The following is a 57,671-nucleotide window of genomic DNA, read 5'->3' on the forward strand; positions in this document are numbered from 1 at the left end:
TTCGCGGCCGGGAGCACGGCGTTGTCCGCGATCTGCGGTCCGCCGTCGTAGGCGGGGGCGAGCTGGATGTAGCGGTCGGCGACGAGGCTGGGGGCGACGACCACGGCGTGCGCCCCCTTGGGGACCTTGACGCCCTTGTCGACCCGCAGGGTGACCTCGACCTCCTTGCCCCGGGGTGTGACCGATTCGACCCGGCCGACCCTGACGCCGAGGATCCGCAGGTCCGATCCGGCGTAGACACCGGTCGCCTGGTCGAAGTAGGCGGTGATGGTCGTCGTTCCCTCGTCGTCCATGGCCAGCACCCCGGTGGTGGCCGCGACGGCCACCACGGCGAGTCCGGCGCCGATGCCGACGATGCGCTTCATTCTCATGTCAGCGGCCGCCTTGCTGCTTGGGGGGCTTGCACTCGGGCCCGGCGGGTGTACCCGCGGGCACGTACTCCTTGGGGACGACTCCGCAGACGTAGTTGTCGAACCAGCGGCCGCTGCCGAGGGTGTTGCCGACGAGCCGGCTGTACGAGCCGGCGAGCGAGAGCACCTTGTCGAGGCTCTTGCGGTTCTTCACCAGTACGGCGGTGACCCGGCCGAGCGAGTCCAGGGTGGGCTTGAGCTGCTTGTTGTTGTCCTGTACGAGGCCGGTGAGCTGGGTGCCCAGGTTCTTGGTGCCGGTGAGCAGCAGGTGGATGGAGTCGCGGCGCGCCTGGATCTCGCCCAGGAGCAGATTGCCGTCCTCCAGCAGGGTTTCGAAGCTGCTCTTCTTGTCGGCGAGGGTCTTGGTGAGCTGCTTGCTGCCCTTGAGGAGGGTGGCGAGCTGGGCGTCCCGTTCGGAGACGGTCCTCGAAAGGGCGGAGAGCCCGTCGGCCGCGCTCTTCACGTCCGGCGGGGAGTCCTTGAAGGTGGCGGAGATCGTCTCGAAGCTCTTGGCGAGCTGTGCGGTGTCGATCTCGCCGATGGTCTCGCCGAGTCCGTTGAACGCCTGGGTGACGTCGTACGGGGATGTGGTGCGGTTCGCCCTGATGCGTTCGTGCGGGTCCTGCGGGGCGTTGCCCAGCGGGTCGACGGCGAGGTACTTCTCGCCGAGCAGGGTCTTGATGGCGATGCCGACGGTGGAGGAGTTGCCGATCCAGACGTCCTTGACCTTGAAGCCGACCTTCACCTTGGGGCCGTCGAGCGAGACGCCGGTGACCTCGCCGACCTTCACTCCGGCGACCCGCACCTCGTCGCCCTCGCTCAGTCCGGCGGACTCCGTGAAGTCGGCGCTGTAGGTGGTGCCGCCGCCGATGAAGGGCAGCGAGTCGGCGCGGTAGGCGCCCAGGCCGATGAGGGCGAGGGCGAGCAGGCCCACGACGGCCACGGCGACGGGGTTGCGTTCCCGTACGGGTTTGATCCTCATGACTGGCACCTCGGCTTCCTGACCACGATGCCGGTGGGCGGGGCGCTGCCGTCCTCGGTCGTCACTCCGCTGACCTTGGCCTCGCAGAGATAGAGGTTGAGCCATGAGCCGTACGAGGTGAGACGGCTGATCGCCGCCATCTTGGCCGGGGTCTTCTGCAGGAAGTTCTCGATCTGCGGGGTGCCCTTGCCCAACTGGTCCGAGAGCCTGCCGAGTTGCTTGATATCGCTCTTCAGGGGTGCCCGGCCGTCGTCGAGGAGGTCCGCGGTGACGGTGGTGAGCGCGCCCATGGCGGTGACCGCCTGGCCGAGCGGTTTGCGGTCGCCGGCGAATCCGGTGACGAGTTTCTGCAGGGTGTCGACGAGGTCGTCGAAGCCGGCTTCGCGGTCGTTGACGGTCTTCAGGACCGTGTTGAGGTTCTTGATCACCTCGCCGATCACCTTGTCCTTGGCGGCGACCGTGCCGGTCAGCGAGCCGACGTGCGAAAGGATGCTGTCAACGGTGCCGCCCTCGCCCTGGAGCACCTGGACGATGGAGCCGGCCAGCTGGTTGACGTCGGGCGGGGAAAGCCCTTCGAAGAGCGGCTGGAAGCCGTTGAAGAGCTGGGTGAGGTCGAGCGCCGGGGTGGTGCGGGAGAGCGGGATGGTGGCTCCGGCGGCGAAGCTCCTGCCGACCGGACCGGCCCCCTGGTCGAGGTCGATGTACCGCTGGCCGACCATGTTGAGGTACTTGATCGAGGCGGTCACCGAGGCGGGAAGCCTTCGTCCCTTGCGGACGGCGAAGCCGACCTCGGCGAGCCTCTTGTCGGCGACCTCGATGGACTCGACCTGTCCGACCTTGACCCCGGCGATCCGGACGCTGTCACCGACGACCAGTCCGGTGGCGTCGGTGAACCTGGCCTTGTACGTGGTGGTGTCGCCGACGCCCGTGTTGGCGATGGACAGCGCCAGCACCGTGGTGGCCAGGACGGTCACCAGGATGAAGACGATCGATTTCGTGAGCGGAGCGGCGAGAGAGCGGCGCTTCACTTGAGCTTCACCTCCGCACCGCGGAAGGCCGGACCGATGAGCACGCTGCTCCAGTCGGGCAGGGTCTGCGGCTGGACTTTCAGTGAGGGAGCGACCAGTTCGTTGACGAGCCGGCTCTCCTGCGGGGAGTTGGGCATGCCGAGGGCGAAGTCCTTGGCCGTGGACGCGGTGCCGTCGGGGCCGTCGGGGCCGTCGGCGTGTGCGGTGCCGGGCGCGGTGACCGCCGTCGCCGTGCGTGCGTCGGCGGTCGGGACTGTCCTGCCCACGTACGGCACGGAGTAGCAGTGCGGTCCACCGGTCGAGTTGTAGACGGGGGTGTCCTTGCCGGGCACGTACTTGCCCTTCGACTTCACGGGCTTGACGGTGACGTGGAGTCCGGGCCGGTCGGTGCCCTTGCCGAGCGCCTTGTCCATGGCCGGGACGAAACCGGCCATGGTCCGCAGGGTGCAGGGGAATTCGTCCGAGTACGTCGCGAGCAGCTCCAGCGTCGGCCTGCTCGTGGCAGAGAGCCGGATCAGGTTGTCCTTGTTCTCCCGGAGGAACGAGGTGAGGTCGCGCGCGGAGGCGGTCGTGGACCCGTAGAGCCCGGCGAGCTGCGCCTGCTGCTCGGCGATGGTGCCGCTGGTGGTGGTGAAGTCGGTGAGTGCGTCCAGCACATCGGGAGCGGCGTCCCCGTACACCCTGCTCACTTTGACGAGTTCCTTGATATCAGCGTTGAGCGTGGGGAGTTGGGGGTTGAACTTCGCCAGGTGGGCGTCGAGCGTGACGAGGGTGTCGCCGAGTTTCTCGCCGCGCCCCTGGAGGGCCTGGGAGACCGCGCCCAGGGTGGCGGCGAGCTTCTCCGGTTTGACTGCGGTCAGCAGCGGCAGAACATTGTCGAGGACCTCCTCCAGCTCGATGGCGTTGCTGGAGCGGTCCTGCGGAATGACGGAACCGGCCCGCAGCGGCTGTGTGGACGGCATCTCGGGCGGTACGAGTGCGACGAACCGTTCCCCGAAGAGCGTGGTGGGCAGCATCTGGGCGGTCACGTCAGCCGGGATCCGGTCGAGCTCGTCGGGCTTGATGGCGAGGGTGAGCCGGGCCCCGTTCCCGTCGGCCGCGATGTCGCGGACCTGCCCGACGACGACGCCGCGCAGCTTCACGTCGGCGTTGTCGTGCATCTCGTTGCCGACGCTGGAGGCGCGTACGGTCACGGTCGCGTCGTCGGTGAAGTCCTTCCGGTACACCGAGACCGAGACCCATACGAGCACGGCGGGCACGAGGAGGAAGGCGACTCCGGCGAGTCTGCGGCGGACGGTCTGCTGCCAGTGGGAATTCATCAGCCGGCCACCTTCACCGTCGTGGTAGCGCCCCAGATGGCGAGCGAGAGGAAGAAGTCGGTGACGCTGATGAGCACGATGGCATTGCGCACCGACCGCCCGACCGCGACTCCCACACCGGCGGGCCCGCCGGTGGCGTGGAAGCCGTAGTAGCAGTGGGCGAGGATCACCATCACGCTGAAGATCAGCACCTTGAGCACCGACAGCAGCACGTCGTCCGGGGAGAGGAAGAGATTGAAGTAGTGGTCGTAGGTGCCCGCCGACTGCCCGTTGAACAGGACCGTGATGTAGCGGGACGCGAGGTACGAGGAGAGCAGCCCGATCGCGTACAGCGGGATGATCGCGACGATCCCGGCGATGATCCGTGTGGAGACGAGGTACGGCATGGACCGCACCCCCATCGCCTCCAGTGCGTCGACCTCCTCGTTGATCCGCATCGCGCCGAGCTGGGCGGTGAAGCCGGCACCGACGGTCGCGGAGAGCGCGAGTCCGGCGACGAGCGGGGCGATCTCGCGGGTGTTGAAGTAGGCGGAGATGAAGCCGGTGAAGGCGGAGGTGCCGATCTGGTTGAGGGCCGCGTACCCCTGGAGACCGACGACGGTGCCGGTGAACAGGGTCATCGCGACCATCACGCCGATGGTGCCACCGATGACACCGAGTCCACCGCTGCCGAAGGCCACTTCGGCCAGCAGCCGCTGGACCTCGCGCAGATAGCGGCGCAGAGTCCGGGGAACCCAGATCAACGCGCGTACGTAGAAGGTTAGTTGTTCACCCGACCGGTCGAGCCAGCTGAGCATCGACATCGGTCAGCTCCCCTTCGCGGGGACGATCTGGAGGTAGATCGCCGTGAGGACCGCGTTCACGAGGAACAGCAGCATGAAGGTGATGACGACGGACTGGTTCACCGCGTCGCCGACACCCTTGGGGCCGCCGCGCGGGTTGAGTCCCCGGTAGGCGGCGACGATGCCCGCGATGAAGCCGAAGATCAGCGCCTTGACCTCACTGATGTAGAGGTCGGGGAGCTGGGCGAGGGCGGAGAAGCTGGCCAGGTAGGCACCGGGGGTGCCGTGCTGGAGGATCACGTTGAAGAAGTAGCCGCCGAGCGTACCGACGACGGAGACCAGGCCGTTCAGCAGTACGGCGACCAGCATGGTGGCCAGGACTCGGGGAACGACGAGGCGCTGGATGGGCGAGACGCCCATGACCTCCATCGCGTCGAGCTCCTCACGGATCTTCCGCGAGCCGAGGTCGGCGCAGATGGCCGAGCCCGCGGCGCCGGAGATCAGCAGGGCCACGATGATCGGGCTGGCCTGCTGGATGACGGCGAGGACGCTGGCTCCGCCGGTGAAGGACTGGGCGCCGAGCTGCTGGGTCAGCGATCCGACCTGGAGGGCGATGACGGCGCCGAACGGGATCGAGACGAGTGCGGCGGGCAGGATGGTGACGCTGGCGACGAACCAGAACTGCTCGATGAACTCCCTTACCTGGAAGGGACGTCGGAAGACCTCCCGGCTCACGGTCGCGGCGAGGGAGAACAGCTTTCCGGTCTCGCGCAGCGGGGCGAGCAGCCGGTTCGGCGGCTTGCGCTCCGGTGTCTTCGGCGGCGCCGCGCCGGCCGGGGGCGGCTCGGGGGGCAGCACCGGCATGGGGGCCGTCACAGGCGTTCACCGCCCGCGGCCGGGGTGTAGCTCTTCATGATGGCCGTGCGGGCGGCCTCGGGCAGCTGCCCCATCATCGACAGGACCCGTTCCCGGCGGCGCAGCGCAGCCTGCCGTACGGGCATGCCGGGCGAGGGCTCCAGCTGCGGTACGACGGTGCGCGGTGCGTTGGCGGAGCTGATGCCGACTCCGTAGCCGTTCATCTCCTCGGCGGCGAGGGTGGCGGCGTCCTTCTCCTCGGCCATCCCGATGGGCCCTTCGCGGCGCCCCGCGAGGAACTGGGCGACGACCGGCATGTCGCTGGTGAGCAGCACCTCGCGCGGTCCGAAGGTGACGAGGTTGCGGCAGAAGAGCATGCCCATGTTGTCCGGGACGGTGGCCGCGATGTCGAGGTTGTGAGTGACGATCAGCATCGTCGCGTCGATCTGCGCGTTGAGATCGATGAGCAGCTGGGAGATGTAGGCGGTGCGGACCGGGTCGAGTCCGGAGTCCGGTTCGTCGCAGAGGATGATCTGCGGGTCCAGGACGAGGGCGCGGGCCAGCCCGGCCCGTTTGCGCATCCCACCGGAGATCTCGCCCGGCAGCTTGTCCTCGGCGCCGAGGAGACCGACGATATCGATCCGTTCCATGACGATGCGGCGGATTTCCGATTCCTTCTTGCGGGTGTGTTCACGCAAGGGGAAGGCGATGTTGTCGAAGAGCGACATCGACCCGAAGAGGGCGCCGTCCTGGAACATGAGCCCGAAGAGCTTGCGGGTCTCCATGATCTCGCGTTCCGGACTGTTCACCATGTCGACGCCGTTGATGAGGACGCGTCCGTGCTCGGGCTTCTGCAGACCGATGATGGATTTCAGGAAGACGGTCTTTCCGGTGCCGGACGGCCCGAGCATGACGCTCACTTCACCGGCGGGCAGTGTGAGTGTGACGTCCTGCCAGATGTTCTGCTTGCCGAAGGACTTCGTGAGGCCCTCGACGACTACTTCGATTCCCATCGGCCCTCCTTCGAAGTTGTGGTGAACGAAGTCATCTGTCAGCGCTCCGGCTCTGAGAAATCCAATGGCGGCTCGTCACACATGCACCAGGAGGCGCACGCTATGTCCGTCGAAACCGCCAGGACAAGCTGTTGAACAGCGGAAATCGACGAAACTGATGCTCGGCGCGGGTCACTTGTCACCGAGTGACAAAGCCCTGTGGCGGCTTTGTCGGAATCTGCGCAAGGTCTCCGGCGCGTGGACCGGGGCCCCGCAGTCGGCAAGAGCCGGATCCGTCGAGGCTCCAGAGGTACCGAACGAGCAGCCACGGATACGTTTCCCCGCTGCCCAACCGGGACGCTACTGCCCGGTAACCTGGATTCGCAATACTGGTTCGTCAACTTTTTGCACGGCACTCGGCGGCTCATTTTCTTTTTGTGAGCGAGTGAGCACTGCGTACTGCGCACTTGTCGATAAGTGAGCTGTCCGGTACACCGGTGCGAAAGCGCCCGCCCCGCCCGGAGGAATGCGCCGGGCGGGGCGGGCGGCATCACTGATTTCCGTACTCCGCGGATGGAACTACGGAAGGAACTACGGAAGGCACGCCTACCGCGCCACTCCCGCGTGCCAGCTCTCCGACAGCAGCCGGCCGGCGTTGGGCGCCGCCGCGCTGGGGGACGCCAGGCCTCCCGTGTACGTGGCGGCGTTGTTGAGCACCAGGTTGTTCTTTCCGGCCGCTGACGGGAGCGCCGTCTTCAGGTTGACCGCCCAGTTCAGCTCGCCGAGGGTCAGGGGCCCGCAGCCGCTCACCCCGGGGACGGCGAAACCCGCGTCGCCCTGAGCGTTCCCGGTCAGCTCGATGCGGTTGAGCAGTCCCCCTGTGTTCGCGGTGCCGTTGGCGTCGAAGCGCCTGCTGGCCACGGCCGGCTGGGTGAGGTTCTGCGGGCGCAGCACGATCGGTTCGGAGGCGGTCCCGATGTAGCACTTCGACCCCAGGAAGGGGTTCTCCAGATGGATGCGGACCGGAATGTCGACGATCGTCTTCCCGCTCTGCATCCCGGCGGCCACGTCGAAATTCCTGGGCGTGCCGGCCGACTGCACGGTGGCGACGACCCGGTTGAGGCTGTTGTCCGTCAACTGCTCGCAGATGCCCGTGACCACCGGGATCCCGCTCGGGCACATGAGGCCGAGCAGACCGCCGGGAATCTCTGTCGGGGCACCGACGATCGCCCCGCCCGCGGGCGGCACGATCCTGGACTCGCCCGTCGCCGTGTTCCGCACGACGCCGAACTGGAGGTCGTTGGCACCGGTCGTCGCCAAGGTGTTGCCGAGCTTGATGGAGCCGCTCTCGGAGTGCGAGGCCACGCAGATGGCAATGTCCGTCTGGCCGTCGGCGGCCAGCATGGCCGGGTCGTCGACCGGGCACCGGCTGAAGGGCGCCCAGTTGCCGTTCATCTCCTGGGCGGAGGCGGCGCTCGCCGGCGAGGTGCTCAGCGGAATGCCGACGGCCACTGCCATCAGCGCGCCGAGAAGAGCGGGTCTGACACTTTTCGGGGCAGCTCGCATGATTCGATCAGCCTTTCTGGGGATCCGGGAGTCAGCGCTTGCGGAACAGCTCTCAGCGTTCGGGGTCGGGCTTCGGCGGCTCGGGGCAGTTCGCCGGAACACCTTCGACGCACAGCGGGGACTGCATCATTTTCGTGTAGTTGCGTTTTCCGGAGACCGAGGCGGTGAAGAGGTTGTCGAGGTCCTCCGTGACGCCGCATCCGGTGAACGGCGGAACATCCGCGTAGCCGGTCAGGGGCCCCCCGGTCTTCACCGTGTAGCCCTCGGGGCCGCCCACGCCGGACGCCCCCTTGCCGACAAGTTCCAGGGTCATCGGGCTGGCGCTGCGGCAGTTGGGGCCGACGTCCAGCGGCTCCCCGTTGACCTCCACGTCGTACAGACGCGCACGCACGGGAGCGATGGCGGTCGTCGTCTCCTTGTACTTCTTGGTCTCGGGGTCGGGGGCCGAGTCGCCCAGCGTTCCGATGTCGATCCTGCCTTCGAGGACCAGTTCCACCTTCGCCGTCGTCGGCATGAAGCCGAAGGTGAGGAAGGTGGCCTCGGCCGGCGGCATCTGGGCCCTGCCCCGGTAGTCGAGCGTGCCGTCGGTGGTCAGCCAGCTCTTCACGCCCGTCGGGCATCTGAGGAAGGAGACGGACGTGTTCAGGTTGAGGCGAAGATGTCCGGGGTCGCTGAACTTGATCGCCCCGGCCAGTTTGTTGATGTTGGAGTATCCCGCCATGTAGCCGTGTGCCGGCTTGGGCACCTGCGGGATCGGACCGGCCATGACCGTGCAGTCGGCGGGTGGCTGCACGCTCCCTGCCGGCACGGCCGCCGCCCGTCCCGCCTTCGCACCGCCGGACCGGTCGGGGGTGGTGCCCCCGGACGGCTCCGGGGCGGTCCCGGAGAGCGGCGGGGTTCCGGTCTCCGGGGGAACGGTGACCGCGGCCAGCTCCGCGCTCTGGTCCGGATCGACCTCGCACGAGAAGGCCAGCGGGGGTGGCGCGTCCCCGGCGCCCTCCGCGGCGCGCAGGGCGAGGCCCACGTCCAGTTGCCCCAGGGCGAAGAGCACGTCGCCGCTCGATCTCGGCGTGATCGTCGGAACCTCGCCCGTCGCCCGGAGCGCGAGGCCGCCCGTGGCGGGGAGGGGGGACTCCGGGATCTCAAGCCCTTGCCAGGGCACGTCCGTCGACTCGCCCCGCTGGGAGACCTCGGTCAGCACCCGCGCGGATCCCGAGACGGCCGCCGGTTCGGTCCCCGGCGACGCGGAGAGCGCGGAACGCGGGAGCTCGAAGGATAGGGCCACGTCCCGGAGCCGGATCGCCGTCCCGATGCTCGTGGTCATCGGCAGCTCCGCCGTGATGTGCACCGCGACCGGCTGCGCGCCGGAGGGGAGGTCGCAGGTGTAGGCGACGTCCGCCTCGGCGGTCCGGGTATCGGTCGCGGCTCCCGTTCCCGGCATGAAGCCCGCCACGAGGGCCACCGCACCGACCGCGGCGATGCGTGCGGTGCGCCGCGGGTCCGTGGTCCTTGTTCTCATCTCGACATACCTGCCGTCGTCTCGGTGCTCGGCACTCGTGCATGGGTTGTGAAGGGACCGGCCGACGGCGGGCCGTGGAGAGGAGGGGAACCTCCTCTCCACGGCCCTTCCTTGCCACCGGCGCCGGTCCGCTTCGGTTACGGCGAGGTGATGGTGAGCGGCGCGGCGACCTTGTACGTCGCGTCGAACGTCGCCGAGTCACCCGCGTTGAGCAGTCCCGCGCAGTTGACGGCGCTGTCGACCTTCAGGCCGGCCCCGGTGTTGATGTCGAGTTCGCCCGTGGCGTTGCTGTAGGTCACGTTGCTCACGGACCCGGAGATCACGGCCTTGCAGGTGCCGAGGATGGTGTCACCGGTCAGCTCGACCTTGACCCCGGACAGGCTTCCCGAGGTGATGCCACCGCTGTAGCTGCTGGCGTCGATGTTGATGACAGCACCCGGTGCGAGTGCGGCCGTGAAGTTCGAGCCGAGCGGTCCCGGGCACGGGCTGGCCGTGGATCCCCAGGCGGCGGCGGTGATCTTCGCGATGGCTGCGCCGGAGGGGTACGTGCCGCTCGGAGCGGTGCCACTGGCGGTGCCCACCGAGCAGTCCACCTGCTGGCTGGTGTTGGTGTCGACCAGGGTCGCCACCGTACCGGCCTTGAGCGAGGCCGTGAAGGTGCCGTTCGCGTTGGGGTTGACCACGTGCCACTGCGCGAGGGCGGTGGCCGAGGCCGACGTGGCTGCGAAGCCGAACGCGGCTGCGGCGACGGTCGTGGCGAACAATGCTCGTCTGAGGGTGTTTCTCACAGAACATACCTCCGGGAAGTGGAGTTGGACGTACCCGATTACCTCGCGCCACGCTCTGGGAATGGGCCCGGCACGAGGGCGGCTCACATCGTGGAACGCAGAAGTCGATGGACTCGACTGCGTGATCGAACTCCGTGCGGATCGAACGTTACGAGCCAGTAGCCCAACGCGGCAATACCCGGCGCAGAAAATCCCTGACCCTCCCGGCAAAAGCATTCCGCCTTAGCGACAACTCAGCAGATCGCCGCGATTTTCTATACGAAAGTGAGTAGTTACGGCCGCGCCATGCGCCCCGGACCCGGCAGGACACTCATCCCGGGCGCAGTCTCCGGCGACGGGGCGGCCCGTCGGCCAGTGGTGTACCGACCGGTAAGATCGTCCGGCCCGCGGCCGAATGACACCCTGGCACGCCGGGGTGCATCGCGCGACCGAACCGCACAGGGTGCCGCGGGATCCGTTCCCGAACCGCCGAAAACACCGCCACAGGGAACCGGAAACGAATTATCAATTCCGGCCGACCGGCCCCGATATCGGTCCATCAAAATCCCGACGGAATTCCATTGACCGAAGAATACACTCCCTTCGAATACCCCGGTGTCCGGAGTCGCAAAATAGTCGCGGCCCGGCGCTGTCGCAGCGCTCCGGAAGATTGCGCACCACCCGCACGAATCCACATCAATCGCCCGGACGGAAATCCGTTACCCACGGTTACTTTCTTGTCGCCGAAAGAGCAGGCGTCCGAAAAACATTGTCCTGAAGTGAGCACTGGCGTCCCACCTGCACCGAAGCACCACAACGGGGCCGAGATATGTGCCCCTTGCACTTCGATCTTGTCCAAGTAGTGGGCACAACCGCTGACTTGGTCTATCTTCATCGCGAACTTGGTACGCACCTGTCGGTTCGTGGGAGCGCTTTCCCCACCGCCTGACCCCCCACCGGGCGCCGGAGAGCAAGGGGACAGTCATGCCAGAACTCATACAGCCGTCGGACACGGGGGATCCGCTGGGGCCGCTCCCCCAGGAATTCGCCGCCATCATGCGGCCCGAACTGCCCAGCCTGATCAAGGAGATCGGCGTGGAGGTCACCCGGGCCTATCCGGAGTACGCCCGGTTACTCAGCGGCCCCAACGGGCAGGCCATCCGCGTCGGTGTCGAGCAGAGCCTCTCCTCGTTCGTGGACCTGGTCGCCGAACCGTCCGCCTCGACCTCGCTCCGCGACGACATGTGCCGCCGGTTCGGGCGCTTCGAGGCGTACGAAGGGCGCACGATGGAGACGCTCCAGGGCGCCTACCGGCTCGGGGCCCGGGTCGCACTGCGACGGGCGAAGAAGGTCGGCCGGAGCTACAACTTCTCACCGACCCTCATGCTCAGCTTCGCCGACGCCCTCTTCGCCTACATCGACGAGCTCGAATCCCTGTCCCGGGAAGGCTTCCTGGAGGTGCAGTCGCAGACCGGCGAACAGACCGAGGCCATGCGCCGCCGTCTGCTGCACCTGATCCTCGCCGGGCGCCCCGCACCCCGTACCGCCATCGCCGAGCTCTGCGAACAGACCGGATGGACCCTCCCCGAGGAGGTCACCCTGGTCGCCGTCCGCTCCCCCGCCACCCTGGACCGGGCCGTGGCGGACCGCGACGTCCTCGCCGATCTCAGCGACCCCCAACCCCACTTACTCATCCCCGGAGCGTTGGACGACGCCCGGAGACACATGCTGGACGAGGCACTCCTCGGCACCCACGCCGCGATCGGCCTGACCGTGCCCACCGCCCTGGCCTCGGACTCGATCCGCTGGGCCCGGCGCGTGCTCGAACTCGTCGACACGAACATCATCGACGACGCGCCCGTCATCCTCTGCGAGGACCACCTCATCACCCTGTGGCTGCTCTCCGACCCGGCGCTGGTCGACCAGCTGGCCCGGCGCGAACTGGCCCCGATCTCCGGAATCAGCGCCACCCGCCGGGAGCGGCTGGTCGAGACCCTGCGGATCTGGCTGGACACCCGTGGCACCGCCGCGCACATGGGCGAGCTGCTGGATGTCCACCCGCAGACGGTTCGCTACCGGATGCGCAATCTGGAGTCCATCTTCGGCGAGCAACTGACCGAACCCGAGAGCCGGTTCTCCACCGAGGCCGTGCTGCGGGCGCTCCAGTTGCGGGCCCGCGGCGAGGAAACTCCGCTCTGAGTCCGCTTTCAGCCGGATCATGGTCCTCACCACGAGTCAACTTACCTACGGGTAAGGCGAAATAGACGGTCACTCCCAAACGGTTGCCACACGGAGACGCTCTCAACGAGAAACCCTGAACTGCGTCCCGTACATATGGAGATGTCGGCCGCCGCACCCGGCGGCCGAGCCGACAACCGTCTCCTGGCCGACCATTGCGAGAGGGCCCCCATGACCGCCTCACACCTCCTCGTCCCCGTGCCGATCCCGGACCGGGTCGCCGCGCTGATCGGATCCTGCATCCCGCAGCACATCCTGCAGGCGGAATTCGAGGCCGTGTGTGCCGCCCGCGAGGTGCGCAGTTTCCGCGGTCCGCGACTCTGCGACGAGGACCGGGCCGACCGCGAGCAGGCGCTCTCCGAACTGGCCCGCGCCAACAAGATCCTCGCCGCCCACCACCCCCGGCTGGCGGTGCGCCCCGACAATTCCTGGTGAAGCACACTCTCGCGCCTGATCCGGTACGCCCCGTAGGGATCGGCCGCGAAGGCGGGCGGGAGAATCGGGCAGGGTGAGCTGCTGCTCGTCGAGTTGGAGGACCTCGATCCGTATCTCTCGCTGGACCGGGTGACAGAGCCCGTACGAGAGGCGTTCGTGACCCGGATGAAGGCTTCCGTGCGGGATCTGCTGGCCTGACGACACGTCCGGCCGTCCCCCACATGCGCGAGGCGCGGGCCGGTGTGATGGTGCAAGCGTGACCACTGCCAGCGAGACCGCCCCCGCCGCGCAGAGTGCCGCCGCGCCGCCCGTACTGGATGCACGCCGCCGGAACATCGTCTTCGCGACGATCGTGCTGGGAATTCTGCTGGCCGCCCTCGACCAGACGATCGTCGGCACCGCGCTGCCGACGATCGTCTCGGACCTCGGGGGCGCCGCCCACATGTCCTGGGTGGTCACCGCATATCTGCTCGCAGAGACGGTGGCGACGGTATTGGTGGGCAAGTTCGGCGACCTGTTCGGCCGGAAGATCATCTTCCAGCTGTCGGCGATCATCTTCATCACCGGCTCGTTCCTCTGCGGTCTCGCGACCAACATGACGCTGCTGATCGTCTGGCGCGGGCTGCAGGGCATCGGGGCCGGCGGTCTGATGGTCACTTCGATGGCGCTGATCGCCGATGTGATCCCGTTGCGCGAGCGCGGCAAGTACCAGGGCGCGATCGGCGCGGTCTTCGGGGTGTCGACGGTGATCGGGCCACTGCTCGGCGGGCTCTTCACCGACCATCTGAGCTGGCGCTGGGCGTTCTACGTCAATGTGCCGATCGCCATCGTGGTGGTCGTCGCCGCGGCCCGGACGATCCCGTCGGTCAAGGCCGCGGGCCGGCCGGTCATCGACTATCTGGGCATCTCGACGGTCACGGTCGGCGCGAGCGCGCTGATCCTGGCGACGAGCTGGGGCGGCAACGAGTACGCGTGGGGTTCGCCCGTCATTCTCGGTCTCTTCGCGGGCGGCCTCGTCGCACTGGCGCTCTTCTGCCTCGTGGAGTTGCGGGCCGCGGAGCCGATGCTGCCCATGCGGCTCTTCCGGAATCCGGTGTTCACCATCTGCTCGGTCCTGAGCTTCATCGTGGGCTTCGCGATGCTCGGCGCCATGATCTTCCTGCCGACGTATCTGCAGTACGTGGACGGGGACTCGGCGACACTGTCGGGCGTACGGACGCTGCCGATGGTCCTCGGGCTGCTCGTCGCCTCGATCTTCAGCGGCAACGTGGTCTCCAAGACGGGCCGGTACCGGCTGTTCCCCATCATCGGCTCACTGGTCATGGCGGTGGGGCTGTATCTGCTCTCCCGGATGGGCCCGGACACCGGGGCGTGGCTGGAGTCGCTGTACATGCTGGTCCTCGGAACCGGCATCGGTCTGGCCATGCAGGTACTGACGATCGCCGTGCAGAACACGGTCGACTACGCGGACCTGGGCACGGCGACGTCCGGCGTGACGTTCTTCCGTACGCTCGGCAGCTCCTTCGGCACGGCGGTCTTCGGCACGATCTACGCCAATGCGCTGAAGCCCAATCTGACCGACGGGATCGCCGCGGCGGCTCGGGCCGGCGGCGCCCCCGCGACGCTGGCGGAGGCCGCGCAGAGCCCGTCGGGGCTGCACGCACTTCCCCCCGCGCAGTCGGCGCCACTGGCCCAGGCGTACGCCGACACGCTGCACACCGTGTTCCTGTGGACGGTGCCGGTCGCGGTCCTGGGGTTCTTCGTGGCGCTCTTCCTGAAAGAGGTGAAGCTGCGGGACACGGCCCGGGCCGGCTCCACGGACATGGGCGAGGGCTTCGCGCAGCCCACCACCGGCGACCCGGAAAGGCTCCTCGAATTCGCGGTGGCCAAGATCCTGCGCCATGCGGACCCGGACACGGCCCGGCGGATCGTCGCGGGCTCGGACACCCGGCTGGACATGGCGGGCGCCTGGGCCGTGATGCAGGTCGAGCTGTTCACGCGGATGGTCGGCCACGCGGGTCTGCGGCTGATCGCTGCCCGGCACCGGCTGCCGCCCGAGGTGCTGGTTCCGGTCTTCGACCGGATGATCGAGGAGGGATATCTCACCGGCGACGGTCATCTGTTCACGCACACCGCCGCCGGGAGCCGGGAGGCCGCGGCGATCACCGGCGCGTGGGCGCGGTGGCTGGGCGAGCGCCTGGACGAGCACGGGGAACGCCCGGACGACCGGCAGCTGCGGGCGGCGGTGGACATGATCGCCAAACGGCTGCTGGCGGAGGACCTGGCGGCGCAGCTGTCACCGGAGAAGGCCCTGGAGGCGGCGGGCTGAGCGGGCCCGGCCGCCGTACCCGCGTGTCAGTCGACGAAGACCGCGGTCGCGTACACCCAGGCGCCCTCGTGGCGGACGAAGCGGCTCTTCTCGTGGAGCGAGCCGGGCCGCCCGTTGTCCGTGTAGTGCGCACGGAAGGTGACCGTGCCCGTGGTGTGGAACGGGCTGCCCTCGGTCGTCTCCAGCACCTCCAGGCGCACCCAGCGCATCGCGGGGTCGAAGTCGACGGCCGGCGGCCGGGTGTCGGGGTGCCAGGTACGCAGCAGGTACGCCTCGTCCCGGACGACGAAGGCGGCGTACCGGGAGCGCATCAGCGCGTCGCAGCTCGGCGCGGCGACGGTTCCGGCGTGCAGGCGGCCGCAGCACTGTGCGTACGTGGCGGGCAGGCCGCAGGGGCACGGTGAATCCGCGGTGACGGCCTGGGTTTGTGCTCCGGCGGTGGGCCGCCCCGGTCGTGTGGTGCGTCGTGACATGCGTCCATTGTGGCCCGCGGTGCGGCTGGCTCGGGGAGCCGGGGTGTTGCTGACCGGTCGGCCGCCGACGACGGGGCACGGCCCTGTCGCCGGACTGCCGTCGTCGCCCGGAGGGCGGCCGCGCGGCGTCCAATGCGTGCGATCGCAAGGCGCCGGATTGGTCTCGGACGGGGTCTCCCCTGCTCGATCGCAGTTGAGAGCTCGGGGAAAAAGCTGCTGGGCCGATCCGGCAACGCCGCGAGTATGCGTGCCGGACGCCGCGCGGCAGACGGCAGTTCGACGACAGGGCCGCGGTCAGGCCTTGCGGGCCACGCCCGCGTAGCCCGGGATCGGGTCGTCGCCGGGGACCTCGATGACCTCGCCGAGCTCCGGGTGCCAGTCCGCGGCCAGCGAGACCCCGGGCTCGATCAGTTCCAGGCCGTCGAAGAAGGTGGTGATCTCGGCGTGGGAGCGCAGCCGCAGCGTCATCCCCCGGGCCCGGTACATGGCGGACGCCTGTGCCGCGCCCTCGGGGTCGAAGTCCCCGGTGGTGTGCGAGAGCACCAGATAGCTGCCGGAGGGGAGCCGTTCGACGAGGCGGTCGACGAGCTCGGCCGCGCCGTCCTCGTCGTCCAGGAAGTGCAGCAGGGCGAGCAGTGACAGGGCGATCGGCTTGTCGAAGTCGAGAACCTGGCCGGCCGCTTCGAGGATGGCTTCGGGCTTGCGGGCGTCGGCCTGGATGTACTCGGTGGCGCCCTGCGGGGTGGAGCGCAGCAGGGCCGCCGCGTGTGCGAGGACGATGGGGTCGTTGTCGCAGTAGACGATGCGCGCGTCCGGGGCGGTCCGCTGGGCGATCTGGTGGAGATTCGGCTCGGTCGGTATGCCGGTGCCGATGTCGAGGAACTGGCGGATGCCGTTCTCGGCCAGCCATCGGGTGGCCCGGTGCATGAAGGCCCTGTTGACCCGGGCCATGTCCCGCCCCCGCGCGTCGAGGGCGAGCAACTGGCGGGCCATCTCTTCGTCGACCGGGTAGTTGTCCTTGCCACCGAGGAACCAGTCGTACATCCGGGCGGGATGAGGCTTGGTGGTGTCGATCTCGATGCCTTGGGGTTCGTGCCCGGTCATAGCGCGCTCCATGGGTCCATAAGTCGGCGAACAACAAGAGTGTGAGGCCGGGTCGGCTCCGGCGCTGCGGATTCGGGCAGGAAAACCGGTCCGGGCGGGCAGCGGACTCAGGTGAGCAGGAAGTCCGCCTGTCCCGACTTGGCCCCCTGGATGAACGCCGCGATCTCACGGGGGGTGTAGATCAGGGCCGGGCCGTCGGGATCGGCGGACTGGCGTACGGCGACTCTGCCGTCGGACAGCTTCATCGCTTCGACGCAATTGCCTCCGTTCCCACCGCTCCACGGCTTGTGCCAGCCCTCGGAGCCGAGTTCGGCGGCCGGCATGCCGTTGTATATGGGTTCCATCACAGCTCCTTGCGGAAGTCCCGGAGGATTTCCTTCGTGCGTTGTGCAGTTGCGGCCTGAGCCGCCATGCGGTCCATGACTTCGAGGTAGGAGGCCACCTCGGGGCGCGCGTCGAAGTAGACGGCTCCGGTCAGGTACTCGCTGTAGACCATGTCGGGAAGTTCGGGGACACCGAAGCGGAAGAGGACGAAGGGGCCGTAGGTGCCCGGGTGGTGTCCCGTCGAGAATTCCGCGATCTGCAGTGTCACATGCGGCATCTCGGTCGCTTCGAGCAGCCGGTCGATCTGCTCCCGCATGGCTTCGACGCTGCCGACGGGGCGGCGCAGCACCGTCTCGTCCATCACCACCCAGAGCCTCGGGGCGTCCGGTCTGGTGAGCAGGGACTGGCGCTGCATCCGCAGCGCCACATGGCGCTCTATGTCCTCGGGTCTGGTCTGGCCCACGGCTCCGGTGCGCAGCACCGAACGCGCGTAGTCCTCGGTCTGCAGCAGTCCGGGGACGAAGTGCGGCTCGTACATGCGCAGCAGGCTCGCGGCGCCTTCCAGGCTGACGTACATGCTGAACCAGTCGGGCAGCACATCGTGGAACCGCTGCCACCAGCCGGGTTTGTTCGCCTCCTCGGCGAGCTCCACGAAGGCCTCGGCCTCGTCGTCGGAGACCCCGTACGCCTTCAGCAGCATCTGCACATAGGGGATCTTGAGAGCGACCTCGGCGGTCTCCATCCTGCGTATCGTCGCAGGTGCGACCCTCAACACCTTGGCAGCCTGGTCACGGCTCAGGCCGACGCGCTCCCGCAGATCCTGCAGGCGCTTGCCGAGAACGACCTGACCCACGGTCGGGGCGGACCGCGGTTCGCTCACTTCAGACCTCCCCATGCGCTGTTTGCGAGCAGTGTGCCATGCGCGGGCCGACCAGAACACAGTCACTCTGAAAATTTCAGAGTGCCCCTTGCCAAGTGTTCACGACAGGGGGAGAGTTGGTGAGTGAACCAGTTCACGAAGTCTCGCCCGCCCTCATTCGCGTGGGAACGCGGAGCGTGACGCAGCCCCCACTGTGAGGAATCGGTTGTGGCACCTGGCAGTGCGCTCATCCCCCGGCTCATGGATCTCAGTCCCGGGACGGAGGCGCTCCGGTACTGCTTCGCCCTGCCCGCGCACCCCGAGTCGGTGGCCGGTGCGCGCAGGCTGACCCGGGCCCGGCTCGACAAGTGGCGTCTGGACGCGGACGCCCACGATTCGGCGCTCCTGATCGTTTCGGAGCTGGTCACCAACGCGGTGGTGCACACCATGAGCTCCCGCGTCGTGTGCGAGCTGCGCCGCCTCGACAGACGGCTGCGCATAGCCGTGCAGGACCAAGGACACCAGCCCGGCGGGCCGCGGCTGCGCCGGACCTCCGACGACGAGCACGGACGCGGCCTGCTGCTCGTCGACGCGATGTGCAGCTCCTGGGGTTCCCGCGACGCGGGCAACGGCTCCGGACGCATCGTCTGGGCGGAACTGCCGCACGGCTCGGAGCGGTCATGCTGAAGAACGCGATGTCCCATCTGCTCGGCGCGCGATACACCCGTGAGCCCCGGCCGCCCGTCGGCGCGGCGGGCACGGTGCGGTTGCCCCTGCCGCCCGCGCTGTCGGCGAGTCTGGGCTGCGACGCGGTGGGGGTGCCGGCCCGGTACGGCTTCCGGCTGATGTCGCACCTGCCGCGCACCGGCTGCGTCTTCGCGGACGCCGAGCGCTGGTGGTGGATCGTTCCCGCCGGCTCCGACCTCGATCTGGACTGGCCCCCGCAGGTCGCCTACGCGAAGGGGGCGTACGTCCCCGCAGTCCGGCCCCGGCTGATCCACCAGCCGGACAACCGCACGCCGTACACCCCGCCCATCCCGCTCTTCCTGATGGTGTGCCAGGTGACCGGTGTGGCGCCCTCGTGGGCGCCGTCCGGCGGCGAGCGTGCCGTCTCTGCCCCCTGATCTGCTGACTCACCCCTCGGACACCCCGGTCACGCTGCGTTGTCAGTGGCCCGTTCTACTGTGGCACCACTGATCGAAAAGCCCGCGGCGGAGCGGGCTGCGGGCGGGAAGGGGCGGAGCTGTGCGCCGCTGGGAGTACGTCGAGGGCAGTGCGTCGAAGTTCTGGGAGACCGAGGCCGAGGGCGCCGTGGTGACGGTGCGCTATGGACGGTGCGGTAGCGACGGACGCACTCAGACCAAGGAGTACGCGTCGGCCGAGGCCGCGGCGGCACAGGTCGCCAAGACGATCGCGGAGAAGGAGAAGAAGGGGTACCGCGAGGTCGGGGCGTCGGCTTCGGCCCCCGCTGCCGCCGTCGCCGTTCCTGCCCCGGACGCCACGACAACCGCCGCTCCCGGTGCGGTTCTGCAGGAGAACACCTCCGATCTCCCGGACGAGGACACCTTCACCCTGCCGGCCAACTGGAAGCGGGTGCTCCACCCCCGGCGCGGTGGAGTGCGCCGAGGACCGGTCAGGATCCGGCGGGAGACGTTCGACACGATCGAGGCCCGGCTCCGGGAGGACGCCGCCTGGATCCAGGAATTCGCGGACTCTCCGCGTTCGGACGCCGCGGTGGCCGAGTCGCTGCGCGCACACCTCGGCGGAAGTCCCTCACCGGCCGGTGCGGCCGCGCTGGCCGCGATCGCGGATGTCCCGGGGTGGGCGGACTTCTGGACCGAGCGCCACGGCCTGCCGTTCGCCGCAGTGACCGCGACCGAGGTGTTCTCGGTCGACGCCGACTGGCAGCAGAGCGGCCTCCGGAGGGGCGCGCCACGGCTGCTGGCACTCGCGGGCCCCCGCCACTCGTACTGGTCCTGGCATCACCGAGCGCCGATCGAGCGGGTCCGTGCGCTGCTCGCCGCGGCCGATGAGGAGACCTACCGGGCGGCGGTCGAGGCACTGGCCAGGTGCCGCACCGACGTCATGCGCAAGATCATCGTTTCCTATCTGGTGCCGAGCGAGACCCACTGGGTGGACGAGCTGTGCGCGGATCCGGCGGTGGGCGCGGAGCAGGACCGCACTCTGCGTGCCATGGTGTTCAGCTCGCTGTACTCGGCCGACCAGCTGGCACTGCTCCCCTACCGCCCCGACTTCACCCTCGGTGTCGCGATCATCGCCACAGTGGCCGAGGGCATCGGACCGGCCGTCTCCCAGCCGCTGGCCGCCACGCTCGACGGCAACCACTACTACTCGGACAGCGTGAAGCTCGCCGCCGAGGCCCTGGCGGAGCTGCCCACCGACGAGGCCTTCCTCGGCCTGCTGGCGCATGCGGACTCCAAGCACGTCCGCCCCTCGCTCCTGGAAGCCATGCGCCGCTATCCGGTGCGCGCGGTGCGTCTGCTGGCAGCGGAGGCGGGTGGCGGTTCGGCTGTGGCGTCCCGGTCCTTGCAACTGCTCCGGAGTCATGTCGGCGCCCACCGTGAGGTGATGATGTCGGCGCTGGGCGATCTCGGACCCGAGGTCGTGCAGATCGTCGAACCGCTGCTCAATCCGGCTGACCTCATCGCCGACGCACCGGCGGACACCCTGCCGGCCGTGCTGACGGCCCCGCCGTGGTCCCGGCCCCGCACCACCGTCAGGACCAAGGCCGTGACAGGGCTGACGGCGGTGTCCGAGCCCTCCCTGGAGTGGCTGCCCGGGGAACAGACCGCCTGGGCGGCCACCTCCTCCTGGTACACCACCAAGCGCGACAATGCCGATCTGAACGAGTACCTCGACGTCCTGCGCCACAACCCGGCCGCGGAGGATCTGCGACCGGCATGGGTGTTCGTCCACGGCGAAGAGGAAGTGGTCGCCCCGCTGCTCGCGACCTGGGATCCGACCGACCTGTGGGACGCCGAGGACACGCTCAAGCCGGTCGCCGCACGTTTCGGCCTGGCCGCGCTGCCGTTGCTCCTGCGCGCCGTTCCCCGGCAACCGAGTTCGCTCGCCCCGCTGCTGCTCCCGTACGTCGATGTCGAAGTCGCCCGGTACATGGCCAACTGGGCGGTCCGGCTCAAGTCCACTGCGACGACCGCCCGTTCCTGGTTCGCACGGCACGGCGTGGCGGCCGCCCCGTTCCTGGTGCCGGACGCCGTGGGCAAGGCGGGCGCCGCGCGGCGCTCCGCCGAGCAGGCGCTGACACTGATCGCCACGGTGCACGGCGACGCCGTGGTGCGCGAGGCCGCCCGGGCGTACGGCACGGAGGCGGCGGCAACGGTGGACGGGCTGCTGGCAGCGGACCCGCTGGAGCGGGCGCTGCCGGCCAAGATGCCGGTGCTGCCGGGTTGGGCGGAGCCCTCGGTGCTGCCGCAGATCCTGGTCCGGTCCGGCGGCGCGCTGCCGGTGGAGTCGGCGCGCCATGCCCTGACGATGCTGGCGCTGTCGAAGCCCGGTGAGGTGTATCCGGGAATCGCCGCGCTGACAGAATTGGCCACGGCCGATTCGCTCGCCGAGTTCGCCTGGGCCCTGTTCGAGCAGTGGCGGCTGGCGAACATGCCCGCGAAGGAGTCGTGGGCCCTGCACGCGCTGGGGTTGCTGGGTGACGACGGGACGGTCCGCCGGCTCACGCCGATCATCCGTGCCTGGCCCGGTGAGGGGGCCCATCACCGGGCGGTGGAAGGGCTCGACGTGCTGGCGTCCATCGGCAGCGATGTCGCGCTTCTGCATCTCCACGGCATCTCGCAGCGGGTGAAGTTCAAGGCGCTCAAGGTGCGGGCCCAGGAGAAGATCGCCGAGGTCGCCGCAGGGCTGGGGCTGACCGGCGAGCAGCTCTCCGACCGTCTGGTTCCGGACTTCGGCCTGGACGCGGACGGCTCGACCGTCGTCGACTACGGCACCCGTTCGTTCACGGTCGGTTTCGACGAGCAGCTGCGGCCGTACGTTCTGGACGGTGACGGCAAGCGTCGCAAGGACCTCCCGAAGCCGGGTGCCCGGGACGACGCGGAACTCGCCCCCGCGGAACGCAAGCGGTTCATGGCGCTCAAGAAGGACGTCCGGACGGTCGCCTCGGACCAGGTGAGGCGACTGGAGGCCGCGATGGTGGCCGGACGGTCCTGGACGGCCCAGGAGTTCCAGGAGCTGTTCGTAGGCCATCCCCTGCTGTGGCACCTGGTGCGCCGGCTGGTGTGGCTGAGCGGGACGGACGGTGCGGCGCGCACGGCGTTCCGGGTCGCGGAGGACCGTACGTTCGCCGACGTCGAGGACGATGTCTTCGTCCTGCCCGGCGACGCGACCGTGTGGCTCGCGCACCCGCTGCACCTGGGCGACGAACTGACCGCCTGGGCCGAGGTGTTCGCCGACTACGAGATCCTGCAGCCGTTCCCGCAGCTCGGGCGCACCGTGCTCACGCTGCCCGAGGAGGAGGCCGGTCAGTACCGGCTCCCCCGGTTCGAGGGTCTCAAGGTGCCGATCGGAAAGGTACTCGGGCTGGAGCGGCGTGGCTGGCGGCGTGGTGTCCCGCAGGACGCAGGGGTGGAGCGCTGGATCTCCAAGCGGCTGGGCGACGACTGCTATCTCGTGATCGCGCTGGACCCCGGCATCGCGGTCGGTGTGGTCGACATGTTCCCCGAGCAGGTTCTGGAGACGGTCTGGCTCGACAACCAGCCCGACGACCACTGGACACGGCGCACCCACTCGCTCCGGTTCGCCGGCCTGGACGCGGTGACCCTGTCCGAACTCCTCGTCGACCTGGCCGAACTCACCGAGGGCGTCGCATCGTGACCAAGAGGGACGAGATCCGTACCGGAACACCGGACGGCGACGCCGCACCCGTGCAGCGGCCCCCGGCCGAGGTGCGGTACGCCGAGGAGCTGACGGCCCTGCGGGCGGACGACCGCGATCCGCGTCCGCCCGGTTGGGAGCTGAGTCTGCGTGCCGCGCGCCGGTTCGTCATCGGTGATGTGGAGGCGGGCATCAGCCGGAAGTTCGTCGGCAACCCTTCACTGGTGGACCGCGCTCTGGTGACGCTGGCGACGAGCCGTGGGCTGATGCTCGTCGGGGAGCCGGGCACCGCCAAGTCGCTGCTGTCCGAACTGATCGCGGCCGCGGTCAGCGGGGACTCGACGCTGACGGTACAGGGCGGTGCGGCCACCACCGAGGACCAGATCAAGTACGGCTGGAACTACGCGCTGCTGGTCGCCGAGGGGCCCTCCACCCGGTCGCTCGTCCCCGCCCCGATGCTGCGGGGCATGGCGGAGGGCAGAACAGTCCGGTTCGAGGAGATCACCCGCTGCCCGCTGGAGGTGCAGGACTCGCTGCTGTCGCTGCTCTCCGAGCGGGTGGTGGCCATCCCCGAGCTGACCGGGCCCGACGGCATGGTCTTCGCCCGGCAGGGCTTCAATGTCATCGCCACGGCCAACACCCGGGACCGGGGTGTCAACGAGATGAGCGCGGCCCTCAAGCGGCGGTTCAACTTCGAGACGGTCTTCCCGATCCCCGACCTGGACACCGAACTGGCCCTGGTGGAGGCCGAGGTGACGACCCTGCTGCGGCGCTCCGGAGTGGAGCCGCCGCCGGACCGGGATGTGCTGGAGGTCCTGGTCGGTACGTTCCGGGAGCTGCGTTCGGGGGCCGGTGAGCGGAGCGGGTCCGGTGCCGGCCCGGACCGGCCCTCGGCGGTGATGAGCACGGCGGAGGCCGTGTCCGTCGCCCATGCTGTGGGGGTGCGCGGCTGGTTCCTGCGCGGCGAGCCCGGCAGTGCCGCCGATGTGGTGGCCTGTCTGGCCGGTACGGCGGCGAAGGACAGCCCCGAGGACCTGGCCCGGTTGCGCCGCTACCTGGAGCAGCAGGTGCCGCACCGTCGCGGTCCGCACTGGAAGGCCCTGCACGACGCACGCCATCTGCTGGCCGACTGATGTCCGCGGTGTTCCTGGGGGTGCGTCACCACTCCCCCGCCTGCGCACGGCTGGTCGAACGGACGATCGGTGAGCTCCGGCCCGCCCAGGTGCTCATCGAGGGCCCGGCCGAGATGAACGGGCGGCTGGACGAGCTGCTGCTCGGGCACGAGCTGCCGGTCGCGGTGTTCAGCCACTACCGCGACGGGGAGCGGGCCGCGACGTCCTGGACCCCGCTGTGCGACTACTCGCCGGAGTGGGTCGCGCTGCGGGCGGGGCGGGCAGCCGGGGCGGAGGTCCGCTTCATCGATCTGCCTGCCTGGCATCCGGCGTTCGCCGAGCGCGCCAACCGCTACGCCGACGCGGAGGCGCGCTATGCGGAGGCGACGGAGCGGCTGTGCCGGCACTTCGCGGCGGACTCCTCCGACGCCCTGTGGGACCGCCTGTTCGAGCTGGTGCCGCGGCAGGCGGCGTTCGCCCCGTCGCGGCGTCCGGCACGCACTCTCGCCGCACCGGACGAAAGCCCGAGTACGTCCAGTACAAGGGCTCACGGCCGGCACGCCGAGAGCACGCACCGGACGCCGCTCCTCGACGGGCAAGAATTGCCTGCCGCGGCACTGGAACCGGACGAGGGTCTCGCCGAGCGGCTCGACACGTACTTCGCGCTGGTCCGCGGTGACGCGGAGGCCGACGCGGGCGACCGGGCGCGGGAGACGTACATGGCCGCGTGGGTGCGCGCGGCGGTGGACGCCGCCGGGGACCGGCCGGTTCTGGTGGTCACCGGGGGCTTCCATCAGCCCGCGCTCCGTGCGCTCGCCGGATCCGGTGCGCCGGGCGGCACGGGCGGCGACGGCTGGGAGCGGGGCGAGGACGGCTGGCCCCGGGTGCCCGCCCCGCCGGGCGGTTCCATGGCCGGGAGTTTCCTCGTGCCGTACTCCTTCCGGCAGTTGGACGCGTTCGCCGGGTACCAGTCGGGGATGCCGTCGCCCGGCTACTACCAGCGGGTGTGGGAGACGGGTCCCGAGGCCGCGGCGAACGACTTGCTGCGGGTGGTCGTCGAGCGGCTGCGGGCACGGAAGTTCCCGGTGTCCACCGCCGATCTGATCGCTGCCCGGAGCCTGGCCCAGGGGCTCACGGCGCTGCGCGGCCATCCGAGCCCCGCCAGAATCGATGTGCTGGACGGCCTGGCGGGCGCCCTGATCACGGACGACCTGGACCGCCCGCTGCCCTGGACGGGCCGGGGCACCGTGACGGCGGGTGCCCATCCCGCGGTGGTCGAGATGGTCGCGGCCTGCAGCGGCGACCGCACCGGGCGGCTCCACCCCGGTACTCCGTCGCCGCCCCTGGTTCACGACGTCGCGGCGCAACTGGCCGGGCTGGCGCTGGACGGCGGTCCGGAGGCCACGTACCGCCTCGATCTCACGGACGCCACCGCTCTGGAACGCAGCCGGACGCTCCATCGGCTGCGGGTGCTGGGGATCCCCGGCCATGAGCGGACCGCCGGTCCCGCGCACGGTGTGGACCCGCTGTTCACCGAACGCTGGGAGGCGCGGTCCGTCGCGGGGCGCGAGGCCGCGCTGGTGGAGGCGGGGGCGTACGGGGCGACTCTGGCCGAGGCGTCGGCTGTCGCGCTCACCGAGCGGACGCGGGCCGGCTCGGCGGAGGCTGATCACCTGGCGGAAGCGCTGTTCGACGCCGTGCTGTGCGGGATGAACGGTCTCTCGGACCAGCTGCTGGGCGAACTCACCGCCCGCGTAAGTGGGTTGACCATGGCCGGTCCGCTCGGGGAGGTGCTCGCCACGGCGCTCGGGCTGTGGCGGCACGACCGGGTGTTCGGCATGGCGCGCGGTCCGTTGCTCGGCACCGTGATCGACGGGGCGACGGAGCGGCTGCTGTGGCTCCTGGAGGGTGCGCGCGGCTCGTCGGGGGTGGACTTCCCCCGGCTGCGGGCCGTGGTCGCGGTGCGCGACGCGGTGCTGCACGCACCGGAGTTGCTCTCCGTGACCCGGGAGACCGCGGCTGGTATCGCCTGGCGGATCGCGGGTGACCCCGAGGCACCGATCGATCTGCGCGGGGCCGCGTTCGGAATGCACCGCTCCCTCGGGCAGGTCCCGGGAGCATCCGGAGACCCGGCCGAGGCGGTGCGTACGGTGGCGAGGGCCGGTGCGGATGCGCTCGGCGACTGGCTGGCCGGGCTGTTCGCTCTCGCCCGCGACGAGGTGACGGGCGCGGTGGGCGGCGACGAGGGCGCCACATCGCTGATCGATGTGCTGGACGCCCTGGTCTGCGCGCTGCCCGACGACGAGTTCCTGTCCGGGCTGCCCGCGCTGCGACAGGCCTTCGCGTTCTTCCCGCCGCGCGAGCGGGACCGGATCGCCGGCCGCCTGCTGGAACGTCGTGGGGTGCGCGGCTCGTCGCGTTCCCTGCTGCGGACCACCGCGGACCCGTTGCTGATCGCCCGTGCCCGCGCCCTGGAGAAGTCCGTGTCCCGACTGCTGGCCCGCTACGAACTGGAAGCCACGCCATGACCACGCCCGAACAAGCACCCGGCCGGGGACCCGTGCCCGGAGAGGGGCCCGGCACGGCTCCCGACGCGGGCCTGGAGCGGTGGCGGCTGGTCCTCGGCTCCGCCGCCGAACGCCACACCGGGCCGCTGGGGCCGGGCAACGCCGGCCGCGACGCCGCCCTCGACTGGCTCTACGGCCGCGACCCCGACCTCGCCCGGCGAGGGGTGCGCCGTTCCGGCACCACCTCCCGGGAGGGCGGCGACGGCCCGTCCGCGGTGACCGCGATCGACTGGCTCGACGACATCCACCGGCTCTTCCCGAAGGAGACCATCGAGCGCCTGGAGCGCGATGCCGTCGAGAAGTACGGGATCCAGGAGATCGTCACCGACCCCGCGGTGCTGGAGCGGGTCGAGCCGAGCCAGACCCTGCTCCGTGCCGTGCTGCGCACCAAGCACCTGATGAACCCGCAGGTGCTTCGGCTGGCCCGGCGCATCGTCGAGTCGGTGGTGAAGCAGCTCCTGGCCAGGCTCCGGCCGGAGATCCGCCGGGCGTTCCACGGCACCCGCTCCCGCAGGCCGAGCCGGGTCCCGCTGGCGAGGGACTTCGACTTCCAGCAGACCGTGAAGGCCAACCTCGCCCACTACCAGCCCGCCGAGCGGCGCCTGCTCATCGAGCGCGCCCACTTCCACTCCCGTACCCGGCGCCATGTGACGCAGTGGCAGCTGATCCTTCTGGTCGACCAGTCGGGCTCGATGGCCGGATCAGTCATCCACTCCGCGGTGACCGCCGCGTGCCTGTGGGGTCTGCCCGGCCTGAAGACGCACCTGGTCGCCTTCGACACCCAGGTGGTGGACCTCACCGCCGACGTGACCGATCCGGTGGAGCTGCTGATGCGGGTCCAGCTGGGCGGTGGCACCAACATCGCGCGGGCCGTGGAGTACGGCGCGGGCCTGGTGGAGAACCCCCGGCGCACGATCGTCGCGCTGATCACCGACTTCTACGAGGGCGGCGACGCCTACCGGCTGGTGCGGGCGGTGCGGGGGCTGGTGGAGCAGGGCTCGACCGTGCTGGGGCTGGCCGCGCTCGACGAGGACGCCGAGCCGGACTACGACCGGCTGACGGCCGGGCAGCTCGCCTCGGCCGGGGCGCACGTCGGAGCGATGACGCCTGGCCGGCTCGCCGAGTTCGTGGCCGAGAGGCTGGGCCGATGACCGACGCAGGCACCAGCACCGCCGTACGGCCCGATCTGCTCGCCCTCACCCCGGAGACCCTCGCCGCACTTGCCAACCGCGGCCTGGTCAAACGCGCCACGAAGGAGCTGGACGCGGGGACGGTGCCCGCTCTCACGACCGATCCGGACACCACGGTGCGGGCCCGCTTCGCCGACGGCACCACCGCGGCGCTGCCGCCCGGCACCGGTCTGGACGAGGGCGACTGCACCTGCGCCGCACCCGGTGTGTGCCGCCACCTCATCGCCCTGGTGCTGGCCCATCAGCGGGGTGCCGCGGCCGATCCGGACAGCGCCCCCGCCACGTTCACCGACTGGTCGCCCGGTGGCACCGACGACGCGGCTCTGACCGAGGCCGTCGGCGCCCGCCCCCTCGCCGCGGCCCGACGCACCTTCGAGCGGGGCTACGCCGCCGTGGTGCACCGCCCCTCCCCCGATCACCCCGAGCCCCGGGTCGAGCTCCCCACCTGCGCGGTGCGTTTCCCGGTCCCCGGTGAGATCGCCTACGCGTTGACGGACGCGGCGGCCGCTCTGCGCGGCGAGGTGGTGGCGCTCGCGGTATGGGCGTTCCGGGCCGCCGACGCCGTGGACGCCGAGGAGCGTTCCGTACCTGTCCAGGTCGGTGGCCGCCCCACCGCACCGGCCACGGCCCTGCCCGCGCTCGACGCGGCCATAGGGCTGGCGGACGAGCTGCTGGCGGAGGGCGTGGCCCACGTCGGGCCGGTGCACGGTGGAGCCCTGGCGCGCGCCGGTGCCGCGCTGGCCGCCGCATCGATGCACTGGCCGGCGGGCGCGCTCGCCGAGCTGACGGACCAGCTCACGGCGTACGCCGACCGCACCGCCCACTACCGTCCGGAGTCGGTCGCCGCTCTGCTCACCGAGCTGCACGCCCGGCGACGGGCCGCCGCGCATCCCGGTGTGCTCGGCACCCGCGAGGCCGGGGACACCCCGCTGCGCCGGGTCCGGCTCGTCTCGCTCGGCTGCCGCGTCCACGGCACCGCGCAGTCCCTGGTCTCCGAGGTGTACTTCGCCCACCCCGGCGCGGGCACCGTCCTCGTGCTGCGCAAGACCTGGACGGCCCCCGAGGGCAAGGAGCTCTCCGCCCATCAGCTGGCCACCCGTCGTGTCCTGGCCACACCGCTGGGCTCGTTGGCCACCGGAACCCTGGTCAGTGAGAGCGTCCGGCGCACTCCGAGCCGCGCGCTGGCGGTCGCCCGGGGCAGGCTCGGCACGACGACCATCACCCCCGTCGGCGCCGCCTGGACGGAGCTTCCCCACCCGTTGCTGGTACCGGATCTGACCGCCCTGGTGTCGGGCTGGGACGGCAGGCCGCCCCGGCTGATCCGGCCTCGGGTCGAGGCGGAGGCGGTCCATGTCGTCGCGCTGTCAGAGGTGGAGAACGTCGGTTACGACCCCGCTGAGCAGCGCCTGGAAGCCGTGGTGCACGACGCGGCGGGGACACGGGCGCTGGTGACGTCGGAGTACCGGCCGCAGTGCCCCGGCGCGCTGGACGCCCTGGCCGACGCTCTGAAGGGCGGCGCCACACACATCAGCGGTTCGCTGTACCGGTCCGGCGGTGGAGTCCGGATCGATCCGCTCGCGGTGCTCACCCCGGCGGGGACGGTCGTGCCCGATCTCGCCGCAGGCGACGGTTCCACGGCACTGGCGGCGGTGGGGCGACGCCCGTCCGAGCCGCTGACGGCGGCGCTGGACGAGGCGATGTCCGCCATGTCGGCGGTGCCGCACAGCGGGCTGCGCCATCTGAACGTCCCCGCCCGCGCCCGGATCGACGAAGCGGCGACCGCACTCTCCCGTACCGGCCTGACTCGTGCCGCGGCCCTGCTGCGCGCCTTCACCGAGACCCTGGACGACGGGACCATGCCGGACGGGGAGGCCCTCGCCGCCCGTTCCGGGGCGTGGCTGGCGGCCCAGCTCCACCTCCTGGTCAGCAGTGAACTCCGCTCCTGCGGAGCGGGGTCCGAGGCCTGAGGGACGTCAGGGCCGGTGCAGGTAGGCGAGACCGGGATGGACCTTGATGTACCCGTCGACGAGGCGGCCGGCCACGGTCACCGAGTCGACCAGCGGGTGCAGTGCGAAGGCCTTCACGGCGGCGGCCCGGGAGCCGCTCCCCGCCGCCTCCAGTACCGCGCGCTCGACGGCCTTCACCGCGGTGACCAGTCCGACGGCGTGGTACGGAAGCGGGTCGGCGGCGACGGGATGGGCGCCGTTGGCGTCGACCAGGCACGGCACCTCGATCACGGCGTCCGGGTCGAGCACCGAAAGCGTGGTGCGGTTGCGGACGTTGAGGATGAGCGAGGTCCGTTCGTTGCGGGCGACGGCCCGCATGAGGGCGAGCGCCACCTGCTCGTAGCCACCGGACTCCAGATCGCTCTCGTCCCGCTCGCCGACCCCCGCGACCTCCCTGTTCTCCGACATGTAGGTGGCCTCGCGCTCGGCGCGCGTGCGGTCCCAGGTGGACAGGGCGGGGGTGGCGGGGTCCTTCATCCGGGCGTAGAAGCCCTCCTGCTGTTCGCGGAGGAAGGCACCGCGGGTCCGTTCGGCGTCCTGGCAGGCGCGTACCGCTTCCCGGTTGAAGTAGTAGTAGTGCAGGTACTCGTTGGGGACGGCGCCCAGCGACCGCAGCCAGTCGGTGCCGAAGAGCCTGCCCTCCTCGAAGGAGCCGAGGAGTTCCGGGTCCGCGAGCAGCCTGGGGAGTTCGTCCCGGCCGTCGACGTACAGTCCGCGGACCCACCCCAGGTGGTTGAGCCCGACGTAGTCGACCCGGGCCCGGTCGGGGTCGGCGCCGAGCACCCGGGCGAGGCGGCGGCCGAGGCCCACCGGCGAGTCGCAGATGCCGATGACCCGGTCACCCAGGTGGCGGGACATGGCCTCGGTGACCAGGCCGGCCGGGTTGGTGAAGTTGATGACCCAGGCCTCGGGCGCGAGCCGGGCGATGCGCTGTGCGAGGTCGACGGCGACCGGCACGGTGCGCAGGCCGTACGCGATGCCGCCGGCGCCGACCGTCTCCTGGCCGAGCACGCCTTCGTCGAGGGCCACCCGTTCGTCTGCCGCCCGGCCTTCGAGGCCGCCGACGCGGATCGCCGAGAAGACGAAGTCGGCGCCGCGCAGTGCTTCGTCGAGTTCGGCGGTGGCGGTGACGGTGGGCGCGTCCGGTACGCCGGCGGCCTGTTCGCCGAGGACCCGGGCCACGGCGGCGAGCCGGTCGGCGTCGGTGTCGTGGAGGGTGACCGCCGTGACGCGGCCTTCGGCGTGGTCGGCGAGCAGCGCCCCGTACACGAGTGGAACCCGGAATCCGCCGCCGCCCAGAATTGTCAGCTTCACGCTTGTGCATGGTACGGGGACCGGAGCCGTCCGGGGCCGAGCGACCCCGGACGGCGGCTACCGCCCGATGCGCCCGGCCCGGCGGCCGCGGGCGGGAGGATCCATGACCGCCGGGCCGGATGCCGGGCCCGACTCCGCGCCGAGCCGGGTCAGCTGCCGCCCCACCAGCGCGAAACGGCCCGCCACAGCCGTGCCGGCGCGGACTCGCCGCGCTGCTGCGGGATCCGGCCGACGGGGGACGGTGCGCAGGCCGCGCTCTCCGGCTCGTCGACAGCGGTGGCCGTCGCACCCGTGGGCGCGGCGGCCGGGGCACGCCCGGGGGTGGGTGCGGTGTGCCGCACCGTCGCCTGCACCTCCCAGTCCTGGCGCGGCGGGTTGGGCCTCCCCATGGACGGCGGTTCCTTGTCGTCCTGCGGGGCGCGCGCGGCGAAGTCCGCCGGGAGCTCCACCAGGTGCCTGCTCATGATGTTGCCGATCCAGCTCAGCTCGCTCTCCTCGACGGCGAGTTCGAGGTCGGGCAGCCGCATCAGCAGGGCGTCGACACCGACGTCCGCGATGGCGCGTCCGATGTCCTGGCCGGGGCATTCGTGGGGGCCGCCGCTGAACGCGAGGTGGGCACGGTTGCCCGCCATGTCGGCGGTCAGATCGGGTCGGACCACCGGGTCGGTGTTGGCCGGTGCGATGCCGACGATCAACGCGTCGCCCGCCTTGATCTGCTTCCCCCCGAGCTCGGTGTCACCCACCGCCCATCGGCCGAAGACCGCAGTATACGGCGGCTCGTCCCACAGCGTCTGCTCGACCGCCTCGGGCACTGTCATGTGCCCGCCGCTGAGCCTGGCCCGGAAGCGCGGGTCGGTGAGCACCATGCGCAGGACATTGGCGATCAGGTTGACGGTCGCCTCGTAGGAGGCGATGAGGATCAGCCTGAGGTGCTCGCTGACCTCCTGGTCGTTCAGCCCGGCGGGATGCTCGACGAGCCAGGTGGCGAAGTCGTCCGCGGGTTCGCGCCGGCGGCGCTGGACGAGCCGGGACAGCACGTCGACCACATAGGCGTTGCTCGCGACGGCGGTCGCCGTGCCCCGGGTCATGTCGCGGGCGGCCTGGACCATCCGGTCGTTGTACTCCTCGGGCATGCCGATGATCGCGCACATCACCATCATCGGCAGCCGCTCGGCGAACTGGCTGACCAGGTCGACACGGCCCTGCTGGCAGAAGTCGTTGACGAGCCGGTTGCTGTAGCGGTTGACGTGGCGGCGGACGCCGCGGGTGTCGATCCGGCCCATGCTGTCGGTGACAGCGCCGCGCAGGCGTTCATGGGTGGCGCCGTCGGCGAACGCACACATCGGCTGCCAGGTGAAGATCGGGGCCAGCGGGTGGTCCGGGGCGACGCTGCCGTCCTGCAGGGCCCGCCACCGCCGGGAGTCGCGGGAGAACTGTGAGGGCGTGCGGGTCATGTGCAGGTTCTCGCTGTGCCCGAGGACCAGCCAGGCGGGCACGTCCCCGTGGAGCAGCACGGGGGCCACGGTGCCGTGTTCGGCTCGCAGCTTGTCGTAGAGCCCGTGGGGGTCCCGCTCGGCTTCCGGGCCGTAGAACCGGCGCAGTCCGCCGGGGCCGATGCCGAGGCCGTGGGCCGGGCACTCGGGGGGCGGAACCGGCCCCTGGGCCGCTCCGGGCTCGTAGTGGAATGGGGTTGTCACGATCGCTCCAGGGATCAGGCTTCCAAGTACCGGACTGATGGGGATGCGCGCGGGGGGTTGGTACTGCGGTCAGGCGAGCGGGAGGGCCAGACTGTGCAGATAGCGCATCAGGGTCATCAGCACGTCGCGGCTGGAGCCGCGCAGTCGGGCGTCGCAGTCGATCATCGGGACCTCCTCGGGGAGGTCCAGGGCGCTCCGCAGCGCCTCGACGGGGTGTTTCGGGGCGCCGGGGAAGGTGTTGATGGCGACGACGAACGGCACGCCGCGCTCCTCCAGTCTCCCGATGACGTCGAAGCTGACTTCGAGACGCCGGGTGTCGATGAGGACCACCGCGCCGAGGGCACCTTCGAACAGGCCGTTCCACAGGAACCAGAAGCGTTCCTGGCCCGGGGTGCCGAACAGATAGAGGATCAGCTCCTTGCTGATGGAGATCCGGCCGAAGTCCATGGCGACGGTGGTGGCGGTCTTGCTCTCCACCCCGTAGTTGTCGTCCACGCCGACACCGGCCTGGGTCATGGTCTCCTCGGTGGTCAGCGGCCGGATCTCGCTGACGGAACCGACCATGGTCGTCTTGCCGACCCCGAACCCGCCGACGATCACGACCTTCACCGCGGCTGTCGCCGTGGTGGGAAGGACGTCCTCGCGCCGGGGGCCGGTGATCGTGTCAGAGCTTCTGAAGTCCATGCATCACCGCTTCGAGAAGGGACCTGTCCGGGAGAGTGGCGCGGACGAGGGGCGCGCGCGATTCGATGAGCCCGGCAGCGAGGAGTTCGGTGAGGAGCGAGGTCACCACGCTGAAGGGCAGACCGAGGTATGCCGAGATCTCGGCGACGGATAACGGCGCCTGGCACAGCCGCAGGATCACGGCCTGCTCGGGCTGGACCGTCGGCGTCGGCTGTGCCTGCGCGACGATCATCGTGACCAGGTCGAGCTGTGCCCGCTCGCTGCCGTCGGGATCGCCGGTGATCACATACAGCCGTTCCGGATCGCTCAGTGCCGGATCGGCCTTTCGGCGTTCTCTTCGGGGAGAGTTCATCCGGCCTGCCCGTCGTGCCGGGGCGGACTCGTCAGATGGGCACCGATCCTGACGACCATGTCGCGCATCCGCGATCCGACGAGCCCCGCGTCGACCGTCTCGCCGGCGAGGACCGCGAGGTACGCGCCCGTTCCGGCGGCCATCAAGTAGAAGAAGCCGCCGGTGACTTCGATGACGACCAGTCGCATGACGCCGTCGCTGTAGGGGATTTCGGAGGCGACCGCGGCGGCCAGGCTCTGCAGCCCGGCGCAGGCCGCCGCGAGACGGTCGGCGACATCGGGATCGCCGCCGTGCCGGGCGATACGCAGACCGTCGGCGGAGAGCACCACGATCTGGTGAATGTCCGGTACGTCGTCGGCCAGTTCCTTGAGCATCCAGTCCATGTTTCCCCGCTGCTGGATCACTTCAGGTCTCCCTTGTCCCACGCATCGTCAGAGTCTTCGTCGGTCTTCGGGTCCTGCGGCACACCGTTGACCGCGTTGGTGAAGGCCTCCAGCCAGAGTCCGGGAGGCTGCTCCTTGCCGCCGGGTCCGCCGGGTCCATGACCGTTGGTGTGGCCGTTGGTGTAGCCGTTGCGCTGGCCTGCGGTGGGGTCGGCGGGCTGGGCCGGAAGGTTGTGCGAACCCAGGGGCGCCCGGCCGCGACTGCGGCGCTGCGGCAGCCCGCCCGCGGTCCACTCGGTCACCACGGGGACGTCGTCCTCCATGGCGGTCGCGGGAACGACCGGCCGGGTGACGGGTGCGACCGGACCGGTGGCGGGTCGCTGGGCCACGGGGGTACGGGGCTTGCGGCGGGCCGGCACGACGTGCTTCATGGCCTCCTGGTCGATGTCGCTGGTGGGCCTCGACGTGGCGCCGATGCCGTGCGCGATCCCGGGAGCGGGCCCGGTGGTGATCATGGCGCGGGGCACGATGAGCACGGCTCGGACACCGCCGTACGCGGACTGCCGCAGCGAGACCTGGAGGTCGTACATCCGCGAGAGCCGGCCGACGACGGCCATGCCGAGGCGTGGGGACTCGCCGAGGTCGTTCATGTTGGAGCCGGCCTGGGCCCTGGCGAGCATGTTCTCGGCCCGCGAGCGGGCCTCCTCGCTGAGCGAGACGCCGCCGTCCTCGATCTCGATGGCGATGCCGGTCTGCACCTCGACGGCGGTGACGTGCACCCGGGTCTGCGGGGGCGAGTAGCGGGTGGCGTTGTCGAGCAGTTCGGCGCAGGCGTGGATGAGCGGCTCGACGGCGGTGCCGATGATGGCGACCTTGGCGATCGAGTGCAGATCGACGCGGGGGTATTCCAGGATCCGCGACATGGCACCGCGCAGCACGCTGAACAGCGGTACGGGCTTGGGCCACTGGCGGCTGGGCCGGGCGCCGCCGAGTACCGCGATGGAGTCGGCCAGGCGGCCGATCAGCGCGGTGCCGTGGTCGATGCGGAGCAGGTCGTCGAAGACGTCGGGGTTGCGCCCGTGGTGCTCCTCCATCTCGCGCAGTTCGCTCGCCTGGCGGTGGACGATCGCCTGGACGCGCCGGGCGACGTTGACGAAGGCGCGTTGCGCGGAGTCACGCATCGCCTCTTCGTTGTCGATGATGTTCAGCACCGTGTAGACGAGGGTGCGCTGGGCGTCGGGGAGATCGCGGTACAGCTCGTCCGCGTCGACGACGTCGCGGAGCACCTCTTCGGGCGAATTCCCCACGCGCAACCGGTGGATGGCGGCCGGCAGGAGTTCCTTGCTGATCCGCACGGTCTCGTCGTCGTGGGAGGCGATGCGCCGCTCCAGATCGGCGAAGCGCCTTTCGTACACCGCGCGCTGGCTGCGCAGGTCGCGCGCCCGGCGGGCGAGCTGGACGCTCAGCGCGACGACCACGACGGTGGCGACGGCGCCGCACCATACGACTGGTATGCGGGCGGCCGCGGAAACCATGGCCACCGCGGCTGCGGTGGCGCCACCCATCAGGAGCACGGGCAGCAACACGGCACGAGCGACGGAGGCTTCTCGGTCGATCGGCGGTGATTCAACACGAACCATCTAGGACCTCTGGCGGTTGATTCGGGAGGTATACACGCTTGCAGGGCAGTCGGGAACAAGCGCTCGAATTCACATCAACTCGACTTCACTGCGCGTGAGCTTAGTCAGATCGAATCAGTGCTTCGGCATATTCACCCAACCCCCTGCGCGAGCGCTCCAGCGGTAATACACTCACGAGTTTTTGCACACACCGCCGTCACGCGCGCACAGGGAGTGACACCAGGCGCGATCCGACGAGGCGAAGGGGCGTCCGCACCGGAGAGCGGGACGGCGTCCGAGTCCGTCACGACATCAGGTCGGGCCAACCCGCCGATCACGTACGGTGGTTGCGGAGGAGGCGGCGCCATCCGACGTGACCGGCCAATGCATTGCCGGTTCGAGCCGGCGCGACCGGCTCGCCCTGATGGCCTCGGTACCCGCAGACCGCAGCGACGACGCGGCTCTCGCCCGGCGCGCCGGGGAACTCAGCCTGTCCGCCACACTGTTGAGCACGGCCTGAACGGTCCCTGCGATCGGGAGGTGGCAGCGGACCACCGTGCTCGGGCGGTCCGCTGCCGTTTTCGCCTCTCCTACGCCCGGAACTCGATGCTGTGCGCGTCCACCAGCGCGGCGATCCGGGCGAGAACCTCGTCCGCGGGCCGCGGATCGAGCCGGGTTCCGTCGCGCAGGCGCAGGGCCACCTGCCCCTCGGCCGCTTCCCTGGCCCCGATGACCGCCTGGCCGGGCACCAGGCGGGCTTCCCGGATGCGGGCGCTCAGGGTGCCGCGTTCCGGTCCGGCGATCCCGGCCCGCAGCCCCAGGCCGGCGCACTGCCGGGCGAACGCCTCGGCCCTTGGCAGTTCGGCGCCCGAGACCGGGAGGATCGCCAGCTGAGTGGGGGCGAGCCAGGCGGGGAGGGCCCCGCCGTGCGCCTCGATCAGATGGGCGACGGCCCGCTCCACGCTGCCGATGATGCTGCGATGGACCATGACGGGCCGGTGTTTCGCTCCGTCGGCACCGATGTAGTGCAATGCGAACCGGACCGGCTGGTGGAAGTCGATCTGGACGGTGGACAGGGTGGACTCCCGGCCCGCGCCGTCGGCGACCTGGACATCGATCTTGGGGCCGTAGAACGCGGCCTCGCCCTCGGCCGCCTCGTAGGCCACTCCCGAGCGGTCGAGGACCTCGGTCAGCAGAGCGGTGGACCGCTGCCACATCCCGGGGTCGTCGACGTACTTGCCGCCCGGGCCCGGGAGGGAGAGCCGGTAGCGGGCCGCGCTGATGCCCAGCGCCCGGTACGCCCCGCCGATCAGCTCCAGCGCGGCCCGCGCCTCCTCGGCCACCTGGTCCGGGGTGCAGAAGATGTGCGCGTCGTTCAGCTGGATGGAACGCACCCGGGTCAGTCCGCCGAGTACTCCGGAGAGTTCGGAGCGGTACATGCCGCCCAGCTCGGCCATACGCAGCGGCAGTTCACGGTAGCTGTGCGAACGGGAGCGGTAGACGACCGCGTGGTGCGGACACAGGCTGGGCCGCAGCACCACCTGCTCCCCGCCCAGGTCCATCGGCGGGAACATGTCGTCGCTGTAGTGCGACCAGTGCCCGGAGATCTCGTACAGCTCCCGTTTGCCGAGCACCGGCGAGTACACATGCCGGTAGCCCGCCCGCTGTTCGGCGGTGCGGATGTACTCCTCCAGGGTGTGACGCACGGCAGCGCCGTCGGGCAGCCAGTACGGCAGTCCCGCGCCGATCAGCGGGTCGGTGTCGAACAGGCCCAGCTCGCGGCCGAGCTTGCGGTGGTCGTGCATGGCGGTCTCCTCGCGGTCGTCGGGCGGGTGACCGCAGGACGAAGCCCCGGGGCACTCGCCCCGGGGCTTCTCACTGCACAGCTGTCAGCGCGCCGGGACACTCTCCGGCGTCGTCGTCATGGCAGCGCGCTTCATGCGGTGGACGCTAGCAGCGGCGCACCGGCGTCCGCGCGGCATTTTTTCCCGCGCTGCCGGGACGGCCCCGCACACCCGCCCCGGTTCAGCGCCGGACGCCGCCGATCCGTCCCTCCAACTGCACCAGCAACTCGCTGAGCTGGGCGCTGAGCCGAGTACGGGACTGCTCGTCGAGGCCGGACAGCACCGTGCGTTCGTACGCGAGCTGCCGGGGCAGCAGCATGTCCACCAGCTCGCGGCCCTGCTCGGTGAGGCGGATGTGGTTGACGCGGCGGTCGCGGTCGTCGCTGCGGCGGTCGACCAGACCCCGCTCCTGGAGGACCCGCAGGCGCTTGGTGACCGCGGCGCCGGACGAGAAGGTCTCCCTGGCCAGTTCGCCGGGGGTGAGTTCGCGGTCGGTGCGGCGTACGGCACCGAGCAGGTCGAACTCGGCACGGGTCAGGCCCGCGGCGCGCAGCGGGGCGTCCTCCGCCTGCTGGAGCAGGGCCGCGCAGCGGTTGATGCGGCCGATGAGTTCCATCGGTCCGGTGTCCAGCTCCGGGTTGACGGCCTGCCACTGCCGTACCACCGAGGCGACGATGTCGTCGGTCACACCGCTCCGTTCTCCGGGGCGCGGGCCATCGACCCCCGCCGTGTTGCTGTAGCGGCGAGCGTACGGTGTCCGGCCTGCTCGGCGGCGAGGACCTGCTCCTGGGGCAGGGCGCGCTGCCACCATTCGCCCGCCGCGGTGTCGTCCGCCTCGCGCAGTTCGACGAGCGAACCGGTCAGCCGGCGGTGGGCGGCGTCGAGTGCGGCGGGCGTGGGCCGGGGGGCGGCCAGCGTCTGTACGGCGTGGGCACGGGCCAGGTCGGTGGCGGCCAGGGCCTTCTCCAGGCGCCCTGCGGCCCGGCGGTTGGTCACCAGCATGGCGGCGAGGATGCCCGCCCCGGCGCCGATGACGGTGTCCAGGACCCGGTCGCCGATGAGTTCACCCGCCGGGTGGGTGCCGCCGAATTCCAGGACCAGCAGCGCCATCGGGGTGACGGCGACGGAGCCGAGCCAGTAGTTGCGGGTGATCAGGGCCTCGGCCGCGAATCCGAAGAACAGGCAGCAGCCGATGAGGGCCAGCGGTCCGGTGCGGCTGACCGGGAGGACGGCAGCGAAGACGAGGACGCCGAGCAGATTGCCGAGGGTGCGCTGGAGGGCCCGGTTCCAGGACAGTGTCACGTTCGCCTGGTACAGGGAGGCGGCGGTGACGATCGCCCAGTAGGGGCGGCCGACGCCGACCGCCTGGGAGACGTATCCGGCCAGGGCGCAGCCGATGAGTGCGCGGGCGCCGATGGGCAGCAGCGGGGAGCCCGGGGCGAGGCTGCGGAGCAGGGCGCGGCGGGCGTCGCGGCGGCTTCCACTGTGCCGGGCGGCCCGTTCGGCATCGATGCCGAACAGTTCCTCGGACGTACCGGGGGCGGCCGGCGGGGTGGGGACGGGGCCGCGGGCGCGGGTCTGCCGGGCCCAGGCGCGGAGCCGGTCGGGGTCGGGAGCGGGGACGAGCGGGGAAGCGCCGGGGGTGACCGAGGCGAGGGCGGCTTCGGCACGGACCACGAGGCGTTCGAGAGCCCGGCGTGCGGGCGTGGGGCGTCCGGCGGCGAGCAGGGTCTGCCAGGCCCCGTGCACGGCGGCGGCCGCGGCGTGCCGGGTGCGGTGACCGGGGTCGGCGAGGTATGCCGCGGCGGCGTCGAGGGCGCGGGCCGTCGCCCGTCGCTCCGGGCCTTCCCTGCGCAGGAGTGCGGGGCCGGCCGTGACCAGCCAGGCGATCACGCCGGCGGCCAGGGTCAGTGCGAGATGGCCGGGCACCTCACCGAGACGCTGTGGGGCGAAGAGCGCGGCGGAGGTGACGAAGGTGAAGATCACCGGTCCGGGCGGTCCGATGCGGGTGGCGTCGCAGAGCGTCTTCTGCCCGGCCGCGAGCAGGGCCCCGACCGCGATCAGCACGGCGGTCGACCCGGTGAGAGAGGCCGTGACCAGGGATATCGCCATGCCGATGACCATGGCGAGGACGACTCCCGCGACGGCCCTGGCGCGGCGGGCGTACGGCAGGTTGTGGCCGTACAGCGCGCAGAGCGAACCGGCCATCGTGTACATCACGAGGTCGAGCCGGTCGACGGCGAAGAGCAGCAGATCCGGTACGGCGGTGGCGATGACCACGCTCAGTGCCGGTTTGAACCACATGTCCGAGGGCCGGGCGAGACGCAGCGGGGCTGCCAGCGGGAGTCTGCGGACGGCGGGCTGCCGGGACCAGGTAGTTGCCTCACTCACCCAAACACTTTAGCAGGTATTACACCCGTAAAACATCTTTCCCCGATGGCCGCTTCCGGCACGAGGTCATAGCGTTCGACTGCGCACGGATAGGCAAGTTCGCGCACGCGTACGCATTGCATGCACCGACGCCATCACGGAGGAACCCGAATGAAGCTCACCGAACCGGTAACCGGCGGCCCCTGCTGGATCGAGCTGAGCACCTCCGACATCCCGGCCGCGAAGTCGTTCTACGCGGCCCTGTTCGGCTGGCGCTCCGAGACCGATCCGCGGAAGGAGGCCGGCGGCTACACCATGGCGCGCCTCGGTGACGCGCGGGTGGCCGCGCTCAGCCCGATCTACCAGCCGGGCCGGCCGCCCGCCTGGACGGTCTCGTTCGCCACCGAGGACACGGACGCCACGGTCGAGCGGGTGACGTCGGCGGGCGGCTCGCTGCTCGTCGGCCCGATGGACGTGTTCGACCAGGGCAGGTTCGCGGTCGTCGCCGATCCGTCCGGCGCGGTGTTCTCGCTGTGGCAGAAGCGTGCCTTCGCCGGTGCCGAGCGGCTGAACGACCCGGGCGCACTCGGCTGGGTGGAACTCGTCACCCGTGAGGCCGACCCGGCGCTCGCTTTCTATCCCGCGGTCTTCGGGTGGACGGTGAACACCGCGTCCGATCAGTACACGCAGTGGGGCGTGGCCGGTGAGGACTTCGGCGGGATGCTGATCATGGACGACAGGTTCCCTCCGGAGGCGCCGCCGAACTGGCTGCCGTACTTCGCCGTGACCGATGTCGACACGACGGCCGCCACGGCCCAGGGGGCCGGTGGCGAACTGCTGATGCCGCCGAAGGACATCCCCGACGGGCCGCGGATCGCGGTCGTCCGCGACCCGCAGGGTGCGGTGTTCGGCATCCACCGGACCGGCAGCGAAGGCTAGGGCCGAGCGGCCCCGGGTCCCCTGGAGTTCAGCCGATGTACGAGAGCGACGCCGGACTGCTCGCCCCCGGGCGGGCCGGCACCCCCGCCGAGACGGCCACCGGCGACAGTGCCCTTCTGCAGGCGATGCTCGACGCCGAGGCTGCGCTCACCCGCGCCCAGGCCGCATGCGGACTCGCCCCCGCGGAGGCGGGGCCCGCGGTGACCTCGGCGGCGGCCGACGTGAGCCGCTTCGACGTACGGGACCTGGCGCTGCGCGCCCGCGCGGGCGGCGATCCGGTCGTCCCGGTGGCCATGGCCCTCGCCGCCGCGGTGGAGCCGGACGTCCGGCCCTATGTGCACCGGGGCGCGACCAGCCAGGACATCCTCGACACGGCAGCGATGCTCGTCGCCGCGCGGACCCTGGCCCCACTCCTCGACGACCTGGCACGGACCGCGGACGCGGTGGCGCGGCTCGCCACCGCGCACCGCAACACCCCGATGGCCGGCCGGACGCTCACCCAGCACGCCGTACCGACCACCTTCGGGCTCAAGGCGGCGGGGTGGCGGTCGCTGGTCCTCGACGCGAGGGACCGGCTCTCGGCCGTTCGGGAGTCGCTCCCCGTACAACTCGGCGGCATGGCGGGCACATTGGCCGCCTTCGAGGCGTACGCGCCCACCGAGGACGTCGACGGGATCGCCCCGGGACTGCCTCTGGTCCAGGCGTACGCGGGTGAACTCGGTCTCGCCGAACCTCTGTTGCCGTGGCACTCATTGCGCACCCCGATCGCCGATCTGGCGGGGGCGCTCGCGTTCACGGCAGGTGCGCTCGGGAAGATGGCGGCCGATGTGCTCAATCTGTCCCGTACCGAGATCGGCGAGGTCACCGAGGGGCAGGGCGGTGATCCGTCCGCCATGACGCACGGGGCCCATCCGGTGCACGCCACGCTGATCGCGGCAGCCGCCCGTCGTGCCCCCGGACTGGCGGCGACGCTGTACGGCTCGCTCGCCGCCGAGGACGAGCGGCCCGCCGGGGCCTGGCACGCCGAGTGGGAGCCGCTGCGCGAACTGCTGCGGCTGGTCGGCGGGGCCGCGCACCGCGCCGCCGGACTCACCGGCACGCTGCGCGTCGTCCCGTACGCCATGCGGGAGAACCTCCAGCTCACCGACGGGCTGATCGTCTCGGAGCGGCTGGCCGCCGTGTTCGCCGAGCGGATCGGCCGCAAGCGTGCCAAGGAAGTCCTGCTCGGCGCCGCCGACCGGGCCCGCGCGGAGACCACCGACCTGGCCGACGTGCTCGCCGACGTGCTCGACGAGGAGCCCGAACTCGCCGGTCTCGACCTGGGCGAACTGACCGACCCGGCCCGGTACACCGGCTGCGCGGGCTCCCTCACCGACCGCGCGCTCGACCGCGGCTGACCGGTCCGGTGTGCCTCGGACCGGCCGGCCCTCGTGGGCGATGATCCGGCCGGCGGGTACGGCCGTGGACGGAACCGAGCGGTGCGCGCGGCTCACCGAGGTGGATGTCGAGCGGGACCGGGCAGCGCGGCCCCGCGGGGACGACGCGAACGGCCGGCACCGCATCCGTCACGGTCGGCCGGTCGCCCCGTCCCCACGGAGCCTGGCGTGCAGATGCATGTCGTGCCAGCCGTCGGCGTGCAGATGGGAGTGGCGCCGGGTGCCCTCCAGCGCGAAGCCCGTCTTGGCCGCCACCCGGCAGGACGCCTCGTTCAGCACGGAGTGCACGAGTTCGAGCCGCTCGAACCCGATCTCGTCGAAGGCCCAGCGTGCGAGCACCGAGACGGCCCGGGGCGCCACGCCCCGTCCTCGGGCGGCCGGCAACACCCAGTAGGCACATTCCGCCAGTCCGGTCTCCGGTACCAGGGAACGCAGCGAGACCCGGCCGAGCACTTCCCCGGTCCCGTCGCCCGCTCCCCCGGGGCGTACGACGGCCCAATGGGCCGCGGTCTCGCTGTACCAGGCGTGCTGCCACTGCTCGATCCACTCGCGCGCCTCGTCCTCACTGTCGGCCCGGCGCAGATGCCAGTGCTGGATCGCCGGATCGGAGAAGGCTGCGACGACCGCCGGGGCATCCTCCGGCCGCCACGGCCGCAGAAGCAGGTCGTCGGCGACGGCCAGAGTCGGTTGGGCGGAGTCCGCGAGGCGCCCCGGGGGAAGGTGGGGCGGCACCAGGTACGGCATGGACGCATGATCGCACGGGGGCGGAAGCCATCGGCCTGCTGCTGCCGCACACCCCGGATTCCCCCCTCGCACGGGCGATCGCGCGAGGGGTATTCGCCCGGCAACCACCCCCTCGACCCCTCCTTGAAACTTCACGCACCGCGTACGATGGCGGGATGACCGGGCCGAGCGAAGGGACACGCCGACGAACGCGGGGCGCCTGCGCGTCGGCCGTGTCCGGCTGGCTGTTCGTGCTCTTCGCCATGGTCTCGTGCTGTTCGATCACAGCCCCGGCCGCGCACGCCTCCGACGCCCGGTCGGCGACCGTCGCCCGGACCATCACACCCACGCACCAGGCGCTCGCGCGGATCGTGGTGGCCGATTCCCCCGAGGACCGGGGCATGAGCAGCTCCTGCCACGGACCCTCCGAGCACTCGACCCCGGTCGTGCTGCCGGTCCAGAGCGCACCCGCAGCCCTTACCGGCACGAACGTCACCGCTCCTGTCGCCCCGCTGACCGGCGCGGCCTCCATCCGCGGCCCGTCCAACGACGCCGTGCGGGAAGTCAGCCATCTCCGTCTGCAGGTTCAACGGATCTAGAGGCAGGCCCTGTTCCCCGGAGCCCCAGGGGAACAGACTTCGCATGCCCTCGACTCCATCACTTCTGTTGAACCGAAGGACTCTCCATGGCATCCGCCGAACAGCAGAACACCTCTGCCTCCGCACGCCGCGCCAAGCTGGAGGAGAACCGCCGCAAGGAGCGGGCCCGTGAGCGGCGCAGCCGCATCATCACCATCACCGCTGCCGTCGCCGTGGTCGCCGCCCTCGTCGCGGGCGGCGGCTATCTGATGTCCGCTGCCGACGACGAGGAAAAGGCCGAGGTCGAGGCCAAGTCCTCGCCGGTGAAGGGCGAGCGGACCTGGGACAAGCTCACCCAGGACCATGTCGGGAAGAAGGTCGACTACCCGATGAACCCGCCGGTCGGCGGGGATCACAACCCGGTCTGGATGAACTGCAACGCCGACGTCTACACCAAGGCGATACCGAAGGAGAACGCCGTCCATTCCCTGGAGCACGGCGCGGTCTGGGTCACGTACACGGGCAAGGCGAAGCCGGCCGACATCGAGAAGCTCCGTGAACGGGTCGAGTCGACGCCCTACTCGCTGATGAGCCCGGTCGAGGACCAGGCCGCCCCGCTCATGCTCAGTGCCTGGGGCAAGCAGGTGACGGTGACCGGCGCCGCCGACGCGCGCGTCGAGCAGTTCTTCACCAAGTACGTGCAGGGCCCGCAGACCCCGGAGCCGGGCGCGGCGTGCACGGGTGGGGTCGCCCAGTGAGGTCCGCGGTCCGCTCCTCGCGTCCCATGGTGCTGGCCGGCGGTGTGGTGCTGCTGGTTGCGCTGGGCCTGGTCGTGCTCACGCTCGTACGGCCGTCCTCGTCCGCGGGTTCCGCCCCCGCCTCGGCGGCTCCCTCGGACACCTCGGTCGATGTCGGGTTCGCCCGTGACATGTCGATCCACCATCAGCAGGCGGTCGAGATGTCGTTCATCGTCCGGGACCGCACGTCCGACGAGGCGGTGCGCCGGCTCGCGTACGACATCATCAACACACAGGCCAACCAGCGCGGCATGATGCTCGGCTGGCTGGAGATGTGGGGCCGGGCGAAGTCCTCCTCCGCTCCGCCCATGGAGTGGATGGGTCACGCCTTCACACCGAGGGGCGACGGTTCGCTGATGCCCGGCATGGCGACCGACACCGAACTCGACAGGCTGCGGGCGGCGAAGGGCAAGGACGCCGAGGTGCTGTTCCTGAAGCTGATGACCTCGCACCATCAGGCCGGCGCCGAGATGGCTCAGGCCGCGGCCGACTCCGCCGGCACGGATGCGATCCGGAACCTGGCGGCGGGCATGGTGCGGGGCCAGCAGTCGGAGATCGCTCTCATGGCGGACATGCTGAAGGAGCGCGGCGCGAAGGCCTGAGTGGCGCGGGCCCGCTCTCCCCGACGGTCCGTTCGCGGCGGGTAGCCGCCCCCTCGAACGGGCCGTCCTCCGGCCGGTCCCGGTACCCGCGCGGCCGGAGGTTCCGGCGCGCCGGGTCGCGCAGGGGATCGCATAGGCTCGGCTCCGACATGAAGAGCAACGTCACACCGCTGGGGCCCAAGGCCGACAAGGACACCGTGCGCCGGAGCAACCTCAGCCTGGTGCTGCGGGCCGTCCGCGACGAGGCCGAGGGCGGGGCGACCAGGGCCACGGTCGCCGCACGGGTGGGTCTGACCCGGGCCGCGGTGTCCTCGCTCGTCGAGCAGTTGCTCGGCATCGGATTTCTCACCGAGTCCGGCAAGACCTTCAGCGGGCAGGCGGGCCGCCCCGGGACGGCGCTCAAGGTGGCGCGCACCGGGCCCGCCGGGCTCGGTGTGGAGGTCAACGTCGACTACGTCTCGGTGTGCGTCGTCGACCTGGCGGGCACCGGACGGGTGCGGCTGACCGAGCACCTCGACCATCGTGGCGCGCCACCGGCCGAGGTCCTGGAGCGGGCGGCCGGGTTCGCCGCGCGCACTCTGGACTCGGCACGTGAGCAGGAGTTGTTCCCGGTGGGAGTGACGCTCGCGCTGCCCGGACTGGTCTCCGGCGGTACGGTGCGCCAGGCGCCCAACCTGGGCTGGAACCGGGTTCCGGCCGATGAGCTCTTCGCCGCCGCGCTCGCCGCCGCGCGTCCCGGCGGCGCGGCGCTGCCGGTGCGATCGGAGAACGAGGCCAATCTGGCGGCGTTGGCCGAGCTGTGGTTCGGCGGACTCGACGCGATCCGCAGCTTCCTCTATCTGACGGGCGAGATCGGTGTCGGCGGCGCCCTGGTCGTCGGCGGTGAACTGCTGCGCGGGGCGCATGGCTTCGCCGGGGAGATCGGGCATGTGGTGGTGGACGCCGAGGGACCGCAGTGCCGGTGCGGCTCACACGGCTGTCTGGAGCAGTACGCGGGTCAGACGGCGCTCCTGCGGGCCGCCGGGGTCGGGGAGCCGGGCGGCGGAGCCGGGGTGGCCGAACTGGAGCGGCGTGCCCGCGCGGGGGACGAGAGGGCGGTGGCCGCGGTCGCGGAGGCCGGCCGGATGCTGGGGCGGGTGCTGTCCGGGGCGGTGAATCTGCTCGACCCGGACGCGGTGGTGCTCGGTGGGATCTACCGGAACCTGATGCCGTGGCTTTCGCCGCCCGCCGACGAGGAGCTGACCGGCCGTGTGGTGTCGGGGCTCTGGTCCCCGGGCAGCGGTCGGCTGCGTTCCTCGTCCGTCGCGGGCGACGCGGCACGGGGCGCCGCGGCACTGGTGCTGACGGAGGTGCTGGCCGACCCGGTGGCGTACGCGGGCCACACGACCGGCGGAGCCGGCTGAACGGACAGCGGCGGCCGGGTGTCCGGCCGCCGCGTCCCGCGCCCACGCCGAGGGCTGTCGTCCAACTGCCGTTTGCCGCACGGCTGCCCCCGGGCGACGACGGCAGTTCGACGACAGGGCCGCGCCCCGGCTCAGCGGACCCCGAGCAGGTGGTCCATCGCCAGCTGGTCCAGGGCCTCGAACGCCATCCCCCGTTCCGCGGCCGCGTCCACGTCGAACTCCTCGAACGCGGACCGGTCGGCCAGCAGCCCGGCCAGGCCGTCCTCGGCGGTGGGGCGGGCCAGTTCGTCGAGCCGGGACGCGCGCAGGGCCTCCCGCACGGCGGGATCGGCACGGAACGCGGCGGCGCGCTCCTTGAGAATCAGGTAGTTGCGCATGCAGCCCGCGGCCGACGTCCAGACGCCGTCGAGGTCCTCGGTGCGCGGCGGCTTGAAGTCGAAGTGGCGCGGGCCCGCGTAGCCGCCCGTCTCCAACAGGTCGACGAGCCAGAACGCCTGACGCAGATCGCCCACGCCGAAGCGCAGGTCCTGGTCGTACTTGATGCCCGACTGGCCGTTCAGGTCGATGTGGAAGAGCTTGCCCGCCCACAGCGCCTGCGCGATGCCGTGCGGGAAGTTCAGCCCGGCCATCTGCTCGTGCCCGGTCTCCGGGTTGACGCCGACCAGCTCCGGGCGCTCCAGGCGCTCGATGAAGGCGAGGGCGTGACCGATGGTCGGCAGCAGGATGTCGCCGCGCGGCTCGTTCGGCTTGGGCTCGATGGCGAACCTCAGGTCGTAGCCCTGCTCGGTGACATGGTCGCCGAGCAGGTCGAAGGCTTCCTTCATACGGTCGAGGGCGACCCTGATGTCCTTGGCGGCGCCGGACTCGGAGCCCTCGCGGCCGCCCCAGGCCACATAGGTGGTGGCGCCCAGCTCGACGGCGAGGTCGATGTTGCGGAGGGTCTTGCGCAGCGCGTAGCGGCGGACGTCGCGGTCGTTGGCGGTGAACGCGCCGTCCTTGAACACCGGGTGGGTGAAGAGGTTCGTCGTCGCCATGGGGACGACCAGCCCGGCCGCGTCCAGCGCCTGCCGGAAACGCTTCACGATCCCTTCGCGCTCGGTGTCCGTCGAACCGAACGGGATCAGGTCGTCGTCATGGAATGTCACACCGTACGCGCCGAGCTCCGCGAGACGCCGCACGGATTCGGCCGGGTCGATCGGCGCGCGGGTCGCGTCGCCGAACGGGTCGCGCCCCTGCCAGCCCACCGTCCAGAGTCCGAAGGTGAACCGGTCGTCGGGGGTGGGCGTGAAGCGTTCCGTCATCTTCTGGCCGCCTTCGGTGCCGTCGGGCCCAGGGCCGGTCGAGGTATCCGGGCCTTATTTGTTCAGTTCCATGACTAATGATGCACGGACCGCTCCCGGTTCGTAACCCCTCACCACGGGCCACTGTCGGGCGGGCCCTCGGTGACGTAATTTGTTTCGCGCACGATTAAATCCCGCACCGCAAGCAGTACAGGAATGAGGGCCCCATGCCGCCGCGTACCGTCGTCATCGGTGTGGACAGTTCCACCCAGTCCACCAAGGCGGCCTTCGTCGACGCCGAGAGCGGCCGGCTGCTCGCCGTCGGCCGCGCCCCACATGTCGTCAGCGGTACGGCGGGGGCCCGCGAGAGCGACCCGGAGGGGTGGTGGCAGGCCCTGCGCGGGGCCGTGGCCACCGGACTCGCGGAATCCGGAGCCACCCCTTCGGCCGTGACCGGCATCGCGGTCGCCGGGCAGCAGCACGGGCTGGTCGCCCTCGACCGGTCGGGCCGCCCGGTGCGCCCCGCGATGCTGTGGAACGACACCCGCTCCGCCCCGCAGGCCGCAGCGCTCACCGAGGCGCTCGGCGGACCGGACGCCTGGACCGCGCGGACCGGATCGGTGCCGGTGGCCGCCGTCACCGCGGCGAAGTGGCGGTGGCTGCGGGAGAACGAACCTGACAGTGCCGCCGCGACCGCCGCCGTGCGCCTGCCCCACGACTTTCTCACCGAACGGCTCGCGGGCACCGCCGCCACCGACCCCGGCGACGCCTCCGGCACCGGCTGGTACTCCACCGCGACCGGCGCCTACGACCCCGAACTCCTCGAACTCCTCGGCCTGGACGCCGTGTTGCTGCCCGAGGTGGCCCGCACCGGCGCGACCCGCGTCGGCTCACTGACCGCCGATGCGGCCGAGGCGCTCGGGCTGCCCACCACGACCGCCGTTGCCGCCGGCACCGGGGACAACATGAGCGCCGCCGTCGGCCTCGGACTGGGCGGCGCCGGGCTCCTCGACCACCCCGTACTCAGCCTCGGCACCTCGGGCACGGTCTTCGCCGCCTCCCGGACCCGGCCCGCCTCACCGGCGCTCTCCGGCTTCGCCGCGGCGGACGGTACGTATCTCCCGCTGGCCTGCACCCTCAACTGCACGCTCGCCGTGGACAAGATCGCCGAACTGCTCGGTCTCGGCCGCGACGACACGTCCCCCGGCGGCGAAGCGGTGCTCCTGCCCTACCTGGACGGCGAGCGCACCCCCGATCTGCCCACCGCCTCCGGCCTGCTCACCGGGCTCCGGCACGACAGCACGCCGCAACAACTCCTCGGCGCGGCCTACGAGGGCGCCGTCGTCACCGTACTGCGCGCCCTCGACGAACTGCTGCGGGCCTGCGGCCTGGACCCGGCCGACACCGAGGTGGCCGCCCGGCCGTTGCGTCTGATCGGCGGCGGCGCGCAGGGGCGGACCTGGGTGCAGACGGTACGACGGCTCTCCGGCCGTCCAGTGATCGTGCCCGGCGTCGGCGAACCGGTCGCGATCGGCGCCGCCGCACTGGCCGCGGCGGCGGCCACCGGCACCGACCCGGTCGCGACCGCCGCCGGATGGAGAATCGGCGATGACACACAACTTCCGCCTATGGAAAGGGACTTGGCTACCTGGGAACGTATCGGTTCGGTGCTGAACCGGGCCTCGGGCCCACTGCTCAGCGGTTTCTGACGGTCCCGCGGCCGTCCCCGGACCGGTTTGGGCAAGCGAAGCGATCTTCACTACTATCCGGCGATGATCATAAGAAAAAGGCTGACGGTCGGGGTGGGCATCCTGCTCGCCACTCTGACCGCCGGGCTCGGTTCGGCACTCCCCGCCGCCGCCGACGAAGCCCCCGCCGAATCCTCCCCCAAGGTCGAGCTGGTGCTCGACGTCAGCGGCTCCATGCGAACCCGTGACATCGACGGCCAGTCCCGGATGACAGCCGCCAAGCAGGCGTTCAACGAGGTTCTGGACGCGGTGCCCGAGCAGGTGGAGCTCGGTATCCGGACCCTCGGCGCCGACTACCCGGGCGACGACCGCAAGGTCGGCTGCAAGGACACCAAGCAGCTCTACCCGGTCGGCCCGCTGGACCGCACCGAGGCGAAGACCGCGGTCGCCACCCTGGCCCCCACCGGCTGGACCCCGATCGGCCCGGCCCTGCTGGGCGCCGCCGACGACCTCAAGGGCGGTGACTCCACCCGCCGGATCGTACTGATCAGTGACGGTGAGGACACCTGCGGCCCGCTCGACCCGTGCGAGGTCGCACGTGACATCGCGGCCCGCGGCATCCACCTCGTCATCGACACCCTGGGCCTGGTGCCCAACGCGAAGATCCGTGAACAGCTGACCTGTATCGCCGAGGCCACCGGCGGAACGTACACCGCGGTCCAGCACACCGATGAACTCTCCGGCCGGGTCAAGCAGTTGGTCGACCGGGCCGCCGAGCCCGTGGTCACCCCCGTGGCGACCGAGGGCGCCGACAGCTGCTCCTCGGCACCGCAGCTCAAGCCCGGCCTCTACACCGACCGCGAGAAGTTCGGCGAGCACCGCTGGTACCGGGTCGATGTGCTGCCCGGCCAGGAACTGCGCGCGTCGGTCAGCGTCTTCGCCGACCGCGCCGTGAACGACGACTACGGCGTGCTGCTGCGCGCGCTGACCGTGCACGGCCGGGAGATCGTGCGGGGCTCGGAGTCGGGCACCGGCCGTACGGACGCGATCTCCTCCGGCCTGCGCTACCCGAAGGCGGAGGTGGACGGCACGGACAGCGATGACAAGCCGGCCGCCGAGACCGTGTGCCTCCAGGTCGCCAACTCCTTCTCGGCCCCCGCTTCGGTGAAGACCTCGCCCGGCATGCCGGTCGAGCTGACCGTGGACCTGGTGGACGCTCCGGACGACGCCGCGGATCCCGCCGCGTTCGGTCTCGGCCGCGGCTGGTGGCTGCTGGGCGTGCTGGTCCTCACCGGACTCGTCGCGGGCCTGCTCTTCGGCTGGATCTCGCGCTGGCGCGTCGCTGTCTGGAGGACGAACTGATGATGCGTACGACACGTGCGTTCGCGGGTGCGCTGCTCGCCGGGCTCGCCCTGCTGACCTCGGCGGGCACCGCGGCGGCCGACGACCCGTCGGCGAGCCCGAGCGCCTCCGAGGGCGGGTCGGGCCCCACCGAGGCCGGCACCACCTTCCGTACGGCGACGGCCGTCCAGCAGAACCAGCGCGCCACCGCCGAGGCGTCCACGGGCGACTACCTGTACTGGGTGTTCCCCGCCGACGCCGGTCAGCGGGCCACCGTCAAGGCGAAGGTCATCCTGCCCGAGAGCGCCGCCCGGCACGGCGCGTCGACCTGGCAGGTCGATGTGTACGACGGGCTGCGGCGCCGTCAGGCCTGCATGTACGGCCGCCAGACCGGCAAGGCCGCGGCCGACGCCCCGGCGGTCGAGCTGACCTGTGTGCTGCGGACCGTCCGCGCCTGGTCCGAGCCGTGGGCCAACGACCCGCTGCCGGGCAGCTACTACGTACGCCTGACGGTCGTCGATCTGCCCTCGGCCGACCTCGGCCTCCCGGTACGGACCGAGGTCGAGATCACGGCGGCCGACAAGGGCGGCGCCGGCGATGTCGACGGCACGCTCGCCGAGCCGCTGGTCCCCGGCGTGTCCTCCGTCGAGCAGGTCTCGGACGGCTCGGCGGACGGTGGCGACGACACCTCGTCCAAGGTCTCGCTCGGCAGCGAGCCCGAGGACGGCTGGGACTCGGGCTGGTGGACCGACCGCTGGCTGTGGACGATCGGCGGCGGGGTCCTGGGGGCGCTCGCGGCACTCCTCGGCTATTCCCTCACCCGCGGCAGCGGCCGCCCGTCCCGGGTCCCGCCGGGCGCCTGACCCAGCACGGGCCCGACCGGGCCCGGCACACCGCGGGATCGCACCGCCGGGCGGGCCCGGACCCCGCGCCCGCCCGGCGGTGACGGACCGTCTCTTCTGCGCCACCGCTGCCGCCCGCCCCCCGAGGGCGGCACCGCGCGACTACTCTCGACAACTCACGTACCGCACAAGGCCGATGGCATGTTCCACGGCGGGTACCACTGAAGTCAGGTCGCCGCGCACCGAGTCGGTGCGCCACAAGGAGCGGAGACTCTCATGTCCACGGAGACCGGCCCGGCCGTCGATGCCGAGCTGCGGAGCCACAGGATCGTGCCGGGCCCGAAGGGGCTGCCGTTCCTGGGAAACCTGCCGCAGTTCGCAAGGAATCCCCTCGCCTTCTTCGAGCGGCTGCGCTCCCACGGAGACATGGTGGGCTGGCGATTCGGCCCCAACTCCTGTGTGTACATAGCCGATCCGGACTGCATCGGCGATCTGCTCACCGAGACGGAGCGCTCCTTCGACCAGCCGGCCCTGGGCATCGCCTTCCGGACCGTGATGGGCAACGGTGTGGTCGTCGCCCGGGGCACGGACTGGCGGCGGAAGCGGTCGCTGGTGCAGCCCTCCGTACGGCCCAAGCAGGTGCGGTCGTACGCGGCGACGATGACGCACAGCACGGTGGAGCTGGCGGACACCTGGTCGGACGGTGAACGCATCGACGTCAAGCGGGAGATGGCGGCGCTGACACAGCGGATCGCGGTACGCACCATCTTCGGCGTCGACACGGCGGCCGACGCCGAGGCGATGGGCCGCGCAATGGATGTGGCGCAGCAGGAGATCGGCAAGGAGTTCGCCGGCATCGGCGCGTTGCTGCCGGACTGGGTGCCGACTCCAGGACGGGCCAGGATCAAGAAGGCCGCGGCGGTCATCGACGCGGAGGTGGGCCGGGTCGTCGCCCGTCACCGCGACGGCGGGGACGAGCGGCCCGATCTGCTGAGCCGGCTGTTGACGGCGGTCGACGAGACCGGTGCGCACCTCACCGACCGGGAGATACGCGACGAGACGGTCACGCTGTACATCGGCGGCCACGAGACGACCAGCTCCACGCTGGTGTGGGCCTGGTACCTGCTCTCCCGCAATCCGCGGGTGCGCGCCGCGCTCACCGAGGAGCTGGACCGGGTGCTCGGCGACCGGGAACCGGAGTTCGACGACTACGCACGATTGACGTACACCCAGTCCGTGGTGAAGGAGACCCTGCGCCTCTACCCGACGATCTGGCTGGTCACCGGTGTCGCGAAGGAGGGTGCGCACATCGGAGGTGTTCCGATGCCGGAGGGCACCCGGGTGTGGACCAGCCAGTGGGTGACGCAGCGCGACGCGCGGTGGTTCCCCGAGCCGGAGGAGTTCCGCCCCGAGCGCTGGGATCCTGAGGAGGGCGACGACATCGCCGAGTACGCCTGGTTCCCGTTCGGCGGCGGCCCCAGGGTCTGCCTGGGCACCCGGTTCGCGATGGTCGAGGCGGTGCTGATCCTGGCCGTGCTGGCACGCCGCTTCGAGCTGGACGTGGACCCGGGCGTCATCGGCCCGGTGCCTTCGCTGACACTCCAGCCGGACCGGGACGTGCTGGCCACCGTCCGGACGCGGTGACGGCGCACGGGGCGGGGCGGCTCGACGAGCACCGGGTGGCCCGCCCCGGCGCCGCGTACACCGAAACGATATGTCCGATCTGTCGCGGAGATCAGGTCATACGGTTCACACTGTCCATGTCGGCCGCACGGACCGACGGGCCTTTCCGGCCGCACGCAGGCTGTCGATCCAACGGGAGAAACACCATGCGCCTCCGCTCCGCAACCACCCCCGCACTCTCCGTCACGGCCGCCCTGGCCCTGGCCGGCACCGTTGCCCCGGCCACGGCCGGCGCCGCGCCCGCCGGCACCGCGAGCCGCCTCGGAACCTGCCAGGAGAAGGCCCTCGAAGTACACGCCGAACCCGGCGGACAGCGGAACGTCGCCCGGATCAGCGTCACCAACACCGGTGGCCGGGACTGCGTGGTGGACCGGATCCCCACCATCACCTTCAGGGGCCTGGACGGCTCCGCCGAGGCCGTGCCGCCCACCGGGAGCGGACCCTACGCACTGGCCGGCGGCGAGCGGGCGTATGCCGCCGTGCGCACCGCGGACCCCGCGGCAGCCGAGGGTCATGTCGTCGACAGCCTGTCCGTGGCGGCGGACCCCTCCCACCTGGGCGTCACCTTCAGCGGGGCCACGGTGGGCATGCCCGCGGGAGTCCACGTATGGGAGCCGATGACCACGCTGTGGCAGGAGTCGCGCGCGGCGGCGGACAGCGCGCTGGCGGACGCGCTGGGGTGACGGGCCTGCCGGGCGCCGCGGACCGTAGGGCATGCCGCCGACGCTCCGGCGCGGGTCGGGAGCGGTCGTCGCGCAGAGCGGGCCGCCCCGAAGCCGGTGTTGACCGGGGCGGTGGCACGACCGGCGGAGTCCACCGGCTTCCGGGCGTACCGGCGCGGCAGCCGGAGCACCCGCCCGCAGCGCGTATCCCACGGACGACCGTGCCCGACTGCTCGCCGGCTCTCAGCCGTGCAGCAGGACCGGGAAGGCCTCCATGTCGTTCTGCGTCATCACCGGGAGCTTGCGGACCTCTTCGTCCGCGACGGCCGCCCGCAGCCCGGGGAAGCGCCCGAACAGTGCGGGCAGGGCGATCGCGGCCTCGACGCGGGAGAGGGCCGCACCGGGGCAGATGTGGGGGCCGTGACCGAAGGTCATGTGGCGGATCGGGGTCGGCCGGGTGATGTCGAAGTCGTCGGCGTCCGCTCCGTGCTGCTCGACGTCACGGCCGATGGCGCGATAGGAGATCACCACTCCTTCGCCCTTCGCGATCACGTCGTCGCCGACCTGGATGTCCTCCGTGGCGAACCGCATCAGCAGATGGGTGGTGGGGGTGTCCCAGCGCAGGGTCTCCTCGATCGCCGTCTCCCACGGGATCTCGCCGTCGAGCACCTTGCGCAGCTGGTCGGGATGGGTGAGCAGGGCACGCACGGCGTTCAGGATCAGCCCGATCGTGGTCTCGTGCCCGGCGGCCACCATCGCCTTGAGGTTGCCCACCACTTCTTCCTCGGTGAGCGGCTCGCCGCCCTCCTCGGCGAGGATGAGCGCGCTGGTGAGATCGTCGGCCGGACGCGCGGCCTTCTCCCGTACGAGAGCGGCGTAGAAGACATCCAACTCGGCGAGCAGCGCGCGGCGTTCCTCCTGCGGGGTGAGCATGGAGAAGAACGCCTTGTACCTCTTCATCAGCATGGGGTGCTCGGCCTCGTCCACCCCCATCAGCATGCCGACGACCCGCATCGGCAACGGCTGGGCGAAGACGGACTTGAGATCGACCACACCGTTCTCGCTCCTTGCGCCCTGTTCGGCGAGGGCGTCGAGCAGTTCCTCGGTGAACTTCTCGATGTCCGGGCGCATTTCCTCCAGCCGGCGCGGTGTGAGCGCCTGGGAGATCTTGGTACGCAGTCGCCGGTGCTCGGCACCGTCGACGGTGAACATGGAGCGTCCCGCATCGATCATGCCGATCAGTGGCCACTCGTGGGTGACCTCGCCGCGCTGCCAGGGACCCCAGGCGTCGAGGTCCTTCACCAGGCGGGAATCGACGAGCAGTTGACGGGCGAGGGCGTGCCGGGTGACGGTCAGGGCCGGAACGCCGAGCAGTTCGATCCGGGCGAGCGGACCGGCCTCACGCAGCCGTTCCGTCTCGCCGTCCAGATCCTGGACCAGCGGGTCGATGACGATGGCCGCGCCACTCGAAGCGGCCTCCCGGGCTGCGGCGTGCGGGCAGTTCAAGACGGGCCTCCTGTCGGACGTACGGGGGCGAACCGAACGGGCAGCGCGGTCGTCCCCCGCAGGAATGCGGACTGCCTACGGACCAACTCGGTTGCAAGAACCGACAGTTCAAGGTCGGGCAGCCGGTCGAGCAACACTTCGATCCCGGTGCGGGCGATGATTTCGGCGATCTCCTGAGCGGGGAAGGGGCAGCGGTATTCGCCGTGGCTGAACGCCAGATGCGCGCTGTTGCCACTCTGACCGGACGGCCCCGGCGAGGCCGAGAGGTGCTGCCGGATGTGCGGGTCGGCGTTGGCGGCCCCCAGGCCCAGCAGCAGCATGTCCCCGGCACGGATGTTCCGGTCCCCCAGCCGGGTGTCGCGGGCCGCCCAGCGACCGGCGAGGATCTGCGTGGGCCCCTCCTCCCAGAGCACCTCGTTCATGGCTTCGGCAACGCTGTGCCGGCCTCCGGAGAGCGCGACGGCGAACTGGTGGTCGGTGAGCATCAGCCGGAGCGAGCTGCCGATCCAGTCGGCCGTGGTGAGGTGCCCCGCGGCCGTGATGGCCATCAGGTCGAGTACATACTCCTCGTCGGTGAACTCCCCGGCGTACGCCAGCATGTGTGAGGTCACGTCGTTTCCGGGCGCGGCCCGGCGGGCCGCCAGCAGCCGCTGCATGTGCTCACCGAAGCGCAGATGGGCCTCCTGTGCGTCCGGTCCGCCGTCGGCCAGGTCCCTGAGCACCTCGGCGATCCGCGGCCCGTCGGCGTCGGGGAATCCGAGCAGCCGGGCGAGGACGAGCACCGGCAGCGGCACGGCGAAGTCGGCGATCAGGTCAGCCGTGCCGCGGTCGCAGAACCCGTCGACCAATCGGTCCGCCAACTCCTCACAGTTCCTGCGGAGTTCGAAGTGTTCGACCTCCTCCAGGGCCTGCCCGACCATCGCGGCGTGGCGCCGGTGCTCGGCTCCTGCGGTGAAGTAGATGGAAGGCGCCGGGCGGCCGACCATGGGTAACAGCGGCCAGTCCTCCGGGATGTTCCCCCACTGGTTCCACAGCCCGACATCCCGGGGGAACAACTCGCCGTCGCTGGTGACCTGGTGGAGTTCGCGGTACCCGATGACCAGCCATGCGGGAACCCCACCGGGCAGTTCGACGGGTACGACGGGGCCGTGTTCGCTCCGCATGGCGCGGTAGACGACCTGGGGTTCGGTGTGGAACCCGGGGCCGCTCAGCGGTACGGCGGCCCCACCGCTGCCCGCCGGGCAGCCGCCGGCCACGGGCGGCGGGGACATGGACGGTCGCTCGGGCACCGCGGATGCGGGCGTCTTCATCGTACGGAATCTCCTGTGACGAAGGCTTCGCTCGTTGCGGTGGTCGGCTGATCAACGCGGCTTCACTATATGGAAATTCAGTGATTCTTTCGGCGCGGTTAGCGACAATTCTTGCCACTGTTTCGATCTCACGAGCCCGTTTTCCGAGCATGGCTGACCAAAGGGCGAGGATGCGCCGCACCTCGCCCGCGCCGCCCCATCAACACGGGCAAGGAGTGGTACATCTCCACGGCCGACTGCGGCGTCTGCCGCAACACCATGACGCCCATCACATCTACGACTTCCACTCGCCGGTACGCACCGGCCGGCAGGAACGGCGCCTGGAAGGCGTTCCTTCCGGCCGGCCGCGCGGACATCAGCGGCCGGCGGCCGGATACGGGAGTCAGGCCCCGGGAGACGTCACTCCTTGACGCCGATGCCCCCGAAGGCGTCGACGTCCGCGGACACCGTCGCGCTGTCGGCGTCGGGCCGCCATTCGCTGAGCCGGACGAAGCCGGGGTCGAGGATCCGCAGCCCGTCGAAGAGCGTGACGATCTCGTCGGGCTCACGCACGTAGTACGGCACCGCGCCGCTCTCGATGTATGCCTTCTCCGCGGCGATCATGCCCTCGCTGGTCCGCGTTCCGTCGTACACCACGAGGTAGCTGCCGGCCGGCAGCCCGGCCATCAGACGGCCCACCACCTCACGGGCCTTCGAGAAGTCGCCCGCGTGACCGAGGATGCCGAGCAGCATCAGCGCCACCGGCCGGTCGAAGTCGAGCGTCTTCGCCGCCTCGGCCAGGATGGCGTCCGGGTCGTAGAGGTCGGCGTCGATGTAGTCGGTGACGCCCTCGGGTGAGCTGGTCAGCAGCGCACGGGCATGCGTGAGCACGAGCGGGTCGTTGTCCACGTACACGATG

The 57,671-nt window shown here is 70.9% G+C and carries 49 protein-coding genes (1 of these 49 running past the window's edge); 21 read left to right on the plus strand and 28 right to left on the minus strand.

Annotated elements, in window-relative coordinates; all coding sequences use genetic code 11:
- The 10 genes from ACWCQ6_RS19790 to ACWCQ6_RS19835 all read right to left on the minus strand — a co-directional run.
- Positions 1–371: MlaD family protein (locus tag ACWCQ6_RS19790; protein WP_451090835.1), on the minus strand; the 371-nt coding region annotated here is incomplete at its 3' end.
- A gap of 1 nt (position 372) precedes the next feature.
- Positions 373–1,392: an MCE family protein gene (locus ACWCQ6_RS19795; RefSeq protein ID WP_451090837.1), complete on the minus strand. Its 1,020-nt coding sequence runs from the start codon at positions 1,390–1,392 to the stop codon at positions 373–375.
- Complete coding sequence (locus tag ACWCQ6_RS19800; protein ID WP_451090839.1) at positions 1,389–2,420, minus strand: MCE family protein; 1,032 nt, start codon at positions 2,418–2,420, stop codon at positions 1,389–1,391. Before ACWCQ6_RS19800 ends, ACWCQ6_RS19795 begins: the two co-directional genes overlap by 4 nt.
- Complete coding sequence (locus ACWCQ6_RS19805) at positions 2,417–3,739, minus strand: MCE family protein (RefSeq protein WP_451090841.1); 1,323 nt, start codon at positions 3,737–3,739, stop codon at positions 2,417–2,419. The genes ACWCQ6_RS19800 and ACWCQ6_RS19805 overlap by 4 nt, the downstream gene beginning before the upstream one ends.
- Positions 3,739–4,542, minus strand: a complete 804-nt coding sequence (locus ACWCQ6_RS19810) for an MlaE family ABC transporter permease (RefSeq protein ID WP_451090843.1) — start codon at positions 4,540–4,542, stop codon at positions 3,739–3,741. The genes ACWCQ6_RS19805 and ACWCQ6_RS19810 overlap by 1 nt, the downstream gene beginning before the upstream one ends.
- A 3-nt stretch (positions 4,543–4,545) precedes the next feature.
- Positions 4,546–5,397 (minus strand): MlaE family ABC transporter permease, encoded by an 852-nt coding sequence (locus ACWCQ6_RS19815; RefSeq protein ID WP_451090845.1) that lies wholly within the window; start codon positions 5,395–5,397, stop codon positions 4,546–4,548.
- Positions 5,394–6,389 carry an ABC transporter ATP-binding protein gene (locus ACWCQ6_RS19820; RefSeq protein WP_451090847.1) on the minus strand — a complete coding sequence of 332 codons (996 nt, stop codon included), beginning with the start codon at positions 6,387–6,389 and terminating at the stop codon, positions 5,394–5,396. Before ACWCQ6_RS19820 ends, ACWCQ6_RS19815 begins: the two co-directional genes overlap by 4 nt.
- 585 nt (positions 6,390–6,974) lie before the next feature.
- Complete coding sequence (locus ACWCQ6_RS19825) at positions 6,975–7,934, minus strand: hypothetical protein (protein WP_451090849.1); 960 nt, start codon at positions 7,932–7,934, stop codon at positions 6,975–6,977.
- Between the two features lie 52 nt (positions 7,935–7,986).
- A complete protein-coding gene (locus ACWCQ6_RS19830) occupies positions 7,987–9,453 on the minus strand; it encodes a DUF6801 domain-containing protein (protein WP_451090851.1) in 1,467 nt (488 codons plus the stop codon).
- A 137-nt stretch (positions 9,454–9,590) separates the two neighbouring features.
- Positions 9,591–10,217: a hypothetical protein gene (locus ACWCQ6_RS19835; protein WP_451090853.1), complete on the minus strand. Its 627-nt coding sequence runs from the start codon at positions 10,215–10,217 to the stop codon at positions 9,591–9,593.
- 987 nt (positions 10,218–11,204) lie between these two features.
- Between ACWCQ6_RS19835 and ACWCQ6_RS19840 the strand changes: the two genes are divergently transcribed.
- The 3 genes from ACWCQ6_RS19840 (at position 11,205) to ACWCQ6_RS19850 (ending at position 15,222) form a co-directional block, all read left to right on the plus strand.
- Positions 11,205–12,419, plus strand: a complete 1,215-nt coding sequence (locus ACWCQ6_RS19840; RefSeq protein WP_451090855.1) for a PucR family transcriptional regulator — start codon at positions 11,205–11,207, stop codon at positions 12,417–12,419.
- Positions 12,420–12,629: 210 nt separating this feature from the next.
- Entirely contained in the window at positions 12,630–12,893 is a 264-nt protein-coding gene (locus ACWCQ6_RS19845; RefSeq protein ID WP_451090857.1) for a hypothetical protein, read from the plus strand.
- A gap of 256 nt (positions 12,894–13,149) precedes the next feature.
- Entirely contained in the window at positions 13,150–15,222 is a 2,073-nt protein-coding gene (locus ACWCQ6_RS19850) for an MDR family MFS transporter (protein WP_451090859.1), read from the plus strand.
- A 26-nt stretch (positions 15,223–15,248) separates the two neighbouring features.
- Here ACWCQ6_RS19850 and ACWCQ6_RS19855 read toward each other — a convergent pair whose 3' ends face one another.
- From ACWCQ6_RS19855 to ACWCQ6_RS19870, 4 genes are all read right to left on the minus strand, one after another.
- Entirely contained in the window at positions 15,249–15,695 is a 447-nt protein-coding gene (locus ACWCQ6_RS19855) for a YchJ family protein (RefSeq protein ID WP_451090861.1), read from the minus strand.
- Positions 15,696–15,989: 294 nt separating this feature from the next.
- Positions 15,990–16,799, minus strand: coding sequence for an SAM-dependent methyltransferase (locus tag ACWCQ6_RS19860; protein WP_451090863.1), 810 nt, complete (start codon positions 16,797–16,799; stop codon positions 15,990–15,992).
- Between the two features lie 107 nt (positions 16,800–16,906).
- Positions 16,907–17,143 carry a DUF397 domain-containing protein gene (locus ACWCQ6_RS19865; protein ID WP_451090865.1) on the minus strand — a complete coding sequence of 79 codons (237 nt, stop codon included), beginning with the start codon at positions 17,141–17,143 and terminating at the stop codon, positions 16,907–16,909.
- Positions 17,143–18,003: a helix-turn-helix domain-containing protein gene (locus ACWCQ6_RS19870; RefSeq protein WP_451090867.1), complete on the minus strand. Its 861-nt coding sequence runs from the start codon at positions 18,001–18,003 to the stop codon at positions 17,143–17,145. The genes ACWCQ6_RS19865 and ACWCQ6_RS19870 overlap by 1 nt, the downstream gene beginning before the upstream one ends.
- A gap of 207 nt (positions 18,004–18,210) precedes the next feature.
- Here ACWCQ6_RS19870 and ACWCQ6_RS19875 point away from each other — a divergent pair, with 207 nt between their 5' ends.
- The 7 genes from ACWCQ6_RS19875 (at position 18,211) to ACWCQ6_RS19905 (ending at position 29,681) form a co-directional block, all read left to right on the plus strand.
- Positions 18,211–18,669 (plus strand): ATP-binding protein, encoded by a 459-nt coding sequence (locus ACWCQ6_RS19875; RefSeq protein WP_451090869.1) that lies wholly within the window; start codon positions 18,211–18,213, stop codon positions 18,667–18,669.
- Positions 18,663–19,106 (plus strand): hypothetical protein, encoded by a 444-nt coding sequence (locus tag ACWCQ6_RS19880; protein WP_451090871.1) that lies wholly within the window; start codon positions 18,663–18,665, stop codon positions 19,104–19,106. The genes ACWCQ6_RS19875 and ACWCQ6_RS19880 overlap by 7 nt, the downstream gene beginning before the upstream one ends.
- Positions 19,107–19,227: 121 nt before the next feature.
- Complete coding sequence (locus tag ACWCQ6_RS19885) at positions 19,228–22,845, plus strand: WGR and DUF4132 domain-containing protein (protein ID WP_451090873.1); 3,618 nt, start codon at positions 19,228–19,230, stop codon at positions 22,843–22,845.
- A complete protein-coding gene (locus ACWCQ6_RS19890; RefSeq protein WP_451090875.1) occupies positions 22,842–23,978 on the plus strand; it encodes an ATP-binding protein in 1,137 nt (378 codons plus the stop codon). Before ACWCQ6_RS19885 ends, ACWCQ6_RS19890 begins: the two co-directional genes overlap by 4 nt.
- Positions 23,978–26,485, plus strand: coding sequence for a DUF5682 family protein (locus ACWCQ6_RS19895; protein ID WP_451090877.1), 2,508 nt, complete (start codon positions 23,978–23,980; stop codon positions 26,483–26,485). Before ACWCQ6_RS19890 ends, ACWCQ6_RS19895 begins: the two co-directional genes overlap by 1 nt.
- On the plus strand, positions 26,482–27,675 hold the full coding sequence (locus ACWCQ6_RS19900; RefSeq protein WP_451090879.1) for a VWA domain-containing protein: 1,194 nt from the start codon (positions 26,482–26,484) through the stop codon (positions 27,673–27,675). Before ACWCQ6_RS19895 ends, ACWCQ6_RS19900 begins: the two co-directional genes overlap by 4 nt.
- On the plus strand, positions 27,672–29,681 hold the full coding sequence (locus ACWCQ6_RS19905) for a hypothetical protein (protein ID WP_451090881.1): 2,010 nt from the start codon (positions 27,672–27,674) through the stop codon (positions 29,679–29,681). Before ACWCQ6_RS19900 ends, ACWCQ6_RS19905 begins: the two co-directional genes overlap by 4 nt.
- A 6-nt stretch (positions 29,682–29,687) precedes the next feature.
- Here the strand turns inward: ACWCQ6_RS19905 and ACWCQ6_RS19910 are convergent, their stop codons facing one another.
- From ACWCQ6_RS19910 to ACWCQ6_RS19950, 9 genes are all read right to left on the minus strand, one after another.
- The gene (locus tag ACWCQ6_RS19910) at positions 29,688–31,034 is read right to left on the minus strand and encodes a 6-phospho-beta-glucosidase (RefSeq protein WP_451090883.1); all 1,347 of its coding nucleotides are present in this window, start codon (positions 31,032–31,034) and stop codon (positions 29,688–29,690) included.
- 149 nt (positions 31,035–31,183) lie between these two features.
- Positions 31,184–32,731 carry a cytochrome P450 gene (locus ACWCQ6_RS19915; RefSeq protein WP_451090885.1) on the minus strand — a complete coding sequence of 516 codons (1,548 nt, stop codon included), beginning with the start codon at positions 32,729–32,731 and terminating at the stop codon, positions 31,184–31,186.
- Positions 32,732–32,800: 69 nt separating this feature from the next.
- Positions 32,801–33,415, minus strand: a complete 615-nt coding sequence (locus ACWCQ6_RS19920; protein ID WP_451090887.1) for a GTP-binding protein — start codon at positions 33,413–33,415, stop codon at positions 32,801–32,803.
- Positions 33,396–33,767, minus strand: coding sequence for a DUF742 domain-containing protein (locus ACWCQ6_RS19925; protein ID WP_451090889.1), 372 nt, complete (start codon positions 33,765–33,767; stop codon positions 33,396–33,398). The genes ACWCQ6_RS19920 and ACWCQ6_RS19925 overlap by 20 nt, the downstream gene beginning before the upstream one ends.
- The gene (locus ACWCQ6_RS19930; protein WP_072485038.1) at positions 33,764–34,171 is read right to left on the minus strand and encodes a roadblock/LC7 domain-containing protein; all 408 of its coding nucleotides are present in this window, start codon (positions 34,169–34,171) and stop codon (positions 33,764–33,766) included. The genes ACWCQ6_RS19925 and ACWCQ6_RS19930 overlap by 4 nt, the downstream gene beginning before the upstream one ends.
- Positions 34,168–35,790 carry a sensor histidine kinase gene (locus tag ACWCQ6_RS19935; RefSeq protein ID WP_451090891.1) on the minus strand — a complete coding sequence of 541 codons (1,623 nt, stop codon included), beginning with the start codon at positions 35,788–35,790 and terminating at the stop codon, positions 34,168–34,170. Before ACWCQ6_RS19935 ends, ACWCQ6_RS19930 begins: the two co-directional genes overlap by 4 nt.
- Positions 35,791–36,359: 569 nt before the next feature.
- The gene (gene thrS, locus ACWCQ6_RS19940; protein ID WP_451090893.1) at positions 36,360–37,574 is read right to left on the minus strand and encodes a threonine--tRNA ligase; all 1,215 of its coding nucleotides are present in this window, start codon (positions 37,572–37,574) and stop codon (positions 36,360–36,362) included.
- Positions 37,575–37,794: 220 nt separating this feature from the next.
- On the minus strand, positions 37,795–38,301 hold the full coding sequence (locus tag ACWCQ6_RS19945; protein WP_451090895.1) for a MarR family winged helix-turn-helix transcriptional regulator: 507 nt from the start codon (positions 38,299–38,301) through the stop codon (positions 37,795–37,797).
- On the minus strand, positions 38,298–39,917 hold the full coding sequence (locus ACWCQ6_RS19950; RefSeq protein ID WP_451090934.1) for an FUSC family protein: 1,620 nt from the start codon (positions 39,915–39,917) through the stop codon (positions 38,298–38,300). The genes ACWCQ6_RS19945 and ACWCQ6_RS19950 overlap by 4 nt, the downstream gene beginning before the upstream one ends.
- Positions 39,918–40,154: 237 nt before the next feature.
- Here ACWCQ6_RS19950 and ACWCQ6_RS19955 point away from each other — a divergent pair, with 237 nt between their 5' ends.
- Positions 40,155–40,922: a VOC family protein gene (locus ACWCQ6_RS19955; protein ID WP_451090897.1), complete on the plus strand. Its 768-nt coding sequence runs from the start codon at positions 40,155–40,157 to the stop codon at positions 40,920–40,922.
- A gap of 35 nt (positions 40,923–40,957) precedes the next feature.
- Positions 40,958–42,319 (plus strand): 3-carboxy-cis,cis-muconate cycloisomerase, encoded by a 1,362-nt coding sequence (gene pcaB / locus ACWCQ6_RS19960; protein WP_451090899.1) that lies wholly within the window; start codon positions 40,958–40,960, stop codon positions 42,317–42,319.
- A 168-nt stretch (positions 42,320–42,487) separates the two neighbouring features.
- Here the strand turns inward: pcaB and ACWCQ6_RS19965 are convergent, their stop codons facing one another.
- Positions 42,488–43,102: a GNAT family N-acetyltransferase gene (locus ACWCQ6_RS19965; RefSeq protein ID WP_451090901.1), complete on the minus strand. Its 615-nt coding sequence runs from the start codon at positions 43,100–43,102 to the stop codon at positions 42,488–42,490.
- Positions 43,103–43,257: 155 nt separating this feature from the next.
- Here ACWCQ6_RS19965 and ACWCQ6_RS19970 point away from each other — a divergent pair, with 155 nt between their 5' ends.
- The 4 genes from ACWCQ6_RS19970 (at position 43,258) to ACWCQ6_RS19985 (ending at position 46,461) form a co-directional block, all read left to right on the plus strand.
- Positions 43,258–43,680 carry a hypothetical protein gene (locus ACWCQ6_RS19970; protein WP_451090903.1) on the plus strand — a complete coding sequence of 141 codons (423 nt, stop codon included), beginning with the start codon at positions 43,258–43,260 and terminating at the stop codon, positions 43,678–43,680.
- Between the two features lie 86 nt (positions 43,681–43,766).
- The gene (locus ACWCQ6_RS19975; RefSeq protein WP_451090905.1) at positions 43,767–44,417 is read left to right on the plus strand and encodes a DUF3105 domain-containing protein; all 651 of its coding nucleotides are present in this window, start codon (positions 43,767–43,769) and stop codon (positions 44,415–44,417) included.
- Between the two features lie 26 nt (positions 44,418–44,443).
- A complete protein-coding gene (locus ACWCQ6_RS19980; RefSeq protein ID WP_451090936.1) occupies positions 44,444–45,058 on the plus strand; it encodes a DUF305 domain-containing protein in 615 nt (204 codons plus the stop codon).
- A gap of 149 nt (positions 45,059–45,207) precedes the next feature.
- Positions 45,208–46,461 carry an ROK family protein gene (locus ACWCQ6_RS19985; protein ID WP_451090907.1) on the plus strand — a complete coding sequence of 418 codons (1,254 nt, stop codon included), beginning with the start codon at positions 45,208–45,210 and terminating at the stop codon, positions 46,459–46,461.
- A 131-nt stretch (positions 46,462–46,592) separates the two neighbouring features.
- Here ACWCQ6_RS19985 and xylA read toward each other — a convergent pair whose 3' ends face one another.
- A complete protein-coding gene (gene xylA / locus ACWCQ6_RS19990) occupies positions 46,593–47,762 on the minus strand; it encodes a xylose isomerase (RefSeq protein ID WP_451090909.1) in 1,170 nt (389 codons plus the stop codon).
- 206 nt (positions 47,763–47,968) lie between these two features.
- Between xylA and xylB the strand changes: the two genes are divergently transcribed.
- From xylB to ACWCQ6_RS20015, 5 genes are all read left to right on the plus strand, one after another.
- Positions 47,969–49,450, plus strand: a complete 1,482-nt coding sequence (gene xylB, locus ACWCQ6_RS19995) for a xylulokinase (RefSeq protein WP_451090912.1) — start codon at positions 47,969–47,971, stop codon at positions 49,448–49,450.
- A gap of 63 nt (positions 49,451–49,513) precedes the next feature.
- On the plus strand, positions 49,514–50,791 hold the full coding sequence (locus ACWCQ6_RS20000; protein WP_451090914.1) for a VWA domain-containing protein: 1,278 nt from the start codon (positions 49,514–49,516) through the stop codon (positions 50,789–50,791).
- A 2-nt stretch (positions 50,792–50,793) separates the two neighbouring features.
- Complete coding sequence (locus ACWCQ6_RS20005) at positions 50,794–51,633, plus strand: hypothetical protein (protein WP_451090938.1); 840 nt, start codon at positions 50,794–50,796, stop codon at positions 51,631–51,633.
- Between the two features lie 255 nt (positions 51,634–51,888).
- Positions 51,889–53,256 carry a cytochrome P450 gene (locus ACWCQ6_RS20010; RefSeq protein WP_451090916.1) on the plus strand — a complete coding sequence of 456 codons (1,368 nt, stop codon included), beginning with the start codon at positions 51,889–51,891 and terminating at the stop codon, positions 53,254–53,256.
- A 185-nt stretch (positions 53,257–53,441) separates the two neighbouring features.
- Positions 53,442–53,978: a DUF4232 domain-containing protein gene (locus ACWCQ6_RS20015; RefSeq protein WP_451090918.1), complete on the plus strand. Its 537-nt coding sequence runs from the start codon at positions 53,442–53,444 to the stop codon at positions 53,976–53,978.
- A gap of 222 nt (positions 53,979–54,200) precedes the next feature.
- Here the strand turns inward: ACWCQ6_RS20015 and ACWCQ6_RS20020 are convergent, their stop codons facing one another.
- The 3 genes from ACWCQ6_RS20020 to ACWCQ6_RS20030 all read right to left on the minus strand — a co-directional run.
- Complete coding sequence (locus ACWCQ6_RS20020; protein WP_451090920.1) at positions 54,201–55,463, minus strand: cytochrome P450 family protein; 1,263 nt, start codon at positions 55,461–55,463, stop codon at positions 54,201–54,203.
- Positions 55,460–56,773, minus strand: a complete 1,314-nt coding sequence (locus ACWCQ6_RS20025) for a cytochrome P450 (RefSeq protein WP_451090922.1) — start codon at positions 56,771–56,773, stop codon at positions 55,460–55,462. Before ACWCQ6_RS20025 ends, ACWCQ6_RS20020 begins: the two co-directional genes overlap by 4 nt.
- A gap of 399 nt (positions 56,774–57,172) precedes the next feature.
- A protein-coding gene (locus ACWCQ6_RS20030) for an SAM-dependent methyltransferase (protein WP_451090924.1) crosses the window boundary here: on the minus strand, positions 57,173–57,671 show its 3' portion. It continues 326 nt past the right edge of the window; the window shows 499 of its 825 coding nt (coding positions 327–825); its start codon lies beyond the right edge, outside the window; its stop codon occupies positions 57,173–57,175.

This window comes from Streptomyces sp. NPDC001880 (assembly GCF_053594575.1).

Coding starts and splice junctions, on each gene's coding strand:
- ACWCQ6_RS19965 (WP_451090901.1), bottom strand. CDS start 43,102: ATGCCGTACCTGGTGCCGCCCCACCTTCCCCCGGGGCGCCTCGCGGAC.
- ACWCQ6_RS20000 (WP_451090914.1), top strand. CDS start 49,514: ATGATCATAAGAAAAAGGCTGACGGTCGGGGTGGGCATCCTGCTCGCC.
- ACWCQ6_RS19920 (WP_451090887.1), bottom strand. CDS start 33,415: ATGGACTTCAGAAGCTCTGACACGATCACCGGCCCCCGGCGCGAGGAC.
- ACWCQ6_RS19825 (WP_451090849.1), bottom strand. CDS start 7,934: ATGCGAGCTGCCCCGAAAAGTGTCAGACCCGCTCTTCTCGGCGCGCTG.
- ACWCQ6_RS19855 (WP_451090861.1), bottom strand. CDS start 15,695: ATGTCACGACGCACCACACGACCGGGGCGGCCCACCGCCGGAGCACAA.
- ACWCQ6_RS20010 (WP_451090916.1), top strand. CDS start 51,889: ATGTCCACGGAGACCGGCCCGGCCGTCGATGCCGAGCTGCGGAGCCAC.
- ACWCQ6_RS19865 (WP_451090865.1), bottom strand. CDS start 17,143: ATGGAACCCATATACAACGGCATGCCGGCCGCCGAACTCGGCTCCGAG.
- ACWCQ6_RS19860 (WP_451090863.1), bottom strand. CDS start 16,799: ATGACCGGGCACGAACCCCAAGGCATCGAGATCGACACCACCAAGCCT.
- ACWCQ6_RS19840 (WP_451090855.1), top strand. CDS start 11,205: ATGCCAGAACTCATACAGCCGTCGGACACGGGGGATCCGCTGGGGCCG.
- xylB (WP_451090912.1), top strand. CDS start 47,969: ATGCCGCCGCGTACCGTCGTCATCGGTGTGGACAGTTCCACCCAGTCC.
- ACWCQ6_RS19795 (WP_451090837.1), bottom strand. CDS start 1,392: ATGAGGATCAAACCCGTACGGGAACGCAACCCCGTCGCCGTGGCCGTC.
- ACWCQ6_RS19975 (WP_451090905.1), top strand. CDS start 43,767: ATGGCATCCGCCGAACAGCAGAACACCTCTGCCTCCGCACGCCGCGCC.
- ACWCQ6_RS19970 (WP_451090903.1), top strand. CDS start 43,258: ATGACCGGGCCGAGCGAAGGGACACGCCGACGAACGCGGGGCGCCTGC.
- pcaB (WP_451090899.1), top strand. CDS start 40,958: ATGTACGAGAGCGACGCCGGACTGCTCGCCCCCGGGCGGGCCGGCACC.
- ACWCQ6_RS19905 (WP_451090881.1), top strand. CDS start 27,672: ATGACCGACGCAGGCACCAGCACCGCCGTACGGCCCGATCTGCTCGCC.
- ACWCQ6_RS19880 (WP_451090871.1), top strand. CDS start 18,663: ATGCTGAAGAACGCGATGTCCCATCTGCTCGGCGCGCGATACACCCGT.
- ACWCQ6_RS19985 (WP_451090907.1), top strand. CDS start 45,208: ATGAAGAGCAACGTCACACCGCTGGGGCCCAAGGCCGACAAGGACACC.
- ACWCQ6_RS20025 (WP_451090922.1), bottom strand. CDS start 56,773: ATGAAGACGCCCGCATCCGCGGTGCCCGAGCGACCGTCCATGTCCCCG.
- ACWCQ6_RS19895 (WP_451090877.1), top strand. CDS start 23,978: ATGTCCGCGGTGTTCCTGGGGGTGCGTCACCACTCCCCCGCCTGCGCA.
- ACWCQ6_RS19900 (WP_451090879.1), top strand. CDS start 26,482: ATGACCACGCCCGAACAAGCACCCGGCCGGGGACCCGTGCCCGGAGAG.
- ACWCQ6_RS19925 (WP_451090889.1), bottom strand. CDS start 33,767: ATGAACTCTCCCCGAAGAGAACGCCGAAAGGCCGATCCGGCACTGAGC.
- ACWCQ6_RS19805 (WP_451090841.1), bottom strand. CDS start 3,739: ATGAATTCCCACTGGCAGCAGACCGTCCGCCGCAGACTCGCCGGAGTC.
- ACWCQ6_RS19845 (WP_451090857.1), top strand. CDS start 12,630: ATGACCGCCTCACACCTCCTCGTCCCCGTGCCGATCCCGGACCGGGTC.
- ACWCQ6_RS19820 (WP_451090847.1), bottom strand. CDS start 6,389: ATGGGAATCGAAGTAGTCGTCGAGGGCCTCACGAAGTCCTTCGGCAAG.
- ACWCQ6_RS19830 (WP_451090851.1), bottom strand. CDS start 9,453: ATGAGAACAAGGACCACGGACCCGCGGCGCACCGCACGCATCGCCGCG.
- ACWCQ6_RS19810 (WP_451090843.1), bottom strand. CDS start 4,542: ATGTCGATGCTCAGCTGGCTCGACCGGTCGGGTGAACAACTAACCTTC.
- ACWCQ6_RS20005 (WP_451090938.1), top strand. CDS start 50,794: ATGCGTACGACACGTGCGTTCGCGGGTGCGCTGCTCGCCGGGCTCGCC.
- xylA (WP_451090909.1), bottom strand. CDS start 47,762: ATGACGGAACGCTTCACGCCCACCCCCGACGACCGGTTCACCTTCGGA.
- ACWCQ6_RS19955 (WP_451090897.1), top strand. CDS start 40,155: ATGAAGCTCACCGAACCGGTAACCGGCGGCCCCTGCTGGATCGAGCTG.
- ACWCQ6_RS19935 (WP_451090891.1), bottom strand. CDS start 35,790: ATGGTTCGTGTTGAATCACCGCCGATCGACCGAGAAGCCTCCGTCGCT.
- ACWCQ6_RS19950 (WP_451090934.1), bottom strand. CDS start 39,917: ATGTGGTTCAAACCGGCACTGAGCGTGGTCATCGCCACCGCCGTACCG.
- ACWCQ6_RS20015 (WP_451090918.1), top strand. CDS start 53,442: ATGCGCCTCCGCTCCGCAACCACCCCCGCACTCTCCGTCACGGCCGCC.
- ACWCQ6_RS19980 (WP_451090936.1), top strand. CDS start 44,444: ATGGTGCTGGCCGGCGGTGTGGTGCTGCTGGTTGCGCTGGGCCTGGTC.
- thrS (WP_451090893.1), bottom strand. CDS start 37,574: ATGCACGACCACCGCAAGCTCGGCCGCGAGCTGGGCCTGTTCGACACC.